Annotated in this window: 46 protein-coding genes and 1 pseudogene (1 of these 47 running past the window's edge); 21 read left to right on the top strand and 26 right to left on the bottom strand. The window is 71.1% G+C overall.

Annotated features, from left to right (window positions below):
* From ACYVO6_RS17890 to ACYVO6_RS17880, 3 genes and pseudogenes are all read right to left on the bottom strand, one after another.
* Positions 1–359 carry the 5' portion of a PPOX class F420-dependent oxidoreductase gene (locus tag ACYVO6_RS17890; RefSeq protein ID WP_461062381.1) on the bottom strand. 82 nt of this gene lie to the left of the window's left edge, so the window shows 359 of its 441 coding nt (coding positions 1–359); its start codon is at positions 357–359; the stop codon falls past the left edge of the window.
* Between the two features lie 124 nt (positions 360–483).
* Positions 484–1,458 (bottom strand): annotated as a pseudogene (locus ACYVO6_RS17885) (endo-1,4-beta-xylanase); the annotation flags it as partial.
* A gap of 395 nt (positions 1,459–1,853) precedes the next feature.
* The gene (locus tag ACYVO6_RS17880; RefSeq protein WP_461062380.1) at positions 1,854–3,752 is read right to left on the bottom strand and encodes an AMP-dependent synthetase/ligase; all 1,899 of its coding nucleotides are present in this window, start codon (positions 3,750–3,752) and stop codon (positions 1,854–1,856) included.
* Positions 3,753–3,986: 234 nt separating this feature from the next.
* Between ACYVO6_RS17880 and ACYVO6_RS17875 the strand changes: the two genes are divergently transcribed.
* The gene (locus ACYVO6_RS17875) at positions 3,987–5,711 is read left to right on the top strand and encodes a phospholipid carrier-dependent glycosyltransferase (protein ID WP_461062379.1); all 1,725 of its coding nucleotides are present in this window, start codon (positions 3,987–3,989) and stop codon (positions 5,709–5,711) included.
* Between the two features lie 93 nt (positions 5,712–5,804).
* Here the strand turns inward: ACYVO6_RS17875 and ACYVO6_RS17870 are convergent, their stop codons facing one another.
* A complete protein-coding gene (locus ACYVO6_RS17870; protein ID WP_461062378.1) occupies positions 5,805–6,362 on the bottom strand; it encodes an NAD(P)H-dependent oxidoreductase in 558 nt (185 codons plus the stop codon).
* Positions 6,363–6,510: 148 nt separating this feature from the next.
* Here ACYVO6_RS17870 and ACYVO6_RS17865 point away from each other — a divergent pair, with 148 nt between their 5' ends.
* Together ACYVO6_RS17865 and ACYVO6_RS17860 are read left to right on the top strand one after the other, a co-directional pair.
* A complete protein-coding gene (locus tag ACYVO6_RS17865; RefSeq protein ID WP_461062377.1) occupies positions 6,511–7,164 on the top strand; it encodes a TetR/AcrR family transcriptional regulator in 654 nt (217 codons plus the stop codon).
* Positions 7,165–7,271: 107 nt separating this feature from the next.
* Complete coding sequence (locus ACYVO6_RS17860) at positions 7,272–8,660, top strand: pectate lyase (RefSeq protein WP_461062376.1); 1,389 nt, start codon at positions 7,272–7,274, stop codon at positions 8,658–8,660.
* A gap of 31 nt (positions 8,661–8,691) precedes the next feature.
* Here ACYVO6_RS17860 and ACYVO6_RS17855 read toward each other — a convergent pair whose 3' ends face one another.
* A complete protein-coding gene (locus tag ACYVO6_RS17855; protein WP_461062375.1) occupies positions 8,692–9,618 on the bottom strand; it encodes an aminoglycoside phosphotransferase family protein in 927 nt (308 codons plus the stop codon).
* Positions 9,619–9,705: 87 nt separating this feature from the next.
* On the opposite strand from ACYVO6_RS17855, the gene ACYVO6_RS17850 reads away from it, so the two are divergent.
* Entirely contained in the window at positions 9,706–10,851 is a 1,146-nt protein-coding gene (locus ACYVO6_RS17850) for a CapA family protein (protein ID WP_461062374.1), read from the top strand.
* Positions 10,848–11,516, top strand: coding sequence for an MBL fold metallo-hydrolase (locus ACYVO6_RS17845; protein ID WP_461062373.1), 669 nt, complete (start codon positions 10,848–10,850; stop codon positions 11,514–11,516). Before ACYVO6_RS17850 ends, ACYVO6_RS17845 begins: the two co-directional genes overlap by 4 nt.
* Before the next feature lie 15 nt (positions 11,517–11,531).
* Here the strand turns inward: ACYVO6_RS17845 and ACYVO6_RS17840 are convergent, their stop codons facing one another.
* Both ACYVO6_RS17840 and ACYVO6_RS17835 read right to left on the bottom strand, forming a co-directional pair.
* A complete protein-coding gene (locus ACYVO6_RS17840) occupies positions 11,532–12,302 on the bottom strand; it encodes a TIGR03943 family putative permease subunit (protein ID WP_461062372.1) in 771 nt (256 codons plus the stop codon).
* Positions 12,299–13,309 (bottom strand): permease, encoded by a 1,011-nt coding sequence (locus tag ACYVO6_RS17835; RefSeq protein ID WP_461062371.1) that lies wholly within the window; start codon positions 13,307–13,309, stop codon positions 12,299–12,301. Before ACYVO6_RS17835 ends, ACYVO6_RS17840 begins: the two co-directional genes overlap by 4 nt.
* Positions 13,310–13,596: 287 nt before the next feature.
* Between ACYVO6_RS17835 and ACYVO6_RS17830 the strand changes: the two genes are divergently transcribed.
* On the top strand, positions 13,597–15,675 hold the full coding sequence (locus tag ACYVO6_RS17830; protein WP_461062370.1) for a glycosyltransferase: 2,079 nt from the start codon (positions 13,597–13,599) through the stop codon (positions 15,673–15,675).
* Between the two features lie 29 nt (positions 15,676–15,704).
* Positions 15,705–16,961: an LCP family protein gene (locus tag ACYVO6_RS17825; RefSeq protein ID WP_461062369.1), complete on the top strand. Its 1,257-nt coding sequence runs from the start codon at positions 15,705–15,707 to the stop codon at positions 16,959–16,961.
* 3 nt (positions 16,962–16,964) lie between these two features.
* On the opposite strand, the gene ACYVO6_RS17820 is transcribed toward ACYVO6_RS17825, so the two are convergent.
* The 9 genes from ACYVO6_RS17820 to ACYVO6_RS17780 all read right to left on the bottom strand — a co-directional run bounded on the left by ACYVO6_RS17820 (position 16,965) and on the right by ACYVO6_RS17780 (position 31,217).
* Positions 16,965–18,173: a flavin-dependent monooxygenase gene (locus ACYVO6_RS17820; protein ID WP_461062368.1), complete on the bottom strand. Its 1,209-nt coding sequence runs from the start codon at positions 18,171–18,173 to the stop codon at positions 16,965–16,967.
* A gap of 101 nt (positions 18,174–18,274) precedes the next feature.
* A complete protein-coding gene (locus tag ACYVO6_RS17815) occupies positions 18,275–20,353 on the bottom strand; it encodes a SpoIIE family protein phosphatase (RefSeq protein WP_461062367.1) in 2,079 nt (692 codons plus the stop codon).
* Between the two features lie 282 nt (positions 20,354–20,635).
* Entirely contained in the window at positions 20,636–22,303 is a 1,668-nt protein-coding gene (locus ACYVO6_RS17810; protein WP_461062366.1) for a thiamine pyrophosphate-dependent enzyme, read from the bottom strand.
* Positions 22,300–23,571: a cation:proton antiporter gene (locus ACYVO6_RS17805; RefSeq protein WP_461062365.1), complete on the bottom strand. Its 1,272-nt coding sequence runs from the start codon at positions 23,569–23,571 to the stop codon at positions 22,300–22,302. Before ACYVO6_RS17805 ends, ACYVO6_RS17810 begins: the two co-directional genes overlap by 4 nt.
* A gap of 13 nt (positions 23,572–23,584) precedes the next feature.
* Complete coding sequence (locus ACYVO6_RS17800; protein WP_461062364.1) at positions 23,585–24,991, bottom strand: cytochrome P450; 1,407 nt, start codon at positions 24,989–24,991, stop codon at positions 23,585–23,587.
* Positions 24,988–26,106: an alpha-hydroxy acid oxidase gene (locus ACYVO6_RS17795; protein ID WP_461062959.1), complete on the bottom strand. Its 1,119-nt coding sequence runs from the start codon at positions 26,104–26,106 to the stop codon at positions 24,988–24,990. Before ACYVO6_RS17795 ends, ACYVO6_RS17800 begins: the two co-directional genes overlap by 4 nt.
* A gap of 7 nt (positions 26,107–26,113) precedes the next feature.
* Complete coding sequence (locus ACYVO6_RS17790; RefSeq protein WP_461062363.1) at positions 26,114–27,697, bottom strand: NAD(P)-binding domain-containing protein; 1,584 nt, start codon at positions 27,695–27,697, stop codon at positions 26,114–26,116.
* Positions 27,698–27,902: 205 nt separating this feature from the next.
* Positions 27,903–29,690, bottom strand: a complete 1,788-nt coding sequence (locus tag ACYVO6_RS17785; protein WP_461062362.1) for an ABC transporter permease subunit — start codon at positions 29,688–29,690, stop codon at positions 27,903–27,905.
* Between the two features lie 6 nt (positions 29,691–29,696).
* Positions 29,697–31,217 carry an ABC transporter substrate-binding protein gene (locus ACYVO6_RS17780; RefSeq protein WP_461062361.1) on the bottom strand — a complete coding sequence of 507 codons (1,521 nt, stop codon included), beginning with the start codon at positions 31,215–31,217 and terminating at the stop codon, positions 29,697–29,699.
* 282 nt (positions 31,218–31,499) lie between these two features.
* Between ACYVO6_RS17780 and ACYVO6_RS17775 the strand changes: the two genes are divergently transcribed.
* The 11 genes from ACYVO6_RS17775 to ACYVO6_RS17725 all read left to right on the top strand — a co-directional run bounded on the left by ACYVO6_RS17775 (position 31,500) and on the right by ACYVO6_RS17725 (position 43,646).
* Positions 31,500–32,027, top strand: a complete 528-nt coding sequence (locus tag ACYVO6_RS17775; protein ID WP_461062360.1) for a hypothetical protein — start codon at positions 31,500–31,502, stop codon at positions 32,025–32,027.
* Between the two features lie 493 nt (positions 32,028–32,520).
* Complete coding sequence (locus ACYVO6_RS17770; RefSeq protein WP_461062359.1) at positions 32,521–33,495, top strand: NAD-dependent epimerase/dehydratase family protein; 975 nt, start codon at positions 32,521–32,523, stop codon at positions 33,493–33,495.
* Positions 33,496–33,580: 85 nt separating this feature from the next.
* Positions 33,581–35,248: a carbamoyltransferase family protein gene (locus ACYVO6_RS17765; RefSeq protein ID WP_461062358.1), complete on the top strand. Its 1,668-nt coding sequence runs from the start codon at positions 33,581–33,583 to the stop codon at positions 35,246–35,248.
* Complete coding sequence (locus tag ACYVO6_RS17760; protein ID WP_461062357.1) at positions 35,245–36,330, top strand: glycosyltransferase family 2 protein; 1,086 nt, start codon at positions 35,245–35,247, stop codon at positions 36,328–36,330. Before ACYVO6_RS17765 ends, ACYVO6_RS17760 begins: the two co-directional genes overlap by 4 nt.
* On the top strand, positions 36,327–37,163 hold the full coding sequence (locus ACYVO6_RS17755) for a D-glycero-alpha-D-manno-heptose-1,7-bisphosphate 7-phosphatase (protein WP_461062356.1): 837 nt from the start codon (positions 36,327–36,329) through the stop codon (positions 37,161–37,163). The genes ACYVO6_RS17760 and ACYVO6_RS17755 overlap by 4 nt, the downstream gene beginning before the upstream one ends.
* A complete protein-coding gene (locus tag ACYVO6_RS17750; RefSeq protein WP_461062355.1) occupies positions 37,160–38,251 on the top strand; it encodes a glycosyltransferase family 9 protein in 1,092 nt (363 codons plus the stop codon). The genes ACYVO6_RS17755 and ACYVO6_RS17750 overlap by 4 nt, the downstream gene beginning before the upstream one ends.
* The gene (locus ACYVO6_RS17745; RefSeq protein ID WP_461062354.1) at positions 38,248–39,213 is read left to right on the top strand and encodes a glycosyltransferase; all 966 of its coding nucleotides are present in this window, start codon (positions 38,248–38,250) and stop codon (positions 39,211–39,213) included. Before ACYVO6_RS17750 ends, ACYVO6_RS17745 begins: the two co-directional genes overlap by 4 nt.
* Entirely contained in the window at positions 39,210–40,478 is a 1,269-nt protein-coding gene (locus ACYVO6_RS17740) for a glycosyltransferase (protein ID WP_461062353.1), read from the top strand. Before ACYVO6_RS17745 ends, ACYVO6_RS17740 begins: the two co-directional genes overlap by 4 nt.
* Positions 40,479–40,576: 98 nt before the next feature.
* On the top strand, positions 40,577–41,206 hold the full coding sequence (locus tag ACYVO6_RS17735; protein WP_461062352.1) for a D-sedoheptulose-7-phosphate isomerase: 630 nt from the start codon (positions 40,577–40,579) through the stop codon (positions 41,204–41,206).
* The gene (rfaE2, locus tag ACYVO6_RS17730; RefSeq protein ID WP_461062351.1) at positions 41,203–42,603 is read left to right on the top strand and encodes a D-glycero-beta-D-manno-heptose 1-phosphate adenylyltransferase; all 1,401 of its coding nucleotides are present in this window, start codon (positions 41,203–41,205) and stop codon (positions 42,601–42,603) included. Before ACYVO6_RS17735 ends, rfaE2 begins: the two co-directional genes overlap by 4 nt.
* On the top strand, positions 42,600–43,646 hold the full coding sequence (locus ACYVO6_RS17725; protein WP_461062350.1) for a glycosyltransferase family 9 protein: 1,047 nt from the start codon (positions 42,600–42,602) through the stop codon (positions 43,644–43,646). Before rfaE2 ends, ACYVO6_RS17725 begins: the two co-directional genes overlap by 4 nt.
* A gap of 129 nt (positions 43,647–43,775) precedes the next feature.
* Here the strand turns inward: ACYVO6_RS17725 and ACYVO6_RS17720 are convergent, their stop codons facing one another.
* Positions 43,776–45,044 carry an MFS transporter gene (locus tag ACYVO6_RS17720; protein WP_461062957.1) on the bottom strand — a complete coding sequence of 423 codons (1,269 nt, stop codon included), beginning with the start codon at positions 45,042–45,044 and terminating at the stop codon, positions 43,776–43,778.
* Positions 45,045–45,553: 509 nt separating this feature from the next.
* Here ACYVO6_RS17720 and ACYVO6_RS17715 point away from each other — a divergent pair.
* Entirely contained in the window at positions 45,554–46,309 is a 756-nt protein-coding gene (locus tag ACYVO6_RS17715; protein WP_461062349.1) for an SDR family oxidoreductase, read from the top strand.
* A gap of 100 nt (positions 46,310–46,409) precedes the next feature.
* On the opposite strand, the gene ACYVO6_RS17710 is transcribed toward ACYVO6_RS17715, so the two are convergent.
* The 6 genes from ACYVO6_RS17710 to ACYVO6_RS17685 all read right to left on the bottom strand — a co-directional run bounded on the left by ACYVO6_RS17710 (position 46,410) and on the right by ACYVO6_RS17685 (position 51,146).
* Positions 46,410–46,604, bottom strand: coding sequence for a DUF2795 domain-containing protein (locus tag ACYVO6_RS17710; RefSeq protein WP_033319846.1), 195 nt, complete (start codon positions 46,602–46,604; stop codon positions 46,410–46,412).
* 103 nt (positions 46,605–46,707) lie between these two features.
* On the bottom strand, positions 46,708–47,271 hold the full coding sequence (locus ACYVO6_RS17705; RefSeq protein WP_461062348.1) for a hemerythrin domain-containing protein: 564 nt from the start codon (positions 47,269–47,271) through the stop codon (positions 46,708–46,710).
* A 110-nt stretch (positions 47,272–47,381) separates the two neighbouring features.
* Positions 47,382–48,149 (bottom strand): metallophosphoesterase family protein, encoded by a 768-nt coding sequence (locus tag ACYVO6_RS17700; RefSeq protein WP_461062347.1) that lies wholly within the window; start codon positions 48,147–48,149, stop codon positions 47,382–47,384.
* Positions 48,146–48,454 carry a hypothetical protein gene (locus ACYVO6_RS17695; protein WP_461062346.1) on the bottom strand — a complete coding sequence of 103 codons (309 nt, stop codon included), beginning with the start codon at positions 48,452–48,454 and terminating at the stop codon, positions 48,146–48,148. Before ACYVO6_RS17695 ends, ACYVO6_RS17700 begins: the two co-directional genes overlap by 4 nt.
* Positions 48,451–49,137, bottom strand: coding sequence for a nucleotidyltransferase family protein (locus ACYVO6_RS17690; RefSeq protein WP_461062345.1), 687 nt, complete (start codon positions 49,135–49,137; stop codon positions 48,451–48,453). The genes ACYVO6_RS17695 and ACYVO6_RS17690 overlap by 4 nt, the downstream gene beginning before the upstream one ends.
* Positions 49,138–49,478: 341 nt before the next feature.
* Positions 49,479–51,146, bottom strand: coding sequence for a ricin-type beta-trefoil lectin domain protein (locus ACYVO6_RS17685; RefSeq protein WP_461062344.1), 1,668 nt, complete (start codon positions 51,144–51,146; stop codon positions 49,479–49,481).
* Positions 51,147–51,359: 213 nt separating this feature from the next.
* Between ACYVO6_RS17685 and ACYVO6_RS17680 the strand changes: the two genes are divergently transcribed.
* Entirely contained in the window at positions 51,360–53,339 is a 1,980-nt protein-coding gene (locus ACYVO6_RS17680) for a heavy metal translocating P-type ATPase (RefSeq protein WP_461062343.1), read from the top strand.
* Positions 53,340–53,454: 115 nt separating this feature from the next.
* Here the strand turns inward: ACYVO6_RS17680 and ACYVO6_RS17675 are convergent, their stop codons facing one another.
* Both ACYVO6_RS17675 and ACYVO6_RS17670 read right to left on the bottom strand, forming a co-directional pair.
* The gene (locus ACYVO6_RS17675) at positions 53,455–53,766 is read right to left on the bottom strand and encodes an ArsR/SmtB family transcription factor (RefSeq protein WP_461062342.1); all 312 of its coding nucleotides are present in this window, start codon (positions 53,764–53,766) and stop codon (positions 53,455–53,457) included.
* 82 nt (positions 53,767–53,848) lie between these two features.
* Positions 53,849–54,151 carry a hypothetical protein gene (locus ACYVO6_RS17670; protein WP_461062341.1) on the bottom strand — a complete coding sequence of 101 codons (303 nt, stop codon included), beginning with the start codon at positions 54,149–54,151 and terminating at the stop codon, positions 53,849–53,851.
* A 404-nt stretch (positions 54,152–54,555) separates the two neighbouring features.
* On the opposite strand from ACYVO6_RS17670, the gene ACYVO6_RS17665 reads away from it, so the two are divergent.
* The gene (locus ACYVO6_RS17665; protein ID WP_461062340.1) at positions 54,556–54,918 is read left to right on the top strand and encodes a hypothetical protein; all 363 of its coding nucleotides are present in this window, start codon (positions 54,556–54,558) and stop codon (positions 54,916–54,918) included.
* A 253-nt stretch (positions 54,919–55,171) separates the two neighbouring features.
* On the opposite strand, the gene ACYVO6_RS17660 is transcribed toward ACYVO6_RS17665, so the two are convergent.
* Positions 55,172–57,106, bottom strand: a complete 1,935-nt coding sequence (locus tag ACYVO6_RS17660; RefSeq protein ID WP_461062338.1) for a serine/threonine-protein kinase — start codon at positions 57,104–57,106, stop codon at positions 55,172–55,174.
* Positions 57,107–57,150 lie beyond the last annotated feature (44 nt).

Below are 57,150 nucleotides of genomic sequence, written 5' to 3'. Positions count from 1 at the left end.
TAGTCGTCCCAGTCGGGATGCTCGCCCCGGACGTCGCGGTAGAGCCGGATGAGTTCCTCGACCGTCTCGTCGTGCGGATCCCGCGCGACGGGGGTGAGGTCGGCGACGCCCTCGACGACGGTGTAGGCCCAGCGGTCCTCGCTGGTCACGTGGTACGACACCCGCGGATCCCGGCGCATGTTGCGCGTCTTGGCGCGGTCGTCCGTGATCGAGACGCGCACGGTCCGCTCGTCGGGGTAGTACGCGTGGTTGACGTTCGACAGCTGAGGTCGTCCGTCGCGTTTGAGGGTGACCAGCACCCCGCCGTCGTACTCACTGAGCAGCTTGAGCAGGGCGTCCTGGCTCGTGTCGTGGGGCATGCGCTGTTCAACGCCCGGGACCTGCCGAGGCATTCCGTTCTTGAGGTGGTCTCGCACTCGGCGACGTGGCGTGGCGACCGGGATCGCCACGCCGCGCTCCTTGCCGTTGAAACGGTCACCCTCAGCCGGAGCCGCCGAGCGCCGCGAGTACGGCGTTGTACGCGGGCTTCTTGTTGTAGTTGCCGTCGAACAGCAGGGGAGTGCCGCTGGCGCGCCAGGAGTACTTGTCGGTGACGCCCCAGACGGTGATGCCGGTGCAACGGGAGACGGCCAGGCAGGCCTTGACCACGTTGCTGTAGCTGTTGGCCTGGGCCGTGCCCGAGCCCTCGATGTCCAGCTCGGTGATCTGCACATCGACGCCGAGGTCGGCGAAGCGCTTGAGGTTCGCCTGGTAGTCGCCGGGCACCGGTGACGCGCTGTTGAAGTGCGACTGGAAGCCCACGCAGTCGATCGGGACGCCGCGTGCCTTGAAGTCCCTGACCATGTTGTAGACGGCATTGCTCTTCGCGTTGACGCCGTCCGTGTTGTAGTCGTTGTAGCAGAGCTTGGCCGCGGGATCGGCGGCCCGGGCGGTGCGGAACGCCTCCTCGATGAAGCCGTCGCCGAGCTTGTCCTGGAAGGGCGAACTGCGCCGAGCGCCGCTACTGCCGTCCTGGAAGGCTTCGTTGACGACGTCCCAGGAGTGGATCTTGCCCTTGTAGTGCTGCATGACCTTGGTGATGTGGTTGTTCATCGCCGATCTGAGGTCGGCGGCGCCGAGACCTCCGACCCAGCCGGGCAGCTGGGAGTGCCATACGAGGGTGTGCCCGCGGACCTTCATGCCCCTGCTCTGGGCGTGATTGACGATCTGGTCGGCGGGACCGAAGGTGAACGAGTTGCGGGTCCTCTCGACGGCGTCCCACTTCATCTCGTTCTCGGGTGTCGCCGAGTTGAACTCGGTGTTGAGCGTCGAGGCGTACGCGGACTCGCCCAGGTGGTTCGCCGCGACCGCGGCACCGAAGTAGCGGCCCTTCTCCGCCGCTGCGGCGCCGAGGGTACTGGCAGCCTCGGCCGTCCCCGAGAGGGCGGTGACACCGGCCGCGGCGAGCAGACCGGCCATGCCGAGCACCAGTGCGCTCCGGGCACGGGAACGCCGGAGCGGAGGCGGCGGTTCGTGACTGATGGACGTACTCATGACCATTTCGTCCCTTCTTCCTTCCGGTTGCACGTGCCGTGTGCTGTGCGTGCTGCGTGGGACGTACTGGTGTGACTGAAGTTGATCTGGACATCCGGATCTCCGAAAGTTTCGGATGTGTTTCCGAATGGCTGCGGAGAATTTACGGCTGCCGTTTCATGGAGTCAACGGGTCTCGCGAAGGTGGATTCCGGTTGGCTTCAAGTCGCCTGAGGCCGAATTCCGTCAAATTCCACAGAACAATCGCCGCCGTCTACGAATGTTTCGTAGACGGCGGCGGATGCTGAGAGCACGTATGACGCCCTGCCGCCCCGGGACGCCTCACCGGAACACGTTGTCGTCCTCCCAGGCGAAGGACTCGACGGCCGGGCTGCGTCGCGCGGCTCTCGATGTCGCGTACATCGCGTCGATCTCGGCCGCGAAGTGGTGCGTGATGGCGTCCCTGCGCAGCTTCATCGACGGTGTCATCAGCCCGGTGGCCGGGTCGATGGGCTCCGGGAGGATGCGGAACACGCGGATGGACTCGGAGCGGGACACCGTGCTGTTGGCCGCCGCGATCGCGCGCATGACCTCTTCCCGCAGGGCGTTCTGCTCCCGTACGTCCCGGCTCGACGCCTCGCCCCCCAGGGGCAGGTTCGCGCGCCAGTGGGCGAGAAACTCCGGATCCAGGGTGATCAGGGCTCCCACGCAGGGGCGGTTGTCACCCACGACGACCGCTTGATGGATGAGTGGGTGGACCCTCAGACGTTCTTCGAGGGCCGCCGGAGCCACGCTCTTGCCGCCGCTCGTGATGATGATGTCCTTCTTGCGGCCGGTGATGGCCAGATACCCGTCGTTGTCGAGCCGCCCGATGTCCCCCGTGGCCAGCCAGCCGCCGCGGAGCGCTTCGCGAGTGCCGGGCACGTCATTGACGTACCCCTGGAAGACCGAGGGGCCGTGCACCAGGATCTCCCCGTCCTCGGCCACGCGGACCTCCATGCCCGGCAGGGGGCGTCCGACGGTGCCGAACTTGTGCCGCCCGACGGGCTGCGCGGTCATCCCGCCACTCGTCTCCGTGAGCCCGTACCCGTCGTGGATGAAGATTCCGATTCCCGAGTAGAAGAGGGCGAGTTGGCGGTTCAGGGGCGAGCCGCCCGAACACGCGCCGCACACTCTTCCGCCCAGTGCGGCTCGCAGTTTCCGGTAGACGGTCCGTTCGTAGAAGGCGTGCTGGGCGCGCAGTTCGAGGCTGGGCCCGGCGCCCGTTCCCAGTTGCTGCCGCTCCACGGCGCCGGCGAATCGCTGTGCGATGCGCGCCGCGCGGTCGAACAGTGCGCCGTGGCCCGCTTGTTGGGCCTTGCGCAGGAAGTTCTTGTAGATCTTCTCGAAGACGAACGGGACGGCGAAGATGAATGTGGGGCGAAACGACAGGAAGGCCTCGGACAGTGCCTCCTGGTGCATCTCGGACTCGTGCCCCATCAGTAACCCGCCGCGTACACAGATCCCTTGGATCATGAGGCCGTACACATGGGAGAAGGGCAGGAAGGCGAGGATGGCCGGCTGCCGACCGGGCGGCGCCGTCGTGTGGGCCCAGCCGGCCAGCAGCGAGTCGCAGGGGCTCGCCAGATTGCGATGGCTCACGGCACAGCCTCTGGGGTGTCCTGTCGTGCCGGACGTGTACACGATGGCCGCGGTTGAGTCGGGGAACACGATCCGGCGCATCGACTCGACGGCCGGGAACGGTACCGACCGGCCGAGTTCCACCAGCTGCGCGAGGGACCCGGTGTCCAACTGCCAGACGTGACGCAGCTGCGGCAGCGCGGCGCACGCCGAGCCGACCGTCATGAGGCCCTGCTCGTCCTCGACGACCACACCGACACAGTTCGCGTCGCGCAGGATCCACGCGACCTGATCGTGCGACGAGGTCGGGTAGATCGGGACGATCTCGGCTCCCACCGCCCACAGCGCGTAGCTGAGCACGGTCCACTCGTAGCGCGTACGGGCCATGATGGCCACGCGATGCCCCGGATACAGCCCGGACGCGATGAACCCCCTGGCCAGATCGACCACTTCGTCCCGCAACTCGACCGCGGTCACCGGCGACCAGGTCAGGGGAGAGGTCTCGGAACGGCGCGCGATCTGCGGAAGCAAGGGCGTGCGCTCCGCCGTGTCGAAGAGCGAGTCGGCGAGTCCTCCCTGCATCAAGGGCAGAGCCGAGGACGGAACTTCGGACACATGCATGCGCCGCTCCAGCATTCTTCTCACAGCGCCCTCGGGGATGGAGGCTTGGGGCCGAGAGCGTTTGAAATCTAGTCCACGACGACGACAGCCGTGTCCGGAACCGCCAAGTGACTTGATCCCGATGGCCTTTCCAGACCTGATGGGGGTGTTCCGTACGGGGCGATGACCGGACGATACGCGCAGGGATGAGCAGGCCCGTACGGGACGGACGTAGTCATGGGTATGCCGATGTTCATGGCGATCAGGCACACCGAGCCGACCGCCACGCCCGCTCCCGACGGCCCCGCCCCGGCGGCCGTCGGAAGCCTACGCAGCCGCCTCGAGGTGCTGCGGCGGCACCGGCGATGGCTGCTTCCGCTCGTCGTGGCCGTACTACTGGGACAGATGGCCGCCGCGATGATCACCACGGCCGTGCAGCAGACGCCGACCATCGACGAGCCCGTGTACGTGGGGACGGCCGAGGTCTACCTGGCCCAGCGCGATCTGCGCTTCAACCCCGAGCATCCTCCGCTGGGCAAGCTGATCATCGCGTCCGGCCTGGCGTTCACCGATGTGCACCTCGACCCCGCCTTCACCGGTGACCAGACGGCGCTCGGACGGCATCTGCTGTACGAATCGGGCAACGATCCGTGGCGCGTGATGCTGTTCGCGCGACTGCCGATGATCGCGCTGACCCTGCTGTTCGGCCTGGTCGTCTTCGCGTTCGCGCGCGATCTCGTCGGTGCGGCGGGCGGGGTGGCGGCGCTCGCGCTGTACGCGTTCTCGCCCGACGTCATCGCGCACGGATCGCTGGCCACACTCGACGTACCCGCGGCCGGCTTCCTGCTGACCTCGGTGTGGCTGCTCTGGCGGGCCCGCGGGCAGCCGCTCCGCTACCTCCCGCTCGCCGGTCTGGCGCTCGGCGCGGCCCTGGCGACACGCATGAACACCTTGGCGGCGGTGCCCGTACTGCTGCTCCTCGCCGCTGTGTCGTACTGGTCCGCCCGTCGCACACCTGGCCTCGACCGACAGGGGACGCTGCGACTGATCGCGTACGGCGCCCTGGCGGCGGCCGGTGTGGCGCTCGTCGCCATCGCCGTGGTGTGGGCCACCTACCTGGCCGTCGACCCCCGGCTGCCCTGGACGACGCCGAGGAACGTGCCGGACATCCGCGGCAAGCGCGGCTTCGTCACCGCCTGGCTGCCCGTGCCGGAGCCGTACCGGGACGGTATGCGCATCCAGTTCGGCATCGAGTACGCGACGAAGGGCGGCGGCTTCCTGTTCGGCCGGCGCTACTTCGGCTCGCTGTGGTACTACCTGCCGGCCGCGGTGCTGGTGAAGACGCCGCTGGGCATGCTCGCCCTGTGGGCGGCCGGTGCCGTGACCCTGCTGACGGCTCGCCGGCTGCGGCCCGCGGCACCGTACCTGCTGCTGCTCCCGGCGGTGCTGCTGGCGGTGCTCCTGGACGGATCGCGCGGCTTCGGGGTCCGGTACGCCATCTTCCTGCCGATGTTCCTGGCCGTCGCCGCGGCCGGTGTATTCATGGTCCGCAGACGATGGGTGTACGGGGTCATGGCCGCGCTGGTCGTGTTCGTCGCGGTGAGTTCGCTGCGGACCTTCCCGTACTACCTGCCGTACTCCAACGAGGCGTTCGGCGGGCCCTCGAAGACCCATCTGCACCTGCACGACTCGAACGTCGACTGGGGCCAGGACCTGGGACGGCTGGCCGACCGTCTCCGGCAGCGCTACCCCGATGAGCGGGTCTGGCTCGGTTACAAGGGCAGCGGGGTCCCGTCGTACTACGGCATCGACGCACGCGATCCGTTCAAGGTGAAGCCGGACGAGGTGCGCGGGCTGCTCGTCATCTCGAATTCGGCGGTCGCCAAGGCCGAGCCCGGCGGACCGCTCGAGGCGCTGATCGAGTCCAGCAGGCCGATCGACGAGGTCGGCCACTCGATCACGATCTTCCGCCGGGACTGACGGGGTTGCGGGGGAGGGGACGGGTGGGGCGATCGCGGCTGCCCGGCGGTGGCGCGCTCCCGCTTCGCGCCTCCGCCGGGCCGGCTGCCGGTGTCAGGCCGCGGCGGGCGTGGCCTGGGAGAGCTGCTGGATGACCTCGGTCAGGCCGTTGACCACCTCGTTGTCATCGGAGGGGTGGGTCTCCGCGAAGCGGGTGACCGAGCCGGGGATGGAGAGCTTGACGTCCTGCAGGACCGTGGCGCCTGCGACGCCCGCGGACTTGCGGACGTCATCCTGCGCCCACACGCCGCCGTACTGGCCGAAGGCGGTGCCGACCGCGGCGACCGGCTTGCCGGAGATCGCGCCGGCGCCGTAGGGGCGGGACAGCCAGTCGATCGCGTTCTTCAGCACGGCCGGCATGGTGCCGTTGTACTCCGGCGAGAACAGCAGGAAGGCGTCGACCTGACCGGCCACGGCACGCAGCCGGGCGGCGGCCTCGGGCACGCTGCCCTCGACGTCGATGTCCTCGTTGTAGAACGGCACCTCGGCCAGGCCCTCGAACAGCGTGATCTCGACACCGGCGGGAGCGTGCTTGACGGCAGTCTCGGCGAGCTGACGGTTGTGCGAACCGGCGCGGAGGCTGCCGACGAGCGCGAGGATGCGAACAGACATGGGTGGTACTCCAGAAAAGAGTTGGGCCGGAACAAGCGGACCGTGGTCCGTTGAATGTTGTATCACCTAACCGGACCGCGGTCCAGTTCTGTCCGCGAGTAACCGGACCGCGGTCCACTTCTATTCCCCGCGGCGCTACGCTGAAGCCATGACCGAGCCGCTCCCACTCTTTCCGACCGCGCAGGCACCACCTTCCGGACAGGTGGATCTCACTCTGACCCTGACCGAGGAGCGGCCCCGGCTGCGCGCCGACGCCGCACGCAACCGCTCGCGCCTGCTGGAAGTGGCCGCCGAACTCGCCGCCGAGCGCGGGATCGGGAACGTGACCATGGAGGCCGTCGCCACCGCCGCCAAGGTCGGCAAGGGCACGGTCTTCCGGCGGTTCGGCGACCGCGCCGGGCTCATGCTCGCCCTCCTGGACCACCACGAGCAGCAGCTCCAGTCCGCCTTCCTCATGGGGCCGCCCCCGCTGGGGCCGGACGCGCCCGCCGCCGAGCGCCTGCGCGCCTTCGGCCCGGCCGTCATCCGCCACGAACGCGCCCACCGCGACCTCTACCTGGCCGCCCACGCGGACCTGGCCCGCCACTACCTCAGCCCGGCGAATCACCTCAGGCTCGGCCATGTCGCCCTGTTGCTACGGCAGTTGAAGGCCCCCGGCGACATCGAACTCGTGGCGCACACGCTGCTCGGCCATCTCAGCACCCCATTCGTCGACCACCTGCTCACCCAGCGAGGGATGCCCATGGAGCGACTCGACGCCTGCTGGTACGACCTCGTCGAGCGCCTGGGAGCGGCCGCGTAGCGGACACCGTACGAATTCGGCCACGGGCGGCAACCTTTGTGCGACCGGTGGCGACAGAGGGGTGCGGGAGCAACCCGAACTGCACACCTTTGAAGGACAGTAACGACGTGGGTAAGAGAGCAGCCCATCGCGGGCCGCGGCGAAATCGGTCGAACCGCCGAAGAAACGTACTGATCAGCGCGCTGGCCGCGGTTCTGACCTGCGGCGCGATCGTCGGCGGGGTGCTCATGTCGGCCTCCGGGTCCGGACCCGACGCCGGGATGTACCAGCTGGTGAACGCGGGTGACGGTACGTGCCTGACCGAGCCGTCGAGCGGCGCGCAGCTGGGCGGGGCGGCATGTGACGGCGCCGCGGGGCAGACCTGGCAACTCACGGAGTCCGGCGAGGGGTTCAGGGTGAAGGCCGCGTCCGGAGGTCTGTGCGTCGACGTGAAGAGTGCGTCGACGTCGGGCGGCATGGCTGTGCAACAGCAGGCCTGCGGCGACGGCACCTCACAGGTCTGGAAGGCGACCGAGGTCGGCGAGGCGTACCACCTCGTCAATGCGCACAGCGGCAAGTGCCTGAACCTCAAGGGCGCCCTGGCGCAACAGGACTCCTGTGACGCGGCGAGCAGCAAGAACTGGCGCCTGAGGGCGGTGTCCGACGTGGCTCCGACGCCCACGACATCCCCGTCCCCGTCGGCGTCCCCCTCGAAATCGTCGTCGCCCTCGGCATCCCCGTCCGCCTCCGCCTCGCCCTCGGCGTCGCCGAGCAAGCGCGCCAAACCCACCGCGTCGGCGCCCCGCCCGCGTACGCCTTCCCGAGGCACCGCCCTGGGCGCATGGCCGAACGCCCCGGCGGGCGAGCCGGTGTCCGCCACCATCGAGGTCTCCGGCAGTTACGACGGCGGTATGAAGCGCTACTCCGGTTCCGGCGCACTGGGCGGCGGCGGCCAGGGCGAGGACCAGGACGCCCTGTTCGAGCTGGCCGACGGCGCCGTGCTGAAGAACGTCATCCTGGGTTCCCCGGCCGCCGACGGCATTCACTGCCTGGGCAGTTGCACCCTGCAGAACGTGTGGTGGGAGGACGTCGGCGAGGACGCCGCCACCTTCAAGGGCGCGTCCGCCTCGGCCACGTACACCATCGACGGCGGCGGCGCGAGGAACGCCGATGACAAGGTCTTCCAGCACAATGGCGCAGGCACCGTGACGATCAAGAACTTCCAGGTCGAGAACTTCGGCAAGCTCTACCGGTCCTGCGGCAACTGCGACACCCAGTACGAGCGTCATGTCGTGGTCAGCAACGTGAAGGCGACCGGCCCCGGCCAGTCGCTGGTCGGCGTCAACGCCAACTACGGCGACACCGCCGACCTCTCCGGCATCACCATCGTCGGCGGCGAGATGAACGTATGCGAACGCTTCCAGGGCAACGACTCCGGCGACGAACCGACGAAACTCGGCAGCGGCGCGGATGGCACCCACTGCCGCTACAGCTCCTCGAGCATCAGGTACCAGTGATCACAGGAGCGAGCGGTGCTTCAGGCCGGTGTCATCCAGCGGAGTCGGGAACGGAAGCGGGGTCGGGATCGGTGAGAACCGCGTGGATGACGCGGCGTGCGATGCTCGCCATGGCCGGATTCGTGTCCTGGTAGTAGCGCAGTTCGTCGAGCGCGATCGACAGCGCCCAGCCGCGGCCCCGCTCCCAGGCGGCGTCATCGCGCTCCAGAGCGGAGCGGAAGACGCCGCGCGCTTCGGGCGGCAGCACATACCAGGCCGCGATCAGATCGACGGCAGGATCGCCCAGGCCCAGGCAGCCGAAGTCGATCACGGCGCTGAGCCGACCGTCGGCGATCAGTACGTTCCCCGGCTGCAGATCCGCGTGAATCCAGACCGCCGGACCGGGCCATGCGGGGGCGTTCAGAGCCGCCTCCCACGCGGCGGTCGCCGCGTCGGCGTCGACGACCGCGCGCAGTTCCCCGATCGCGGCACGAGTCGTCGCGTCTCGTGCGGCCAAGGGCTCGCTTCGGTACGAGGCAGGCCCGTCTGCGGGATCGATCCGGCGTAACGCGGCCACGAACTCGGCCAGATCCTTGGCCAGCAGGCCGGGATCGGCAATAGGCCCGGCGACCGGAGTCTCGCCGTCGAGCCACCGGTAGACGGCCCACGGCCAGGGATAGCCTTCGCCGGGCATGCCCTTGACCAGCGGCACGGGAACGGCGACGGGAAGCGAGGGCGCGAGCCGGGGCAGCCACCGGTGCTCCTTCTCCACATCACCCGCCGCCCCCGCGATACGGGGCAGCCGCACGACCATGCCCCCGCCGAGCCGGAACATGGCGTTCGCCGTGCCGGCGGACTCGATCCGCTCGACTGGAAGATCGCGCCACTGGGGAAACTGCGCCGCGATCAGTCGACGTACGAGGGACGCGTCGATAGCGTCGATGTCGATCTCGTCGGCATGTAACTTTCCGCCGCCCATGAGCACCTTCCTGAAATGAGGCTGTGGCCGACCGCCATACGAACGTCCAGCACTTCACCCGTCAACCGATTTCCGTACGCTTGAGGCATGGGCGGCGGCGTCGTGACGCTGTTCCTCTGCGGCGATGTGATGCTCGGGCGCGGCGTCGACCAGATCCTTCCGCATCCCGGTGATCCGACACTGCGCGAAGGCTATGTCCGCGACGCCCGCTCCTACGTCGAGTCGGCCGAGGCCGTGAACGGACCGATCCCCGCGCCGGTCGAGCCCTCCTGGCCCTGGGGCGACGCGCTCCGGGTGCTGGAGGAGGCCGCCCCGGACGCCAGGATCGTGAACCTGGAGACGGCCGTCACCCGCAGCGACACCTTCGAGCCGGGCAAGGAGATCCACTACCGGATGCACCCGGCCAACATGCCCGCCCTGGCCGTGGCCCGGCCCGACGTCTGCGTCCTGGCCAACAACCATGTGCTGGACTTCGGCCACCTGGGCCTTGAGGAGACGCTTCATTCGCTGTACCGGGCGGGACTGCGGGCGGTGGGCGCGGGGCGCAACTCCGACGAGGCGCACGCGCCCGCGACGGTGACCGTCGGCCGCACCGCACGCGTGCTGGTGTTCGCCCTCGGGATGGAGTCCAGCGGCATTCCGCCGAGCTGGGCGGCCACCGAGTACCGGCCCGGTGTCGCCCATGTCTCCGAGCCGTCGGCCGCCGCTGCCGCCGAGACGGTCCGGCTGGTGCGGCAGGAGAAGCTGCCGGGTGACATCACGGTCGTCTCCGTGCACTGGGGCTCCAACTGGGGTTACCGCATTCCCCGGGAGCAGATCCGCTTCGCGCGCGCTCTGGTGGACGGCGGCGTCGACGTCGTACACGGGCACTCCTCGCACCATCCCCGCACCATCGAGGTGTACCGCGACCGGCTGATCCTCTACGGCTGCGGCGACTTCATCGATGACTACGAGGGCATCTCGGGCTACGAGCGGTACCGCGACGACCTCCGGCTCGCCTACTTCGTCTCGGTGGAGGCGGACACCGGGCGGCTGGCCGGCCTGCGCATGGTGCCGCTGCGGGTCCGGCGGATGTGGCTGGAGCCCGCGACGGACGAGGACCGTGCCTGGCTGCGCACGATCCTCGACCGGATCAGCGACTCGGTACACATCGCCCTGGATCCCGACGGCGCACTCACACTCCTGCACCCGCCTGCCCCGCACGGAACCCCGGCGTCGGAGTCCGGCCGATGAACCACCTGCTGCGGCTGACCCTCCTCGGCGTGGGCGCGATGAACTCGCCGCGGTTCGCCCCGGCCGGTCTGCTGCTGCGGTGCCCCGGGCACCGCGTGGCCTTCGACGGCGGGCCCGGGGCCGAGCCACCGCCCGGACCGCTCGACGCCTGGCTGGTCACCGACGAGCACGCGGAACTGCGGTCCGAACTGCGGCGGCGCGCGGCCACCCGAGACGTATCGGTACGGGCCGGTGACCTGGAGCTCGGTGCGGTACGGGTGCGCTGCTGCCCGGTGGCGCACACCTCGCATCCCGCGTACGGCTATCGCATCGAGGCGGGCGCCGTGGTGGTGGCCTGGGCGCCGGAGTTCTGGGAGTTCCCGCGCTGGGCCGCCCAGGCGGACCTGATGTTCGCGGAGGCCGCCGCCTGGGACCGGCCGATACGGTTCCGGGGCGGCGTCGGCGGCCATATGTGCGTACGGACCGTCAGCGAGCAGGCCGTGCGGTACGGCGTGCGGCGACTGGTGTACGCGCATATCGGGCGGCCCACGCTGCGGGCGATCGACGCCGGGCTGAAGCCTCCGGCCGGTGAATGGGGCGTCGAAGGGCGCACCTACACCTTGCGGTGGGACGACTCCTTGCGATGGGACGCGCGGGGCGCCGACGCCCGTGGTTCCCCGGCGTAGCCGATGACGCGACGCTCAGCCGCCCCCGCCCTCGTCGTACGGGTCGCGCGGGGCCGGGACCGGTTTGGCCTCGGTGACGTTGATGAAGGGGATGACGCCGTCGTTGACCGGGTCCTTGGTCCGTTTGCTGGTGTAGGTGCCGGTGACTTCGAGCCAGGTGTCGGGCTGCAGGACGGGGGGAGTCTTTCCGGCCAGTCCGACCTTGACGGGCTGGCCGTCGGCAGCGCAGCAATTGAGCGCCATGCGGACGAGGTACGGCGTACCGCCACGGTCGAGCGCGACAAAGCCGGTGATCTTGACCTGCCGGTCGCGGAGGGAGTGCCCATGGTCGTAGGCCGCGCGGCCGGCGTAGTCGACGAGGCTCATCCGTACGGGGTCGCCCGCCGGAAGGTCGGCGAAGCCCCAGGGTTTCTGCAGGGCCGTGCCGGTGCGCATGGCGCTGTAGGAGCCGAGCGCGGGCGGGGCGACCAGGATGAGCGCGAGGATGGGCAGGGCGAGGAGCCAGGCAACGCGCGGTTCGCGGTGGACGTGACCGTGCCCGTCATGGTGCTCGATCCCGGACTGGTTCTCGGACTGGTCCTCTGCGGCCTTCCCCTTGGCCGCGCGCGGCCGTCGCACTTCGTACCAGACCGTGGCGACAGCCGCCACGATCAGGACGACGCCGGCCACCAGCAGCAGCGGACGCAGTCCGGCCTTGACGTACCGCAGATAGAGATCGGTGAAGCTCGCATGCAGCAGCGCCCCGCCGATGAGGAACAGCACCGCTGCCTGTGCCTGCCGGCTCACAGCAGCACCGCCCCGACCAGGACCGACATCAGGACGCCCAGGGCGAAGGTCACAGGGGCGAACCGCAGTGCGAAGCCACGGCCGAACGTGCCGACCTGCATGGCGAACAGTTTCAGGTCGATCATCGGCCCGACCACGAGGAACGTCAGCCGGGCGGTGAGCGAGAACTGCGACAGGGACGCGGCCACGAACGCGTCGGCCTCCGAGCAGATCGACAACAGCACCGCGAGGACCGCCAGGGCGAGGACCGCGAGGACGGGGTTGTCGGCTGTGGCCTGCAGCCAGCTCGCCGGCACCACGGCCTTCAGGGTGGCCGCGGCCATCGCGCCGACGACGAGGAAACCGCCCGCGTGCATCACGTCATGCCGTACGGACCCCCAGAACGCCGCCCCCTTGCCCAGGCCCTCCGACTCGGGGCGGGCCGGCGGGCGCAGCCAGTCGGTACGGCCCAGCCGCTGCCACAGCCAGCCCATCGCACACGCCACCAGCAGACTCGCCACGAACCGCGCGAGGACCATCTCCGGCTTGCCGGGAAACGCGACGGCGGTGGCGGTCAGCACGATCGGGTTGATCGCCGGAGCGGACAGCAGGAACGCGAACGCCGCCGCGGGCGCGACACCCCGCCGCACCAACGCCCCGGCCACCGGCACCGAAGCACACTCGCAGCCGGGCAGCACCGCCCCGCCCATCCCGGCGACCGGCACCGCCAGGGCCGGCCGTTTCGGCAGCGCGCGGGCGAAGAACGACGCCGGGACGAACACCGCGATGACCGCCGACAGCAGCACGCCGAGCACGAGGAAGGGCAGGGCCTGGACCACCACTGCGACGAACACCGTCATCCAGCTCTGCATCACCGGCGTGGACACGGCCTCGCGGATCGGCCCCTGCAACGCCACCACCACGAGCAGCAGCATGATCAGGACGAGCGACGAGTCGACCCGCGACCCCCGCGACTCGTCCACATCGCGCCGATCGCCCCGGGGCGGGGCCGCCTTGGTGATGGTCACAGGTGGGATACCTCCAGCGTGGAGGGGCTTCGCGGGCGGATTCCCCTCCACCTTCCATACGCCGATTCAGGCACGGTTGCTCAACTTGTGCGCCCCAACCTACGTGTGCGGTACGTCTCCACAAGAGGCGGCCGGTGTTATTGCCATCCAACCGAATACCTGTGGCTACACTCGCCCACCATGTGCGAGGCCACCCCCACCAGTCAGCGGAAGAAACCGTCCAGCCGCCCACCACGCGCGGAGAGAGGAAGAGAGGTCCGGGACGTCGCGAAGGGAGCTGACGTCTCTTGAAGGCCCGCCACAAGCAGTCCCGCGACCCGCGCGGCCACTGGCTGTTACTCCTCCTCGTCCTCCCCGCGGTGGCCGCGGTCCTGTTCTTCCAGGGCTGGACCAGCCACGAGGTCGACGCCGCGAAGACCCGCTCCCCCTGCACCTCGCCCGCACCGGACGCCGTCGCCCGCGGCGGACCCGTGGTGGGCATCAACGGCAACGGCGTCCAGACCGCCTCGATGCCCGCCCGCACCGTCGCCCTCACCTTCGACGGCGGCCCCAACCCCGTCTGGACCCCGCGCTTCCTCGACCTGCTGCGGCAGCACCGGGCACGCGCCACCTTCTTCCTCTTCGGCTCCGAGGCCGCCCGTTATCCCGAGCTGGTACGGCGGATCCGCGCCGAGGGCCATGAGATCGGCTCGAACACATACACCGGCGCTGTCCTGGGCGAGTCGTCGCCCACCCGCTTCTCGGCGGAACTCGACCTGACCGAGAGCGCGTTGGCGAGCACCGCGGGCCGGCACCCCAAACTGCTGCGGATGCCGCGGACCACCACCCCGGACACCCTGTGCGGCCGCGAGTGGCAGGCGGCACAGCAGGCCGCCACCCGGGGCTACGTACTCGTCGCCGCCGACGCGGAGTCCCGGAAGGCGAGGCAGGGCCTGGTCCGGCAGTTCAGCCAGACGTCACTCGCCTTTGGGGAGACCAAGAAGCTCCTGAACAACCGGAACGTGGACCGCTTCACCACCGTGTCGGACGGGATGAGGCTGGACCCGTACGAGCCCGTGTCCACCGCCGAGCGCTGGCAGGGCACCTTCCTGGTCTGGGTGACCAAGCTCGGGGACGCCTTCTCGAACGCCATGACCTGGGTACTCGGGATCGCGGGCACCCTCGGACTGCTGCGTCTCGCCCTGCTCGTCCACTTCGCCCGGAAACATGTCCGCCGGCTCGAGAGCTCCCGCCCCGGCGCGCCCTGGCTGCCGGAGGTGACCGAACCGGTGACGGTGCTCGTGCCCGCGTACAACGAAGAGGCCGGCATCGAGTCCACCGTCCTCTCCCTGCTGGCCTCCACGCACCGGCAGCTGCAGATCATTGTGATCGACGACGGCTCGACGGACCGCACGGCGGACATCGCCGAGGGGATCGGGGACCCGCGCGTGCACGTGATCCGCAAGATGAACGAGGGCAAGGCAGCCGCCCTCAACACCGGGCTCGCCCAGGCGAAGTACGACATCGTGGTCATGGTCGACGCCGACACCGTCTTCGAGGAGGACGCCATCCGTCGGCTCGTCCAGCCGCTGGCGCACCCGGCCGTCGGCGCCGTCAGCGGCAACGCCAAGGTCGGCAACCGGCGCCGCCTGCTGGCCAAGTGGCAGCACCTGGAGTACTGCTTCGGCTTCAACCTCGACCGCCGGATGTTCGAGGTCCTGGAGTGCATGACCACCGTCCCCGGTGCCATCGGCGCCTACCGCCGGGACGCACTGGTGAGCGTCGGCGGGGTCAGCGAGGACACCCTCGCCGAGGACACCGACCTCACGATGGCGCTGTGGCGGGCGGGCTGGCGGGTGCTCTACGAGGAGTCCGCCGTCGCCTGGACCGAAGTGCCCACCTCGCTCGGCCAGTTGTGGCGGCAGCGCTACCGCTGGTGCTACGGCACGATCCAGGCCATGTGGAAGCACCGCGGAGCCGTCCTGGACAGGGGAGTCTCCGGGCGCTTCGGCCGACGCGGACTCACCTACATCGCGCTGTTCCAGGTCGCCCTTCCGCTGCTCGCCCCGGTCATCGACGTGTTCGCCCTGTACGCGGTGCTGTTCCTCGACTCCTGGCTGGCGGGCGCCGTGTGGTTCAGCTTCCTGGGCGCCCAACTGATCTGCGCGCACTACGCGTTGAAGCTCGACGGCGAGAAGGTGCGGGCCCTGTGGTCAATGCCGTTCCAGCTCTTCGTGTACCGGCAGCTGACGTACCTGGTCGTCATCCAGTCCATGGTCGCCCTGCTGTTCGGCAGCCGGCTCAAATGGCATCGCATGCGGCGTTCCGGTTCGGCCGCTGAACAGATCGGCGGCGCCGACTCGTATAAGAGCCTGACCACGAGGTGAGCGAGATGGCGTGAGGACTGGACAGGCCGATGAGCGAGTGGACTGACCGTCTGCCGGGCAACGACGGGGGTGGCTGGAGCGAGGGCGGCTGGGAGGGGGGCGGCCGGCCGGATCCCGCGCGGGGCGGTACGGAGCGGGTGGCGGACGGGAACCCGTCCCCGCCCCCGTGGCGCACCGCGCCGCTGCCCGGTATGCCGTCGTCCACCGCCGCGGGCCGCACGGACGCCGAGCACCAACCCCACAGGCACCGCGCCAGATCCCGGAGAGGCAGGGTTCCCGACAGCGGCGGCAGATCCCCCAGGCGCCGCCCCACCCGGCGTAAGCGGACCGTGCGGCTGGCGATCCTCGGGTTAGCCGTACTGCTCGTCTCTCCGGTCGGCGCGTACGTGTGGGCCGACACCGAGCTCACCAAGGAGGTCGACCTGGGCGCGCTCCCGGACCGCCCCGCGCCGGGCAAGGGAACCAACTATCTGATCGTGGGCTCGGACAGCCGCGAGGGTCTGTCCGAGCAGGCCAGGCAGGATCTGCGGGCCGGCTCGACCGAGGGCCGCCGCACCGACTCGATGATCCTGCTGCACACCGGCGCGAACGGCACCACGATGATGAGCCTGCCACGCGACTCGTGGGTGACCCTCCCGTCGTTCGTCCGCCCCGAGAACGGCCGGAACTACCGCGGGCCGAACAAGCTGAACGCGTCGTTCTCCCTGGGCGGCCCCGAACTGCTCGTGCAGACCATCGAGCGCAACACGGGCCTGCACATCGACCACTACGCGGAGATCGGCTTCGCGGGCTTCGTCGGGATCGTGGACGCGGTCGGCGGCGTCGACATGTGCCTGGACCGCGCCATCAAGGACAAGGACTCGGGCGCGAACCTGCAGAAGGGCTGCCAGACCCTGAACGGCGCCGAGGCGCTGGCGTTCGTACGGCAGCGCAAGCAGGAGGCCGAGGGCGACCTGGGCCGCACCCGGAACCAGCAGAAGTTCCTGGCCGCGCTCGCCAAGAAGGCGGTCGACCGGCAGACGCTCCTCAACCCGAGCAGGGTCTTACCGACCGCCGACGCGGGCCTCGACACGCTCATCGTGGACAAGGACACGAGCTTGCCGGATCTTGTGAGCCTGTTCCAGTCGATGCGTAAGGTCACGGCAGGCAATGGGCGTCAGATCAACGTCCCCGTCTCCGACCCGGCATTCAGGACGCCCCAGGGCGCCGCCGTGAAGTGGGACATGCGCCAGGCACGGCAGCTCTTCGCACAGCTGAGGGAGGACCGGCCGGTGACGGTGAAGTAGCGGTCACAGGAAGGGAGTTCCCGCGTCGAGTCCGGCCAGGACCCGGCCGTACAGCTCCAGGTTGGTGGTCGGGTTCACGAACGAATGAAGGCTCAGCGCGTGCAGATCGCGCACGGCCCGCTGGATGGGCACGTCCCGGTGCAGGGACGACGCCCCGGAGGCGGAGCCGAGCAGATCGACGGCCTCCTTGCAGAGCCGCGTCACATAGCCGCTCTGCGCACGGGTCCTGGCCCGTTCTTCCTGCGTGTACGGATCGCCACTGGCCGCCCTGGACTCGATCCGTGCGACGATCTCGCCGGTCAGCAGCTCGGCGCAGGAGATCTTCATCGCCGCCTCGGCCGCCTGCACATGCGTGACCGGTGCCTGGCTCTGCCGCTCGTAGAAGGTGTAGGTGATGCCCCGCCGGTGGATCCGCTCGGTGAACTCCGCCAGAGCACCCCGTGCCACACCGAGCGCGTTCGGCGTCGTCCACGCGCAGAACAGCATGAGCACCGGCATGCGGTAGAAGGGGTCGTCGGCGTTGGTCTTCGACGGGAAGACGCCGCCGAGGAGAGGCCCGACCGGCAGGACGCGGTGCTCGGGGACGAAGACGTCGCGGGCGACGACGCTGTTGCTGCCGCTGCCGGCCAGACCCGAGACATACCAGTCGTCGAGGACCTCCAGCTCAGCCATGGGAACGGCGGTCCACAGCACCTCGGGCGGCCCGTCCCGCCCGTCGCCGGACTCGACCCGGACCGTCAGCAGATGCCAGTCGGCGTCCTGGCAGCCGGTGGCGAAGCCGGAGGTGCCGTTGACGACATAGCCGCCGTCCCGCGCGACCGCGGTCGCGTTCGGAATGAGGGTGCCGCCGACCCGTACATCGGGGCTGGTGAAGATCTCGTCCTGTGCCTCGTCGGGGAAGAGCGCCGCGATGTACGAGCACCCGGCCTGGATCAGCGCCATGAAGCCCGCCGAACCGCACGCCGTGGCGATCTCGGTCAGCGCGTCCACCTGGGTGCGCAGACCGGACTGGTAACCGCCGTACCGCGCAGGGACGTTCATCCGGTAGATCCCGGCCTCCGTCAGCGCCGCGACGACCTCATTCGTCACCCGCCTCTCCTGCTCGGTGCGCAGGGCGTGTTCGCGGATGAGGGGGCGTAACGCCCGTACACGTTCGACGAGTTCCGTATCCGTGCGAGGTGCGGTGGGACGAGGGCTTAAGGACACAGCCATGGACGACGACCTCCCGGCACGACGAATCCTTACCGTGACCCGGATCGCCCGCCACTGTCAACGCCCCTTCCCGCAACGGGTGTTGGGGAGCAGGTGAACCGTTACGTCAGCTCCTGTGCGCGGGCGATGAGCAGGGCCACGTCGTCGTGGTTGTCGGGGTGGTGCAGGGTGCGCAGGAGGAGGTCGCAGACCTCTTCCAGGGGGCGGGCGGGGTCGTCGAGGAGGCTCAGGAGCGTGTCGAGGCGTTCGTCGAGGGGATCCCGGCGCGTCTCGACGAGACCGTCGGTGTAGAACACGAGCTGGTCGCCGGGTTCGAGGTCGACGGTGGTGGTCGAGAAGGGGACGCCGCCCACGCCCAGCGGTACCCCGGTGGGCAGTTCGAGCAGCTTCGGGGGGTGGTCGCACCGGACCAGGGCGGGCGGCAGGTGTCCGGCGTTGGCGAAACTGCACTGCCGCTCGTGGGGGTCGTGGACGGCGTACACACAGGTGGCGATGTAGTGGTCCAGGCCCGCGGTGATCTTGTCGAGGTGTTCGAGGAGCCGGGCGGGATCGAGGTCCAGTGAGGCCAGGGTGCTCGTCGCGGTACGCAGCCGGCCCATGGTCGCGGCGGCGTTGATGCCGCTGCCCATCACGTCACCCACGACGAGAGCGGTCTTGCCGCCGTCCAGGGGGATGACGTCGAACCAGTCGCCGCCGACCTCCCCGGCGGCGCCCGCGGGCTGGTAGCGGGAGGCGACCTCGAGCCCGGTCGTCTTGGGCGGATGGCTGGGCAGCAGGCTGCGCTGGAGGGTGACGGCGGTGTTGCGGGCGTTCTGGTACCAGCGGGCGTTGTCTATCTGCACCGCCGCACGGGCGGCCAGCTCCCGGGCGAGCAGCAGGTCGTCCTCGCTGAACGGCAGCGGATTGCGGGTCCGTTTGAGATCCAGGGCGCCGAGCACTTCGCCGCGCGCGATCAGCGGGACCGCCAGATACGAGTGGACGCCCGCCCGCGCCAGCAGCGCGGCCGACTCCGGGTCGCGGGCGATGCGGGCCAGGTCGGTGTCCTTCACCCGCGGCACCATGACCGGGCGGCCCGTCCGTACGCACCGGGTGACGAGCCGGTCGGACTCGTAGCGGGCGAGCTGCCCGGCAGGGTCGGCCGCCTCGAGAGCTTCGCCGGCATGGTCCGCCTTGACGGCCAGTGTGCGGATCACCGCCGGCTGAGCGGGCCCGAGGCCGCTGGGGCGGCCCTCCATCACCGCGTCGAGCACATCCACGGCCGCTATGTCGGCGAGTTCCGGCACGGCGACATCGGCCAACTCGCGGGCGGTGCGGTCCAGTTCCAGCGTGGTGCCGATACGGGTGGAGGCGTCGGCGATGACGGCCAGGCGCCGTCGCGCGGCCTCGGCCTCGATACCCGCCCGGTGCCGCTCGGTGACGTCCACGACCGACGTGGCCACGCCCAGCACCGTGCCGAGGGCGTCCTCCAGCCGATAGAACGAGATGGACCAGGCGTGGTCCTCGTCCGGATCGGCCGGGGTGCGGCCAACGGTGTGATGCTCGATGAGCGGGACACCGGTGTCCAGCACCTGGCCCGCCGCGGACTCCAGGGCGTCGGCGTCGACGGACGGCAGGACCTCGGGGATCGTCCGGCCGATGTGCTCCTTCGCGGGTACGCCGTTGATGCGCTCCAGCGCCGGGTTGACCGACACGTACCGCAGATCGGTGTCCAGGACGGCCAGGCCGATCGGCGACTGCGAGACGATCCGCGCGGACAGCGCCACGTCCTGCTCCAGCCGGCGCACGGTCAACTGATCGGCGGCGAGACCGAGGGCGTAGACGGACCCGCGGTCGTCCAACAGCCGCATGTTCCGGAACTCCACGAGGCGCGTGGTGCCGTTCTTGTGCCGTACAGGGAAGGCGCCGGCCCAGCCCTCACCGGTGAGCATGACGTCGGCGAACAGTTTGACGACCAGATCGGCGTGCTGCTCGTGGACCAACAGCCGGACCGCGTACTCGCCGAGCGCCTCCTGCGCCGTGTAGCCGAACAGTTCCTCGGCCTGCGGGCTCCACAGCACGACGCGCCCCTCGGCGTCCAGCACCACAGAGGCCACGCCCAGCACATCCAGCAGCCCGCTCGGCTGCACGGGGCCGCGAACGGGCTCGTCACCCTCGGTCACGGGAGATCCGGCTGCGCTCATCCCTCGCACCGCCTTCGATCCACGCGGCACACTGTTCCACGCGCCGACTCTCCCAGTCTTATCGCGGTCACCCTGCCCTCCGGCGTCACCTTCGTCTTTCTCCACCATCCCTCAACACAGCACCGGCTGTCCGGCGAAGACGCCGGGAGGGCAGGGGGAGATCACGGCAGGGCCGGCGACGCCTCGTAGCAGATCACCGCATACGTCACGATCCGGCGCCGCGGGGGATTCCGGCGCCGGATCGTGGGAAGCGGTCGAAGGTTTCGGCGGCTTCGGGGACCGTTAGTCCCGTACCGACCCCGGGGCGCCGCCCAGGAGCAGTGGCCACACGCTGGGCATCTCGCCCACCGGGACCTCGATCAGTGACGGTCCCGGCTCGTTGAAGGAGTCCTTCAGCGCTCCGGCGAGCCCCTCGGGAGTCTCGATGCGGATGGCGGGCACCCCGAACGACTCCGCGAGGCGGACGAAGTCGGGGCTGGCCAGGTCGCTGCCGATGAAGCGGCCCTCGAACTCGTCCGCCTGGATGCGGCGCACGTTTCCGTAGGCGTTGTCGTTGAAGACGACCGCGGTCACCCCGATGCCGTACTTCCGCGCCGTCGCCAGCTCCTGCATGTTCCAGCAGAAGCCGCCGTCCCCGTTGATCGAGACGACGGTCCGGTCCGGGTTGCCCACCTTCACGCCCAGCGCCGACGGGTAGCCGTAGCCGAGAGTGCCCTGGTAACCGGGGGTGAGAAACGTCCCCGGGTGGTGGACGGGGTAGCCGACGGCGGCCAGGTAGCCCACCTGGGTGAGCTCGTTGACCAGGATGCCGTCCTCGGGGATCGCCTCGCGAAGTGCCCGTACGAACGACCACTGGGGCTCGACGCCACGGACCTTCTGCGCGCACCAGGCGCGCACCTCGTCGAGGTCGCCGGACACCCAACCGGATTCCCCGGTGTCCGTTTCCCCGGTGTCCGGCAGGGCGGCCCGGATCTCCTCCAGCGCCGTCCGGGCGTCGGCGCACAGCGTGATGTCGGCCCGGCGGGGCGGCCCCAGGTCGGCCGGATCGGCGTTGACCAGGACGACTCTCGCGCCGGGAGCCGTGGGCAGCGCGGTACCGCGCGGGGACACGAAACGGCTGCCCACCACCAGCACCACGTCCGCCTCCGGCAGCAGCCTGGGCGCGGCGAGGGCGGGAAAGGCCAGCCCGTGACGAGCGGGGATCGCCCCGCCCGCGTTGCGGCTCGTCACCACGGGGACGGACAGCGCCTCGGCCAGCGCGGTCAGCGCGGTGCCCGCCCGGGCAGCCAGTACGCCACCTCCGGCGTAGATCAAGGGCCGCCGTGCCGTACGCAGCACGGCGGCGATGTCGGCGACGGTGGATGCATCCGTTCCCTCGGCGGGTTCGCGATCCTGCCCCGCCCGTTCCAGCTCCACGTCCGCCTTCGCGGCCAGCACGTCCGCCGGGATCGTCAGCGCGACCGGCCTCGGACGGCCCGACCGGGACTCCCGCACCGCCTGGCGCACGAGAGAGGGGATCCGCTCCGCGCCCTCGGCCCGCGCCGACCACTTGGTGACCGACCCCAACATGCCGTCCTGGTCGGGCAGTTCGTGCAGCATGCCCAGTCCCCGGCCGGCCAGCGTCGAGGGGATGTCGGCCGCCACCATCAGCATCGGGGACGAGCAGGCGTAGCCAGTGGCGACGGCGGGCAGCGCGTTGAGGACGCCAGGACCGGGCACCACCAGACACACACCGGGGCGCCCGGTCGTCCGTGCGTACGCCTCCGCCATGTGGGCCGCGCCCTGTTCATGGCGGGCGGCGATGTAGCTGATCGATTCCTCGGACTTCCCGGAGCGGGCCAAGGCGTCCAGCACATGGTCGAGTTGCACGCCCGGCACGCCGAAGACATGCCGTACGCCCTCTCGCTCCAACTGCGCCACAAGGGCTTCGGCGCCGCTCAGCTCCGTCATGTCGGCACCGCCTCCTTGGCGTTGTCGGGTTCCCCCGCCGGCCGGGACCGGGCGTCGCGGCGGTCCAGCCAGCTCAGTACCGGAACGGTCATCACCGTGGTCACCAGGGCGACCAGGACCAGCGCGGCGAACAGTTCCTGGCTGACGATGCCCGCGGAAAGACCGATGTTGAGCGCGATCAGCTGCATCAGCCCGCGGGCGTTCATCAGCGCACCGACCCGGACGGCCACCTCGCTGGATTCGCCGCGCAGCCGGGCGGCGGCCCAGCAGCCGCCGAACTTCCCGACCACCGCCAGGACGACTGCCGCCGCACCGAACGCCATCACGGCCGGGTCGGCGAACACGTCGAACTCCGTGTTCAGGCCGGAGTAGGTGAAGAACATCGGGACGAACACCACCTGGGTCACGGACTGGGTGGTCCGTACGACCCGTTCGGACGCCTCGCCGCGAGGCATGGCCATGCCGACGCAGAACGCCCCGAAGACGGCGTACAAGTCGATGATGTCGGTGAACCAGGCGGCGCCGAACAGCACGGCCACCGTGAAGAGCAGCCGGGTCTCGGCGGTGAGGCCCGGCCGGGTCATGATCCACAACAGGAGTCGGCGCCCCACGAGGAACAGCATCGCCACGAACAGCAGAGAACCACCGACCGCCGTCAGCACGGGTCCTGGCTCGCCCGAGGCCACGCTCAGCACCCCGGCGAGCAGGATCCAGGCGACCGCGTCGTCGGTGGCCCCCGAGGCCAGGGACAGGGAGCCGAACCGGGACCCGGACAGTCCCCGTTCGGTGATGATCCGGGCCAGCATCGGAAACGCGGTGATCGCCAGGGCGACGCCGACGAACGCCGCGGTCACCCAGACCGACACCCCGTCGACGAAGATGCCGACATGGCCATGGACCGCGACGGTCAGGCCGACACCGAGCAGCAGCGGGATCAGTACGCCCGCCGAGGAGACCGCGACCGCGGTACCGGCAAGACCTCGGCCGGCATGCGTCCTGAACTCGTATCCGGCGGCGAACATCAGGGCCACCAGACCGATCTGCCCGGCCACATACAGCACCGGCTTCAGCTCGTCCGGGAACACGGCGTCCGACACGCCCGGGGCGAGCAGTCCGAACAGCGAGGGCCCGAGCAGCACCCCGGCGATCATCTCGCCGACCACAGGGGGCTGGCCGAAGCGGCCCGCCACCAGGACGACCACACGGCAGGTCAGCAGAATCACCACGGCAGCGGCGAAAAAGGCAGGCGCGAGCTCTGTGGGAGTCATCGTCCCGTCCTCCTCAACGGCTGCCGACGGCGGACGGCGCGGAGCCGCCGGACGCCGCGGCGAAGTAGTTGCGGCACAGGCCTTGGCGGCGGGCGTCCCACACCATGTAGCTGCCCAGGACGAGTTGGACCAGGCTGCGGGGGATCGCCGCCCAGTGGTCGCCGAGCCGCATCGCGGCAAGCCGGATCCGTCGGCGGGCCGGGGTCCAGGCCACCGCATCGGCGCGGGGGATCAGCAGGCAGGGGCCGCGGCTGGGCAGTGAGCGGGTGTGCTCGGCCGACGACTCCAGCCGGAAGCGGCGCAGCACCTCCTCGGCCGCGACCCGCATGGTCAGAATGGCGAAGCCGCGGGCCGGACAGGGGCGGTTCGCGGTCACCCCGAAGGGGATGTACGAGGAGGGTTTGGTGTCCGGAGAGAGCCAGCGGTCCGGGTCGAATCGCTCGTTCGCCGCGCCGGACCGTTGGTATTCGGGGTAGTTGAACAGCAGGACCGACCCGGCAGGGATGGGGTCCCGCCCGTCCCGGTGTATCTCCTCCGTGGTGATGCGGTGGGCCACGCCGAACAGCGGGAAGTGCTGCAGCGTCTCGTCGATGACCCGGTCAAGGAAGTCCGGGTCCTGATGCCCCGTCAACAGACGCTCCTGCACCGGCTGGTGGGTGGCGAGGGCGAGCAGCAGATGCGCCATCGCCTCGGACATCTGCACCACGGCCGTGTTGAAGAACGTGCCCTGCAGGTAGTACGCCTGTTCCTCCTCCGAGAGCGACGACGGCAGCGGCACCGGCGGCGGATCGTTGGCGAGCCGGTGCCGCAGATGGGCGGTGAGCTCGGCCCGCCGGTCCATGTGCCGCAGGCTGGTGCATTTGAGGGCGCTCACCACGTCGTCCGCGTTGCCGACGATCAGGTCCCGGACGTGGCGCGGGCATGGTTCGCGGAAGACCAGTTCGTAGTAGACCTCGGCCCAGACGGGCATCATCAGGTCCCGCAGCCTGACCTTGTGCACGCGGGGTCGGCTGCCGGCTTCGAGCTCGTCGAGTACGTGCCGGGTGCAGCGGCCGACCAGTTCGGTCCACTGTTCCCTGGAGAGCCCGGCGAGGATCTGCCGGGTCGTCCGGGCCACGTCGTCGTAACGCGGGCCGGGCTCCAGATGCTCCTGGTGCACCTCGGGGCCGGGGGAGAGCCAGTACCAGAACAGGTCGGAGAGGGCGGCGCCACGGCTGCGGCCGTTCGCGGCCGGATGCCCGTACACCTTCTTGAACTCCTCGGCGGGCACCTCCCGGCCGGGCGCGGGGATGCCCTCCTCGCCGTTGACCCGGGCGAAGATGCCCACCCGCAGCGCGATCACCACTCTGGGCAGCCAGTACGGCAGACTCGCCAGCAGTGCCAGGACGGCGAGCGTGATCAGCCATCCCGTGCCGCTCATGACAGCACCCCGCCCTGCCCCGCGCCCCAGCCGGGCCCCCAGGACGGGAACCGGACCAGGTCCGGTGTGAGGTCGTCAAGACCGGTCGCGCCGCACAGCGCCAGGGTGTCGTCGAGCTCCTCACGCAACAGCTCCAGCAGCCGACGCAGGCCCTTCTCACCTCCCTCGGCCAGGGCCCACATCACCGGGCGGCCGATGCCCACGGCGGACGCACCGAGCGCCAGCGCCTTGACCACATCGGTGCCCCGCCGCACCCCGCCGTCCAGCACGATCGGGATCCGGCCCGCGACCGTGGCGGCGATCTCGGGCAGCAGCTCCAGCGTCGCCGGCACGGTGTCCAGCTGTCGGCCGCCGTGGTTGGACAGCAGCAGCCCGTCGACCCCGTGCCGCAGCGCCAGCCGTACGTCCTCGGGATGCAGGACGCCCTTGAGCAGGATCGGCAGCGCGGTGATGGAGCGCAGCCAGTCGATGTGCTCCCAGTTCAGCTCCGGGGACATGGCGATCTGGCGTACGTGCCCGCTCTCGCCGTCCCGCAGGTCGACCAGGTTCTCGCAGCGCAGCCCGGCGGGCAGGTCGTGGAAGCCGTTGCGCCGGTTGCGCTCGTGGGCGCCCAGTACCGGGGAGTCCACGGTGACCACCAGCGCGGTGCAGCCGGCGTCGGTGGCCCGCCGCACCAGGGCCTCGGTGATCTCCAGGTCGGGCTGGATGTAGAGCTGGAACCACAGGGGCGGCGGATCGCCGTGCTCACACGCCGCCCGGGCGGCGTCGGCGATGTCGCCCACCGCCACCGTCGACGCCATGCTCACGATCATGATCACGCCGGCGTCGGCCGCGGCACGCGCGGTGGCCAACTCGCCCTCAGGGGTGACCAGTTTGTGGAAGGCGGTCGGCGAGAGCAGGATCGGCAGGCGCGCGTGGCCGCCGAACAGGGTGACGTCCAGGTCCCGCTCGGCGCTGCCGCGCAGCACCCGGGGCAGCAGCTGCAGATGGCCGAACGCTGCCTCGTTGGCCCGTACGGTGATCTCGTCGCGTGCCCCGCCGGCGATGAAGTCGGCGTGGACGGGGTCGAGTTTGGCGAGGGCGGCGGTCTCGAAGTCATGGACGGAGAGCGTCATGGAGGCGTCACCGCCCCGCCCCGGCGGGCCGCGGATCCAGTTCATGGGCGAAGAACTCGGCGAGCGGGGCGTGGTGGACCTCCGGGTCGTCCCACTCGTTCTCCAGGTTCTCGGCCAGGGGATGGGTGCCCAGCAGCTCACCGCCCCGGAAGTGGCGGATCACCGGGTGCAGGTAGGCGGCGTCGAAGGCGTCGTCGACCGAGTTCTGGGCGGTGCGGCGCACCGTGATGTCGAAGGGGTCGACCTTGTCGTGGTCGGGGCCGTACTCCAGCGTGATGGTGAAGTAGTCGCGATCCTCGGTGAGTTGGCTTTCGTGCGCGTACGCGACCGGCACCTCCTCGTGGTAGCGCGCCGGTTCGCCGGGTGCCGTGACGATCAGATCCCCGAGGACGCCGAACTGCTGCCACAACGCCGAACTCCGGTTGACGCGCGCCACCACGGCGTCCGCGAGCGCGGACGGATCCGTGTCCAGGGGCTGCTGCGGCCAGGGCCGGTCGTGATGGCGTTCGTCGAGGATGCGGCTCAACGCCTGTACGGCGTACCGGAATCCGTGGATGAAGCCGCCGGTGGACTTCTTGAAGTCGCGCTGCTGCATCAGGGTGCCGGCGAAGTACAGACCGGGTACGTTCACCGACTCGTAGGCCGGGGAGAGCGCGGCGAAGCGGTCGTTGATGACCAGCTCGGGCCGGGAGTCCGGGTCGAAGACGGAGGCGTCGAAGCGGAAGCCGGTGCACACGATGACCCGGTCGTAGCGCAGTTCCTTCACGACCTCGTCCGCCCGGGAGAAGGCGAAGCGGACGTGGTACGTATCGTCTTGCGGATCCCGGTCGATCGACTGCACATGGCCGTCCAACAGGGCGTTCTGCGACTTGAGTTGATAGGTGTCGAGAAAGTTGTTGTTGACAGCGCGCAGATGGCCGACGTAGTGGGTGTTCCAGGCCATCTTTATGGAGTGCGGCCCGGCCACATGAATCACCGCGGCCGTCTCGACGAGGTTGTCGGCCGTCTCCAGCGCGGAGTTGCCCTTGCCGATGATCAGCACGCGCTGGTCGGTGAAGTCCTCGGGGTCTGTCGATACGACGGAGTAGTCCTCGGCGGTCTCGATGCCGGGGATGTCAGGGGTGTTGGGCCGGCTCACCCCCGTGGCCATGATCAGACGCCGGCTGTGGTGCTCCGCACCATGCTGGTCGTCGACAGTGAATCCGTCGTCGGTGCGGCGGATCCGTACCGCCCGAGTGTCGTACGCGATGTCGAGCTTGAACGCCTCGGCGAAGTCGGCCAGGTAGCGCACCAGGTCGTCGGCGTGCGGGAAGTAGCGCTTGCTGTAACGGGTGAACAGCAGTTGGGGGTCCGGGGACAGCAGCGAGTTCCAGTCCATCCGGAGGTTCAGTTCGGGGTCGGAGGTGCCGTTGTGAACTTTGTTGATGGAGATCAGCTTGCGGTGCCGGGGGAAGGTGCGGAAGAAGGTGCCCGGGGTGGGGCCGCCTTCCAGGATCCGGTAGCTGTGGCCCGCGGTCTGCAGCTGCTGCCCGAGCTGGAGTCCCGCGGGACCGCCACCGATCACGAGATAGTCGAGACGTTCGTTGTGCACAGGGCCTTCCTTACGGTGGGGGATGTCTGAAAGGGCCGTGAGCGAGGGGGAGTTGGGAAAGGCGACGTGATGTCGTGAAGGAGGTGCGGTGTTCCGTACGTGGCCTGCGGATCGGCGGCCTGAAGTGCGGTCTTTGAAACCTCAACGAGCACCCTAGTAACGGGAGTTCAACTTTGGCAACACCGAGATCTGGCCACGCGGAGTTTCACTTCTGGAGCGACGGGACCTTCTTGCGGCCTCGGGCTCTGCCGCGTCCCGACGCCGTACCGGACACGGCGAGAACGGACAGCAGGACCAGCGCGCAGGCCGGGCCGAGTACGGTCCAGGGCGCCAGTTCCGCGTACGGCTGGTTCTCCGACAGAAGGCGGCCCCACTCCGGCGTGGGCGGCTGCTCGCCCAGACCGAGGAAGCCGAGCGAGGCCAGCACGAGGACCGTGGTGGGCAGCCGCAGCAAGGCGTTGCGCAGGACGGAGGGCAGGACCGCGGGCAGCAGGTGGTGGCGGAGCAGGTACCAGCGGTCGGCGCCGAACGAGATCGCCGCGAGCATGTGACCGCTCGCCCGTTCCTGTTCGAGCAGTGCCGCGGTCTGGGCGGCGTAGGGGCTCCAGCCGACCAGGCACACGGCGAGCGCGGCACCCCACACCGACGGCCCGGTCACCGCGGTCGTCAGCAGTCCGGCGAGGACGGCCGGCAGCGTCGACACCACTTCCGTCAGGCCCGCGCCCACCCGTGCCGCCATGCCGAGCAGCAGCCCGAGGGCGGTGCTGACCGCCGTCACCGCGAGAGCCACACCCGCCGTACGCAGCGCCCCGTGCCCCAGCCGGGCCAGCAGATCACGACCGAGCGAGTCCGTGCCCAGCGGGTGCGCGGCCGAAGGCGGCAGCAGTCGGGCCGCCGTGTCCACGTGCAGGGGATCGCGCAGCAGCCCGGCCACGACCAGAGTGAGCAGGGCGACAGCACAGAATCCGGCGACCCAGCGCGTGGAGCGCCGCCGCGGGAGAGCCGGCGCGTGCAGGGCGGGCAGCGCGCCGTCCCGCAGGGCGGGGCCGAGGAGAGCGCGGCGCAACGCCTGGATCAGCAGACCCGCGGCGACGCCGAGCAGGACGAGGACCAGCGTCGCGGTCTGCAGCGGCGGGAGGTCCTGGGCCGTGGCGGCGTCCAGGGCGAGCCGGCCGAGTCCCGGAATGTTGAAGATCTTCTCCACCGCGACCGCGCCGCCCACCAGGGCCACGACGGTCGGCAGGAGCTGCGGGAGCACACCGGCCAGCGTGCGCCGCAGCGCATGCCGGGCGATATGGCCGGGCGAGAACCCGTACGCGTGCCAGGTCCGCGCCCATGACTCGTTGAAGGCGGCGGGCAGCGACTGGTCGAGCAGCCCGCCGATCATCGCCCCGGACGGCACACCGAGTGCGAGCGCGGGCAGCACCATCGACCGCGGCCCCTCCCAGCCCTGGGACGGGAACCAGCCGAGCCACACCCCGCACACGGTGGCGAGCAGCGAGGCGAGCAGGAACTTGGGCAGCGCGGCGAGGACGGCGGCTCCTGTGCCTGACCGCCCCTGCCGCAGCCGTCGCCGGGATCCGAGGTACAGGGTGCGCGCGCAGACCAGCGCGGCCACCGCGATCGTCACCACGAGGGCGCCGAGCATCAGCGTGACGGAGACCGCGAAGGCGGTGCTCACCTGGGGCAGGACCGGTTCGCCCGACACCCAGGAGGTGCCCGCGTCGCCGCGCGGCAGCCCGCCCAGCCAGTGCGCGAGATGCGTGAACGGCCCCTCGTCCAGGCCGAGTTGCTCGCGTACGGTGGCCAGTTGTGCGGGGGTCGGGTCCTGGTCGGCGGAGCGGGCCCGCAGGACCGTCAGCGCGGGGTCGTTCCCGGACAGCCAGGGCAGCAGGGCGACGGCCGTCAGCAGCGCGGTGCCGGCGACGACACGGCCGGCCCCCGCGCGCCACTGGGCCGGGCGTGCATCGGCGCCGACCGGCGTGACGCTCATCCGCCGCTACTTCACACGCGTGTCGACGTCGACGAGAGAGCGCTCGCGGGGGTCGAGGAGCACGCCCTCGACATCGGTGGCGATGCCCTGTACGACCTTCTCGTGGACCAGTGGCACAACGGCGTCGGTGCGCAGGATCTCCGCCTCGGCTCCCATGATCTTCTGCTGCCGCCGCTCCGTGTCGTCTTCCCCGGCGGCGGACTTGATGGCCTGGTCGACCTTCGAGTCCTTCAGGCCCGCGATGTTGTAGACGCCGTCGCTGGTGTAGTCGCTCGCGAGGTACGCGACCGCGTCGCCGGTGTCGAGGAGCGTCACCCGGGAGAAGACGAGCGCGTCGTACTTGCCCTCGAGGAGGTCGGCCTCCATCTGCGTGTACTCGCGTACATCCTGCTTCACGGTGAACCCGGCCTTCTCGAGCTGCTGTTGGAGCACGGTCGCGGCTTCGGGGAGTTCGGCGCGGTTGGTGTAGGTGGCCAGGCGCAGCGTCCTGCCCTTGGTCTTCGACTCGACCTGCGCGGTGGTCGCGGCCGTGGCGCGGCCGGTCACCTCGGCGCGGTCGTCGGCAGCCCAGGAGACGGCGGGCCCGAACAGACCCTGCGCGGGGTCGGCGTATCCGCCGAAGACCGAGTCGACGAGGGCGCCGCCGTCCACGGCCTCGCGGGCCGCCGCCCGCAGCGCCGCGTCGGTGAAGAGGCCGCTTCCGGTGTTGAGGACCAGGCTGTCGGTCCGCACGGAGGGCACTTCGTGACGGGTGTCCTTGTCCAGGAGCTTCGCCTGGGCGGTGGGGATCCACTCGGCGATGTCGACGTCGCCGCCGCGCAGGGCGTTGGCACGGGCCGTGCCGTCGGCTATCCAGGTCACGTCGACACCGGGCGCCTTGGCCTTGCCTCCCCAGTAGTCGTCGAAGCGGTCGAGCGCGGCCTTGGACTTCCCGGTGAGCTTCGTGATCTCGAAGGGGCCGGTTCCGGTGCCGACCGGGCTGACGGTGCCGTCCTTCGCGTACGCCTTCGGGGAGAGGATGCCCAGCGCCGGGCTGGCGAGCCGCAGCGGGAGCACCGGGTCGGCGGCCTTGGTGCTGATCGTGACGGTGTCGGCGTCCTCGGCCTTCGCGGTGAGGGTCACGTCGCTGAGGACGCGGGGCTTGGTCTCGGCCTGGCCCGCGTGGTCGAGGGCGCCCACGACGGTCTCGGCGGTGACCTCGGTGCCGTCCTGGAACGTGGCCTTGCGCAGCTCGAAGGCCCAGGTGGTGGCGTTCTTCTGCGTCCAGGACTTCGCCAGCGCGGGCGCGGCGGCTCCGTTCTCGTCCAGCGCGGTGAGGCCTTCGGCCACGGAGAGCTTGCTCAGCACGGTGGCGTCATTGCTGTACGGGGACAGGGCCTGCACCGGCGGCACCGCGAGGGCGACCCTCAGACGGCCGCCCGATGTCCCCTCACCGTCGGTGGCCGAGCCGCTGTCCGACACGAAACAGCCGGCCAGCAATGGGGTGAGAGCAAGCGCCGCGAAGAGGCCGCGGGAGGGGGTACGCATGGTGGGTCCTGTCGTGCGAGGAGTCGGTCACGCCCCTGCACGCGGGTTGCGGCGCCGAGGGCCGCGTCAGCATATAAGGCAAGGCTTACCAACTTTTCCACCGGGTGGGTGAAACCTCAATCAATGAGATTGCCGCCCTCGCCCTCGGGGACGAAGCGCACCTCGACCTCGGGTGACGATGTGGGCGAGGCAACGTCTCTTTCGTGGCCTGGGCCATTTCCCTCGGGGGAGCGGCGGGCTAGCGTTCTGGTCCCACCCGCCCCCAGCGATTTCGGACGGCCAGTGCACGCAGATCTCTCCCCGGTCATAGCGGCGACCGCTCAGTGGCTGACGTGTTCGTATCCGTCGGGCGGCGGTGCGCTGGACTCCGCGCTCTGTGAGGTGCAGGCCCGGCAGGCCGTGACCGTCGCGGCGTGGCTGCGCTATCCGACGCCGATGGACGCCGCGCTCGTCGGCATGGCGGGCCCCGGAGGCTCCGCCCGGCTCGACTGGATCACGGGAGCGGAGGGGGCCGCGGCCGACGACGCGGACGGGTACGCGTGGCGGACCTGGGTGGACGAGGTCGTGGCGAGCTGGGCGGCATGCCTGCTCACCGACCCGGTGCTGGCCGAGGAGGCGGTGTCCGCACTCGCCGACTCCAGCCACATGGGCGGAGCGCGGGCCGAGTTCCGGCGCCTGGTCGCTCCCGACGACCGCGACCGGCGGGCGGCAGCGCTGCTGCGCCACCCGGACTTCCTCGCGCCGATAGCCGAACTGCACCACGCGGATCTCCTCGACCGCCTGAAGCCGGGGCAGGCGCTGAGCGCCTGAAACAGGAGCAGAGACACCGACTGTCCGAAGGCAGGCATGTCCCGTGGTCGTCTGGGGACCCGGTGACGCATGTCAAGCGTCAAACGATACGAGGCCGAGGCCCCCGGGCCGTGGGCGGAAAAGGCGGGCGGCCCTCCGGCTGACGGATGGCTGCGCCAAGGACCGCGTTCAGCGTCCGTGCCCCCGCCGCAGGCCCTTCGCCCGACTGCGCGTCGGCGATGCGCGGCCCCGCTGACAGTGCGCCCCTTTCCGACCCTGACGACGGCCGACAGCGTGTCCAGCCCGCTGCGACACCGCCGTGGCGGCCCGTCCGACCGGGCACCGGGAGTCGGCCTTCGCTCTCCGTGAGTCACCCGAATGCCGTACACCACCGAGCCCCCGGCGCCCGCGCGGCGGACGCTGATCGAGAGCTCGACGGCCTTCGGCCACGTCAGGAGCACGGAGGCGAAGGACGGGGGCCGATACGCCGTCGCCGCGTACAGAGGAGATCGACATGAGCACCGCTCTCGCACGGAACTGGGACCATGCCGTCGTCACCGGCGGCGCGGGCTTCGTCGGTTCACACCTGTGCACCGCTCTGCTGGACTCCGGCGCGGCGGTCACCTGCGTGGACGACTTCAGCACCGGCCGGCCCGAGAACGTGACCGCGCTGCTCGACCGTCCCGGATTCACCCTCGTGCGGGCCAACGTCTCCGAGGGACTCACCGTCGAGCGGCCGCCCGATCTCGTACTGCACTTCGCCTCCCCAGCATCCCCCGCCGACTACCTCCGGCTGCCCCTGCACACGATGGAGACCGGCAGCCTCGGCACCCGCAACGCCCTGGAGTTCGCCCACGAGTGCGGAGCCCGCTTCCTTCTCGCCTCCACCTCCGAGGTCTACGGCGACCCGCAGCAGAACCCCCAGGACGAGCGGTACTGGGGCAACGTGAACCCAGTCGGACCGCGCAGCGTGTACGACGAGGCCAAACGGTTCGGTGAGGCGCTGACCACCGCGCACGCCGAAACCCACGGCACCGACACCGGCATCGTGCGGCTGTTCAACACGTACGGCCCGAGGATGCGCGGTCACGACGGCCGCGCGGTTCCCACCTTCGTGCGGCAGGCGCTGGACGGCGTACCCCTCACCGTCACCGGAGACGGACGCCAGACCCGCTCGCTGTGCTACGTCGACGACACCGTGCGCGGCATTCTCGCGGCGGCGGCGCACGGCATGCGCGGCCCGGTCAACCTCGGCAATCCCACCGAGATCACCATGCTCGAACTGGCCCGGCTCGTCATCGAACTCACCGGATCCCGCTCACAGATCCGCTTCATCGGGCGCCCCACCGACGACCCCGCCGTGCGCTGCCCGGACATCACACTGGCCCGCGACAAGCTCGCCTGGGAACCGAGGGTGAGTGCCGAAGAAGGCCTGCGCCGCACGATCGCCTGGTTCCGCGACCGGGCGACCGCGACCGCCGACCACTGAACCGGCGCACAGCGAACGCCCTCCCGCCACCCCCGTACGCGGTGCCGCCTTCGCCCGACCCGCCGAACGACCCGGGACTCAACCCATGCGCATCCTCGGAATCAACGCCCTCTTCCACGACCCCGCCGCCGCCCTCGTGATCGATGGCAGGACCGTCGCCGCCGCGGAGGAGGAGCGGTTCTCCCGGCGCAAACACGGGAAGCGGCCGGTGCCGTTCTCTGCCTGGGAACTGCCGGAGAAGGCCGCCGCCTGGTGCCTGAAGCGGGCGGGGCTGCGCCCTCAGGACCTCGACGCCGTCGCCTACTCCTTCGACCCGGCACTCGCCCGGCCCGCCGAGTCCATGGGCCTCGACGACCCCTGGGACCACCTGCGGCTGACGTACGCACGCGAAGCCCCCGGCTTCCTCAAGACCGCGCTGCCCGGCCTCGACCCGGGCATCGTCCGCTTCGTACCGCACCACATGGCCCATGCCGCCTCCAGCGCTTTCGCCGCGCCCGACGCCGAGCCGTCCTCCGTGCTCGTCCTGGACGGCCGCGGGGAACGGGCCTCGCACCTGGCCGCGTACCGGATACGGGACCGGCTCGAACCCCTGCACGCGCAAGAGCTTCCGCACTCGCTCGGACTGGTCTACGAGGAGCTCACCGAACACCTCGGATTCCTGCGCTCCTCCGACGAGTTCAAGGTGATGGCCCTCGCCTCGCACGGAACCCCGCGCATGCTGCCCGAGCTGCGCCGCCATGTGTATCCCACGGGCGACGGTGGATTCCACGCCACCGCCGTGCCCTGGCACGAACTGTGCGAGCCCCGCGTCCCGGACGAGCCCTGGACGCAGGACCACGCCGATGTGGCCGCCAGTGCCCAGGCCGTACTGGAGGAGACCCTGCTCGACCTCGTCCGTTGGCTGCACGGAAAGACGCACCACAGCACGCTCACCCTCGCCGGAGGCGTCGCCCTCAACTGCGTCGCCAACACGAGGATCGCCCGCGAGGGCCCGTTCTCCCGGGTGTGGGTGCAGCCCGCGGCCGGTGACGCCGGTACGGCCCTGGGGGGCGCGCTGCTGCTCGCCGCAGGCGGCGGGGACGAGCCGGAGCCCATGACCGGGGCCGACCTCGGACGGGACTGGACGGACGCGGAACTCGGCGCCTGGCTGAAGACGGCCGCCGTACCGTTCGACCGGCCCCCCGACATCGCCGCGACTGTCGCCCACGCCGTCGCCGACAACCAGATCGTCGCCTGGTTCCAGGGGCGCTCCGAGTACGGCCCCAGGGCGCTCGGACACCGCTCCCTGCTGGCGCACCCCGGCCACGCGGGCAATCTGGAACGGCTCAACGACGTCAAGGGACGCGAGCAGTTCCGGCCCATCGCTCCGATGGTGCTCGCCGACCGCGCCGCCGAGATCTTCGACGGGCCGCTGCCGAGCCCGTACATGCTCTTCGTCCACGACGTGGCCAAGGCCTGGCGCGAGCGCATCCCGGCCGTCGTGCACGTCGACGGGACCGCCCGCATCCAGACCGTGGATCCCGCCCGGGAGCCGCTGGTCGCCCGCATGCTCGGCGAGTTCGAGCGGCTCACCGGGCTGCCCGTGCTGGTCAACACCAGCCTCAACACGGCGGGCCGGCCCATGGTGGACGATCCGCGTGACGCACTGGAGTGCTTCGGCTCCTCGCCCGTCGACATCCTGGCCATCGGGCCGTACGCGATCCGGCGCGAGGGATTCTTCCGCTCCGCCATGGCCGAAGGGGGCGAGCGATGACGGCGTACGGAGACGGAGAGGGGGCGGTGGCGGACGACGCGTCGTACGCCGTCGTGATCCCCACCCTGGGGCGGCCCAGTCTGTCCGCGTGTCTGCGTGCGCTGGCTGATGCCGGTGGCCCGAAGCCGGTACGGGTGGTTCTCGTCGACGACCGCCCGGGGACCGGTGGCGCACCCCTCTCGGCCGACGTCCCGGTGCCGCTGCGTTCCGTGACCACCGTCGTGCGGGGCCGCGCCCGCGGACCGGCCGCCGCCCGCAACACGGGGTGGCGGGCGGCCGGCCGCGTGCCCTGGATCGTCTTCCTCGACGACGACGTGGTGCCCGGCCCCACCTGGGGTGACGACCTGGCCCTCGATCTTGCCGGGGCGACGTACCGGACCGCCGGGATCACCGCGCGCATCCGCGTGCCGCTGCCGACGGACCGCAGGCCCACGGACTGGGAACGCAACACCGCCGGGCTCGCCACCGCCCGGTGGATCACCGCCGACATGGCGTACCGGCGGGAAGCGCTGGAGGCCGTCGGCGGATTCGACGAACGGTTCCACCGCGCCTTCCGGGAGGACGCGGACCTCGCCCTGCGGGTACTCACGGCCGGCTGGACGCTGACCGCCGGGGCACGCACCACGACCCACCCCGTGCGTCCGGCCGGCCGCTGGATCTCCGTACGGCTCCAGGCGGGCAATGCCGATGACGTACTGATGACCCGGCGGCACGGCCGTGACTGGTGGAGCCGGGCGGATGCGCCACGGGGCCGACGGTCCCGGCACCTGGCGGTGACGGGAGCGGCCGTGACGGCCGTCTCCTGCGTCCTTGCCGGCAGGCACCGCGCCGCTCTCGCCTGTGGCGCCGCCTGGCTGGCCGGGACCGCCGAATTCGCCCTGGCCCGGATCGGGCCGGGGCCGCGGACCCGGGACGAGGTCGTCACCATGACGCTGACCAGCGTGCTCATCCCGCCCGCCGCCACCTGGCACTGGCTGCGCGGGCAGGTCCAGCACCGCGGGACGCTGCCGCTCAGCCCGTACGAGCCCGGTGAGCCGCCGCGCGCACCGCGTGAGCCGGTCCAGGAACGGGTGCACCCATGACCGGCCCGTGGCTGTTCGACGGACCGCTGGCCCCGCTGTCACGGCCCGAGGCAAGCGGCGCCCTCCCGGCGGCGGTCCTCTTCGACCGCGACGGCACGCTGGTGGCCGACGTGCCCTACAACGGCGACCCGGCGCGGGTCGAGCCGATGCCCGCCGCGCGGGACGCCGTCGAGACGGTACGCGCCCTGGGGATCCCGGTCGGGGTCGTGAGCAACCAGTCGGGCGTGGCCCGCGACTTGCTGACGTACCGTCAAGTCGAGGCCGTACGCCGACGAGTGGACGACCTCCTTGGCCCCTTCGCCGTCTGGGCGATCTGCCCGCACGGCCCCGACGACGGCTGCCACTGCCGCAAACCCGCACCGGGCCTGGTCCTGGCCGCCTGCGACCGACTCGGCGTCCCCACCGAACGCACCACCGTCATCGGCGACATCGGCAGCGACATGACAGCCGCCCACGCCGCGGGTGCCCGCGGCGTGCTGGTGCCGACGCCGGTCACCCGCCCCGAGGAGATCGAGGCCGCCGCCTCCACGGCTCCTGACCTGCTCGCGGCGGTGCGGCTGGTGCTGGGCCCTGGTCTCGACAAGCCAAAGCCCGTGCGCCGGGCGGGAGTTGTGCCGGGGCGGCCGGGGGCGGTGGATCGGGCCGGGGGCGTGCAGCGGGCGTCCTGGACGGGAGGCCGGTACGGGCGCGGGGTCGACGGCGTGTGTCGGGCGGAACCCGGGCCGGATCGGGCCGCGGCCACGCGCCCGGGCGACGGAATGTACGCAGCCGGCCCGGAACATGCCCCGCCCCGTGCCAAGCTCGTCGGCCGCACGGCGGGGGAGGCGTCATGACCAGTCCCCGCACCCTTCCCCGCTCCCTCGTCGTACGGCTGGACAGTGCCGGTGATGTGCTGCTCGCCGGGCCCGCCGTGCGTGCTGTGGCGGACGGGTCCTCATACACCGCCCTTTTGTGCGGGCCGCAGGGAGCGCAGGCGGGGCGGCTGCTGCCGGGGCTGGACGAGGTGCTGACGTACGACGCCCCCTGGGTGGGGTTCGAACCGGCGCCGGTGTCCCGCGCACAGACGCGCCAGCTGCTGGACACGCTGTCGGCCCGCCGTTTCGACCGGGCTCTCGTGCTCGTCTCGTACCACCAGAGTCCGCTGCCGATCGCGCTGCTGCTGAAGCTGGCCGGGGTCGGCTGGACGGCGGCCGACAGCGAGGACTACCCGGGAGCCCTGCTCGATCTGCGGCACCGCAGGCTGCCCCACCGGCACGAAGCGCTCGCGGGGCTCGACCTGGCCAGGGACGCCGGGTTCGCCCTGCCGCCCGGCGACGACGGAGCGCTGCGTATCGAGGCACCGCCGGACACCACGCACCTCACCGGACCGGAGCCGTACGTGGTGCTGCATCCCGGCGCCGCCGTACCGGCCCGAGCGTGGAGCCCCACGCGGGCCGCCCGGGCCGTCGCCGCCCTCACCGCCGAGGGATACCGGGTCGTGGTCACCGGCGGGCGCGCGGAGCGGGACCTGACCGCGAAGGTCGCCGGACAGCACGCCCTGGACCTCGGCGGCTCCACCGATCTGCGGCAGCTGGCGGGCGTACTGGCCAGGGCGCGGGTGGCGGTGACCGGGAACACGGGGCCCGCACATCTCGCCGTCGCGGTGGGGACGCCGGTCGTCTCACTGTTCGCGCCGGTGGTTCCGGCGGAGCGCTGGGCCCCGTACGGCGTGCCGCACGTACTGCTCGGCGATCAGGACGCGCCGTGCGCGGAGAGCAGGGCCCGCCACTGCCCGCTGCCGGGGCACCCCTGCCTCGACGGGATCGGCGACGCCGAGGTGCTCGCCGCCGTGGCGGCGCTCGACGAGGACCGCACGGAGCCCGACGCGGAGCCGCCTCCCGGCGAGGGCGGCTCCGAAACGGAACGAGGAGCGACCGTATGAACATCCTGTTGTGGCATGTGCACGGATCCTGGACGACGGCATTCGTCCAGGGCCCGCACACATACCTCGTTCCCGTCACACCGGCCCGCGACCCGGACGGCCTCGGCCGCGCCCGTACGTACTCCTGGCCCGCCTCGGTGCACGAAGCGACCCCCGAAGAACTGCGCGACACGCCAGTCGACCTGGTCATTCTTCAACGGCCGCACGAGCTGGAACTCGCCGAGCAGTGGCTCGGCGGACGCCGCCCCGGGCGGGACACGCCCGCCGTGTACCTGGAACACAACGCACCGGACGGCGACGTCCCCCGCACCCGGCACCCGTTCGCCGACCGGGACGACCTGACCCTGGTCCACGTCACCCACTTCAACCGGCTGTTCTGGGACTGCGGCTCCACCCCCACCGAGGTGATCGAGCACGGCATCGTCGACCCGGGGCAGCAGTACACCGGCCGTCTCACCCGCGCGGCCGTCGTCGTCAACGAGCCGGTGCGGCGCGGCCGTTACACCGGTACGGACCTGCTGCCCGCCCTGGCCGAGGCGGCACCGCTGGATGTCTTCGGCATGCGTACCGAAGGCCTCGCCGAGCGTCTCGGCATCCCCGCGGACCGCTGCCGCACCGCCGATCTGCCCCAGAGCGAGCTGCACGCGGCCCTGGCGGAGCGCCGCTGCTATCTGCACCCGGTGCGCTGGACGTCCCTCGGCCTCTCCCTGCTGGAGGCCATGCACCTGGGCATGCCCGTCGTCGCCCTCGCCACCACGGAGGCCGTCGAGGCGGTCCCGCCCGGCGCGGGCATCCTCTCCACCCGCCCCGACGTGCTCGCCCGGGCCGTCCGCCACTACATGGAGGAACCCGGGGCCGCGGCCGAGGACGGCGCACGCGCCCGCCAGGCGGCCCTCGGACGGTACGGCCTCAAGCGTTTCCTGGACGACTGGGAGCGCGTGATGACGGAGGCGCGCGCATGACCTACGTCAGCACACCCACCGGCACGTCCCCCGGCCCGCTCGGCCCCGACACCATGGAGATCGCACTCGTCTCCGAGCACGCGAGCCCCCTCGCCGTGCTGGGCGGCGTCGACGCGGGCGGCCAGAACGTGCACGTAGCCTGCCTCGCGAGCGCACTCGCCGACCGTGGCCACCGCGTCACCGTCCACACCCGGCGTGACTCGCCCGACCTGCCCGACCGGGTGCCGCTGCGGGAAGGCGTCGAAGTGCACCACGTGCCCGCGGGACCGCCGGAGCCGATCCCCAAGGACGAACTGCTGCCCCACATGGGCGCCTTCGGCCGCCACCTCGCCAGGACCTGGCGGGCCCGGCCACCCGACCTGGTGCACTCGCACTTCTGGATGTCGGGCCTCGCCTCACTGTGGGCGGCACACCGACTGCGACTGCCGATGCTGCACACGTACCACGCGCTCGGCACGGTCAAGCGACGCCACCAGCAGGACGCCGACACCAGCCCGCCCACCCGTATCGCCTGGGAGACGGAGGTGGGCCTTGGCTGCAACCGGGTGCTGGCCACCTGCCGTGACGAGGTCGTCGAACTGGAGCGGATGGGCATACCCGCCGAGCGGATCACCATCGTGCCGTGCGGCGTCGACACCGACCGCTTCACCCCCCGGGGGCCGCTCGCCGAGCGCGGCCCGTACCGCCACCAACTGCTCCAGCTCGGCCGCCTCGTCCCCCGCAAGGGCGCCGCCGTCTCCATCGTCGCGCTGGCCCGGTTGCCCGACACGGAACTCGTCGTGGTCGGCGGCCCCACGCCGGACCGGCTCGACAACGACCCCGAGGTGCGCCGACTGCGCGAGATCGCCCGCGCGGCCGGGGTCGCCCACCGGGTCCGCTTCACCGGAGGGGTGTCCAGCGAGGACGTGCCGCCGCTGCTGCGGGCCGCCGATGTGGTGCTGTGCCCCGCGGACTACGAACCGTTCGGCATCGTCCCGCTGGAGGCGATGGCCTGCGCGAAGCCGGTCGTCGCCAGCGCCGTGGGCGGGCAGCTGGACACCGTCGCCGACCCGGGCACCGGACGCCTCGTACCGCCCCGTGACCCCGAGGCCCTCGCCCGCGCGACCGGGCAGCTCCTCGCCGACCCGGCGGTGCGCGAGGCCTGCGGGGCCGCCGGCCGCCGCCGCGTACTGAGCCGGTACGGCTGGTCGCGGGTCGCGGCAGCCACCGAGGCGGCGTACTGCTCGGTGCTCGACGCCGCGCCCGCCGTGACGGGGGTGATCTGACACCCGCACTCGCCCAGATCCGACCGCCCGCAGCACCGTCGCACGAAGGAGGTGCGGGTCCGGCCGTCGTCCTCCGCGACGCGGTACGCCCGATCAGCATGACGGAATTCGCAGCGTCCCCCGCACTCGATGCCGCGCACGAGCACTGCCGGTCACTGCAGCAGGCGCTCGGCCGGTTCCGCCGGGACGGTCTCGGCCGGGTCGCGGAGTGGGGCGGCCGGCTCGCCGCCGCACTGCCCGCCGGCGGCCGACTGCTGGCCGCCGGCAACGGCGGCAGTGCCGCACAGGCCCAGCATCTGACCGCCGAGCTGGTGGGACGGTACCGGCAGGAGCGGCCCGGCTATTCGGCCATCGCCCTGCACGCGGAGACGTCCACCGTGACCGCCATCGGCAACGACTACGGATTCGAGCACGTCTTCGCCCGGCAGGTGTCCGCCCACGGCCGTCCCGGGGACGTCCTCATGCTCCTGTCCACGTCCGGCCGCAGCGCCAACCTGATCACGGCCGCCGTGACGGGCCGCTCGGCAGGGCTGCGCGTCTGGGCGATGACGGGGCCGCGACCGAACCCGCTCGCCGAGGCCGCCGACGAGGCGCTGTGCATCGACGCCGACAGCACGGCGACCGTGCAGGAGGCCCACCTCGTCGCCGTACACCTCCTCTGCGAGTGCTTCGACGCGGCGCTCGCACCCGCCCCCAGCACGGTCGTGGCCCACCGGAGGGCATCGTGAACGAACCGAAGCCCCTCGTGGTCGTCGGAGACGTCCTGCTCGACGAGGACATCGAAGGCACCGCCACCCGGCTGTCCCCGGACGCCCCCGCCCCCGTCGTCGACGTCACCGGCGACCGGCGCCACCCCGGTGGAGCGGGCCTGGCCGCCGCACTGGCGGCCCGGGGCGGCCGCGAAGTGATCCTGGTGACCGCGCTCGGCGACGACCCGGCCAGCGAAGCCGTACGCCGTGACCTGCGCGGCAGGGTCCATCTGCTGGAGATCCCGCTCGACGGCACCCTGCCGGTCAAGACCCGCGTCCTGGCGAGCGGCCGTCCCGTGGTGCGAATCGACCGGGGCGGCGGTACGCCCGGCAAGCCGGACGACGCGGTACGGGACGCGCTGGCCCAGGCCCACGCCGTACTCGTCGCCGACTACGGACGCCACACCGCGACCGCCGTACGAACCCATCTCGCCGCCGTCGCCCCCCGTACGCCCCTGGTCTGGGATCCCCACCCCAAGGGCGACACGCCGGTGCCCGGAGCACGGCTCGTCACCCCGAACGCGGCGGAGGCGCGCGCCCTGCGCCCCGGCGGCGGGGAAACCCTGCGCGCGTACGCCGAGCGAGGTGCGGAACTGGCGGACCACTGGCAGGCGGCAGGCGTCGCCGTGACGCTCGGGGCACGCGGTGTGCTGCTGACCAGGCCCGGGACCAGTACGCCGATGCTCGTCCCGGCGCCGTACCGGGCCACCGGTGATCCCTGCGGCGCGGGCGACTGCTTCGCCGCGACAACGGCCGCGGCGCTGGCGGACGGGGCGCTCCCGGAGGAGGCCGTGCAGCGGGCGGTCGCCGAAGCCGCCGCGTTCGTGTCCGCGGGCGGCGCCGGAAACCCGGCGCTGTGGCGGACGGCCCCCGCGTACCGTCCCGAGGACGCGCCCGCGGCCGACGCGTTCGCCCTCGCCGAGCGCGTCCGGGCGCGCGGCGGCACGGTGGTCGCCACCGGCGGCTGCTTCGACCTGCTGCACGCCGGCCATGTCGGCCTGCTGGAGAGCGCCCGGCGGATCGGCGACTGCCTCATCGTGTGCCTCAACTCGGATGCGTCCCTCGCCCGCCGCAAGGGTCCGGGCCGACCCCTCAACCCGGAGGCGGACCGCATCCGCGTCCTTACGGCCCTCGGCAGCGTCGACGCCGTCGCGGTCTTCGAGGAGGACACCCCCGAGACACTGCTGAGCCGCCTGAGGCCCGACGTGTGGGTCAAGGGCGGCGACTACTCCGTCCAGGACCTGCCCGAGGCGGAGGTGCTGCGCGCCTGGGGCGGCCAGGCGGTCGTCCTGCCCTACCTCGACGGCCGCTCCACCACACTGCTGGCCCACCGGGCCGCGCAGGCCGCCGTACCGCTGCGGACGCCACCGCCATGAGCCCCGCGACGAGGCCCCGGGCGCTGGTGCTACGAGCACTGGGACTGGGCGATCTGCTGACCGCGGTACCCGCGCTGCGAGCGCTGCGACGCCACCTGCCCGGCCACGAGATCGTGCTGGCCGCTCCCGAGCGGCTGACCGAGCCGGCGGCGGCCACCGGACTGGTGGACCGCCTGCTGCCCGCCTCCGCCCCCGGACGGGCCGTGCCCGAGGAACTGGCCTGGGACGGACCCCCGCCCGACCTCGCCGTGGACCTGCACGGCAACGGCCCGCAGAGCCATCTGCTGCTCCAGCGGCTGCGGCCCCGACGGCTCTTCGCGTACGCGCACCCGCAGCTGCCCGGCATCTCCGGCCCCGTATGGCGGGCCGACGAACACGAGCGGGAGCGCTGGTGCCGACTCCTCGGCTGGTACGGCATCGAGACGGACCCGGCGGACCTGCGGATCCCACCGCCCACAACCCTCTCCCCGGCCCCCGGCGCCATCGTCGTCCACCCCGGAGCCGACGCCGCCGCCCGCCGCTGGCCGCAGGAACGGTTCGCGGCCGTGGCGCGGCAGCTGCACCGCGGCGGTCACGAGGTCGTCGTGACCGCGGGCGGAGGCGAGGAGGCCCTGGCGCGGTTCGTGGCCGCGGAGGCGGGGCTGCCGTCGGCCGCGGTGCTGGGCGGCGCCGGTGATGTGCCGTTCGATCAGCTGGCCGCGCTCGTCGCACGGGCCCGCTGCGTGGTGGTCGGCGACACCGGGCTCGCCCATCTGGCCACGGCGCTCGGCACTCCGTCCGCCGTCCTGTTCGGCCCGGTCGCCCCCCGCCTGTGGGGACCGCCGGCCGACCCACGGCACCGAGCACTGTGGCATCCCGGCACCGACGCCCCGGAACGCCCGGGGGACGCCCACGGCCGGCGGCCGGACGAGCGGCTGCTGCGGATCACGGTCGAGGAGGTCGTCGAGGCGGTACGCGGACTGCCGGAGCCGGACACGGATCCGTCGTACGAGCGGGGGAGGGCGGCGCAGGGCCCGCCGCCGTTGCCGGAGAGCTCGTACTGAGCGCCTCGACGCGCCCGGCAGCGGAATCCTGGATGGCTGCCGCTGCCGCTGCCGACTGTGGACGCGCCGCGCGCCGTGTCGACGGGCGGATGGCCGGACACACACCGACCTCCGCCCGTCCACGAGGACTCAGGCGGCGGTGCTCAGCCCGGGCTGCGCGGTGATGTCGCGTTCCTCCGCCCGCAGGACCATCGGTTTCGTGGACCGGCGTTCCCGGAGCACGTAACCCGCTCCGATCGAACCGGCGATGATCAGCCCGCCGGCCACGAGGGCGCCGCGTGCCCCGGCCAGCTCCATGAGGAGACCGAGCGCCGGCGGCCCTGCGAGACCCCAGGCCGTACGAATGCTGCCCCACACGCCGAGCACACGTCCCCGCAGATGGGCGGGCGGGTCGGTCTGCAGGACCGTCGTCCCGGCGGTGTCGGAGACGGACTCCACCACCGCCATGGGCAGGACGAGCACCAGCAGCAGGGCCAGCGACGGCGAGAGCCCCGCCACCGCTTGGAGGAGGCCGCCCGCGGCAGCCAAGGTGCCCACGATTCGCACGGAGGGCTTACGCAGCCGGGCGCCCAGGACGGCGCCGAGGATGCCTCCGACGGCGAGGACGGTGGAGACCGTGCCGAACGCTCCGGCGCCCCCGGCGAGCGGCCCGGTGACGAGCACGGCCAGCGTGAGCGAGTAGTTCCGCCCGAACACCGCGCTGATCCCGGTGACACCGGCCAGCGCGACCAGCCGGGGCCGGCGCATGAAGAATGCCAGGCCCTCCCGCATGGTCATGTCCTGGCTCGCGCTCTTGGTGCCGCGCTGGGCAGGGATGGCGGGCGCAGGGACCTCGGAGCGCCTGGCGGCCTTGTAGACCGGACGGAGAAAGGGGATGACCGAGGCGACGAAGAGAAAGGACACCCCGTTGGCGGCGTACGCGGCGGCCGTGCCGAGGAAGCCGACCGTCACCCCGGCCAGAGCGGTACCGGCGAGCCGGCCCGCGTTGGACACCAGCGAGCCCACCCCGATCGCGGAGGGAACGTCCTCCGTACGCACGAGATCGTTGCCCAGCAGCGAGCACGCCGGTGCGTCGACCGTGGCGATGAGACCGGTGACGGCGGCCAGCGCCATCAGAACGGGCACGTTGAGCTGATCGACCGCCACAAGGACGGCCGTCACGAACGCCACGGCGCCGAGCAGCGCCTGGCTGACCGCGGCGGTCAGCTTGCGGGGCCAGCGGTCGACGGCGGCGCCGCCCGCGAGGCTCATGAGCAGAGCGGGCGCGGCCTGCACGGACACGGACAGCCCCGTGGTGGCGGCGGATCCGGTGATCTGCAGGACCAGCAGGTTCTGCACCGTGAGCTGCATCCAGGTACCGGCGTTCGACACGAGGTTCGCGACGGACCACCAGCGCATGCTGCGGTACTTCAGGGATCGCCACGGCGAACGGGACTCGCTCGCGGGCGGCACATCGGGGGAGGCAGGGACGGGCACGGGCGCGGAAGGAGAAGAAGACACAGTGAAGTACTCGAAAGACGAGTCCGGGGACTCAGGCAGAGGTATCGGCGGGAGCTCGGAATGCCGGCTGCGCTGCGCGGTCGCTCCACCGGATCGGCGTCGCCCATCGTGGCAGACGGGACCGCCGAGTCAGGACAGGACTCACTGTGCTTCGGTGCCTGAGAGGTACGAAGTCCCCGATGCCGTCGGGGAATTGACGCCCATCGTGGGGTTGATCACAGCACCCGAATACGCACATACGGCACGAACCGGACGTCGGGGAAAGTGGCGACGGCCACAGCCGCGCAGCCGGTCGGCGGGCTAATCCGACGTGCCGGGCCTTTCCGTCACGGTCACAGTGGGACGTAGGGCGGTTGCCGAGAGTGAACCCCATCATCCGGCCGACACGACGGAAGGCAGAGACAGACATGGGCGGTGCAGGCGACGCAGTACAGGTCGATCTCCAAGGCAAGAAGGCGCTGGTGACCGGCGGTGCACGAGGCCTGGGCGCCTCGATCACGCGGAGGCTGGCCGGAGCGGGAGCATCCGTACTGATCGCCGACGTGCGCAAGGACCTGGCACAGGAACTCTGCGACGACCTTGCACGGGCGGGCCGCGACGCACGCTTCGTGGAGCTGGACGTACGGGACGCCGACGCCGTCGCGGAAGTCTTCCGGGACCTCGAGGAGACCGGGCAGACGGTGGATGTGCTGGTCAACAACGCCGCCGTCGACGTCACGAAGCCGATCGAGCAGCTGACGGCCGACGAGGTGACGCGGGTCATCGCCACCAATCTGCTGGGGCCGATGTATCTGTGCCTGGAGACCTACCGGCGCATGGTCGCCCGTGGCGGCGGCCACATCGTCAACATCCTGTCCACGGCCGCGAACCGCACCTGGACCGAGGCCGGGCCCTACTCGGCGGGCAAGGCGGGTCTGCGCGCGTTCACCCACACCTTGTTCAAGGAGGCGCAGCGGGACTGCCAGGGGATCGGTGTCACCGGGATCATCTCCGGCGGCATGCGGACGCCGTTCATCCTCGACCGGTTCCCGGACGCCGACGTATCGATGCTGCAGAGCCCTGACATCGTGGCCGACACGGTCCTCTACGCTCTGTCGGTCCCGGCCGGCAGCGCGGTGTCCGAACTCGTCGTCGTCCCGCGCAGGGAACCGTCCTGGCCCTGACCCTTCCGTGCCCGCCACGTCAGGCACGGAGCTTTCCGGCGCTCGCCACAACTGCGACGGCCGGGGCACAAGGCCCCGGCCGTCATGGACGGAAAGTCGGTCACTGGCCGCCGAAGACGGCTTTGCTCACCTCGGCCGGGTTCTCGAACTTCTTCTTCCCGAGGTGCGAGATGCGCTCCGTGAGCTCCTTCGGCGCGCCGTTGTCCCGGGCGGCCTTCGCAAGCTTCTTGGGGTCGGCCGGGTAGTCCACGCCGGACAAGGCCTTCTGCAGGTCAATGGGGCTGACGTCTGCCATGCTGCCCTCCAGGTGGTGAGATGTCGGGACAGTTGTGGAGTGGGCGCTTCCTTGTACGCCGACAACTCCCCGCAGTACCCGCGACCCGCCGGACCATGCGCCGTCAGTCCTTCTTCCCGCGCCCCGTCAGCGCATCGCGCAAGCGGTCGACGAGTCCGGCTCCGGGCGCCAGGATCTTGTTGGCCGGAGGCTTGTCCGGTGCGGAGGGGTGCGGACGCGTCGGTGCCAGCTTCTTCGCCTGCCGGACCTTGTCGCCCAACTCGTCGAGGGCCTCGGCGGGAGCCGTGTCACGCAGCATGGGGAAGAGGTTCTCCTCCTCATCGGCCACGTGAGAACGAATCTCGTTCATGAGCATGCCGATGAGCCGGTCGAACTCGGCATCGCTCGCCTCGCAGCTCTCCAGGTCCTTCATGATCTGCTCGGCCCGGGAATGGTCGTCGATCTCCTTGTCGGCCACCGTGTCCCCATCGGGCAGGTACTGCCGCACAGCCGGGTAGAGATGCTCCTCCTCGGCCACCGAGTGCCGTACGAGCTCCATGGTGGCCTGGTCGGCGTAGACCTTGCGGTCCTTCTCGCCGGGCGGCAGTGCCTCGATCCGGCCGAAGATCTCCTCGACCTCCCGGTGGTCGGTCACCAGCTCGGTGATGACGTTGCCTTCGTGTGCCATGTCCAGTACCTCCAGTACCTCGCTCAAGGTGCGGCGGCCCCTGGTACGGACCCCACCTCGGCCTCCGGGTGCCCCCGCCGGGGGAGAGCTAACGCCTGGCCGGTGCCTGCTCAGCCGAAGGTGCCGGCAGAGGCGGAAGCCGTCGTCGACGCCTCGTGGCTGTGCAGGTGATACACGCTGAACGCCCTGCGAATGACGGGCTGCGCGACGTTGCGGACCGGGACGCCGCCGCTGGTCATCCCGTGTTCCGTACCGGCGTGGGCGTGTCCGTGGACGGCCAGGTCCGCGCCCGCCGTGTCGATCGCCTCGGCCAGGAGGTAACTGCCGAGGAACGGATAGATCTCCGGTGGCTCACCGGCCAGCGTGTCCGGCACGGGGGAGAAGTGCGTGAGCGCGACCCGCGTACCGCAGCCCTGCCCGGCCAGTTCGTCCAGAGCCGTACGCAGACCGTCGGCGCAGCGGCGCGAGTACCGGATGAACTCCTTCATCAGCGGTTCACCGAACTCACTGCCACTGCGGCCGACGAAGCCGCCGCCGAAGCCCTTCGTGCCCGCGACGCCGACCCGCGCGCCGTCGACTTCGACGACCGTTGACTGCCCCTCGAGAACGCGCACCCCCGCCGCGCGCAGCACGGCGGTGACCTCCTCCGGCTTCTCGTCGTGGTGGTCGTGATTGCCGAGCACGGCGACGACCGGCACCGGCACAGAGGCCACCTCCTCGGCGACCACCCGCGCTTCATCCGGCGTGCCGTGCCGGGTGAGATCACCGGCCAGGAGCAGCAGGTCGGCACAGCCGGACAGCGTGTCGAAAGCCGGCCTGAGCAGGCCCTGACTGTCCAGCCCCATATGAATGTCCCCGACGGCCGCGACGCGGATCATGCCACCTCCTCCGGGTGATCGGGAGCCGCGGCCTCGGCCACGACGATGTCGTAATGAACGGCAAGACCGGCCAGTTCCTCGTTCACGGTGCGCAGCAGTTCCTCACGGCAGTGCGCGGTGGGCACGGTGCCGATGACCGACACGGACGATCCCCGCGGCTCGACGCGCATGCCGAGCTCGCCCAGTTCCCCGGCGGCGAGCCGCTCCTGCAGATGGGCGATGCGGTACTCGATGTTGTTCCCGGCGGCTCCGGCGTCCGCCGTGGTCCCCGTACCACCCGGGTCGTGTCCGGCATGGGCGTTCATTGATCTCCTCCCTGCGGTGCGATGACGTCCAGGCGCTCCAGCAAGTACAGAAAGGCGGCCGGCATCGGTACGTCCCTGAACTCGTGGCGGATCTGCTCCCAGTCGACCTTCTCGCGCAGCAGCCGGGCGATCGGCAGGACGGCGCCGAAGTCGCAGTGGTGCTCGGAGAAGGCGGCGAGCAGGCTCCGCAGCAGGTCGGTGGGTGCCAGGACGGGCATCTGTACGGAGTCCACCGGCATCTCCCGCGCCCTGCCGAGCAGCTCGGTGCTGACCGGTCCATGGGCCAGCCCGAAGATCAGGTCCACGTCCTGCCCGAGGCACTTGGCCTTCAGCAGCCAGTCCTCGGGAGGCGCGTACACCGTCAGACCGGCGTCCTCCAGCGTGGCGGCGACCGCTTCGGCGTCCTCGGGTCTGATGCAGAAGTCGGCATCGTGCTGGAGGCTGCCTGCCCCGCCGTGGGCGTAGACGGCGACACTCCCGGCGAGAGCGAAGTCGTGCCCGTGCCTCTTCAGGAGGGCGGCGACCTGCTTGGTCGCCTCCAGGATCGCCTGGTGACGGTCGGGCGGAAGCTGCTCCGCGCCCGCATCGGGCCGACGGCTCCCCTCGGCCGCACCGCCCGCCAGATGCAGTTCAGGAACTGGGCGCCGCCCGTCGAGAGCGGCGTCATCCGCGTTCTGCGCCACTGCTGCTCCCTTTCCGGACACCGCCGCCGCACCGTCGGTGCAGGCCGGCCGCCTCCGACAAACCCTGCGCTGATGGCTGTACGGGTCTCCACCGCACGACGGATCAATCAGGGTTGCAGGCGGTACGGGAGAACGGTCGGCGTCACCCGGTCGGGCCCCGGTGTCCGGGCGAGGGGGGAAATCCACGTTTACGTTCCTTGAAAAGGGAGACGCGAGTGATGTGCCGCGGTGCTCGCCCTATTTGTCGTGAGGGACTGACGGGGCACGGCGACGGAGTCGCTCTCCGCCGACGACTCGCCACCGCGGCACGCCACGACCCCGAGGGCCGGGCACGGCCGAGGTCAGGCGATCCCGGCCCCTGCCTTCCAGCGCTGGTCGTCGTCTCCGTCCGCCGGGGCGAGGTCCAGGCCGTTGCCGTCGGCCGGGGTCACGGCGTGGTCCGGGGCGATGGCCGGGTGGAGGACACCCGTGCCGTCCACCGTGAACCGAAGGTTCTCGCCGTTTTCGCCCTCGAGCGATTCACAGGTCCAGATGCCGAGGCCGTCGTCGACGGAGCCGCGGCTGTCCAGGCAGAAGTCCGGGTCGGCGTACGACTGGAGGGCGCCGCTTGCGGCGTCGACACGCCAGCGCTGGGTGCCTGACGCGGAGCAGTCGGCGGCGATGACGTTCGTACCGTTGTCGAAGTCGCCGTCCTCGACGTCCAGGCACAGGCCCGAGTCGACGTTCACCACCTGGGCGAAGGAGCCGTCCGGTGGCCCGGATGCCGGGGGCGTCGTACGTGTCGGCGTCGGTGTGGGCGTAGGCGTCGGTGTGGGCGGCGTCGGGCTCGGTGAGGCCGGGCGCGTCGACTTCGTCGGCTTGGGGGACGGGGACCGGGTCGTGGAGGACGGGGCCGGGGGCGGGGAGAACGTCGACGTCAATGTGACCGACGGTGGCCGCGGCGGGGTGTCCACAGCGCCGGCCGACTCCTGCGATCCCGAGCCGCCCTGCGTCAGCAGGTAGACCAGCAGTGGTGCGACCGCGACACCGAGGGCGGCCGAGGCGATCGCCAGGCGGCGGGAGGGCCGCCAGGCCGACCACCTCCACCAGGCCGCAGTGCCCTCGCCCTGCCCCGTCGTCGTACGCGTTTCCGGCTGCTCCTCGTCCACCGCCCCGCTGCTCATGGCGTACGCCGTGCCGCCCCAGGGCAGCAGCCCCTCGGCCACAGCCGCGCGCGGAGTGTCGCGCAGGGCCGCCAACTCCTCGTACCCGGTGGCACAGTGCGGGCAGACGCCCATATGCGCGTCCAGGTCCGCGCTGCGGCGCGCACTCCCGGGGCGTACCGCCTCCTCGATCAGGCGGAGAAAATCCTGACAGCCCGGATCGTCGGAGCCGGCGAGGCGCGTCTTGAGTACGGAGTGGCACAAGGCCTGGAACGCCCCATCCACGCCGTACGCCACATCCTCGGGCGTGACGCCAAGAAGGCGGGCAGTGCCAGCCTCGGACTCCCCGTCCACGACGCCGTACCAGACCAGACCCTGCACCCGTGTGGGCAGCGCCAGGAACGCGGCGAGCATCGGCGGGACGGGTCCGTCGGGGCCCGCACCCGCCTCGCGCAGGCGGGTGAGCAGGCCCGGATCGAGGCGAGCGGCACGTTCGTCGGCGGACCACTCGGCGGCCACGCGGCAGGCGAGCAGCAGGAGTTGATGCCGCCAAGGGGTACGCGGCTCGAGGCCGCGCGCCGTCTCGCGGGCCGCGAGGGTGAAGGCCGTCGCCGTGATCCGATGGGCCGCCGACTCGTCGACGGTGCACAGACGCGCGTACGAGAGAACCGCGGGCCGGTGGCGGCTGCGCAGCTCGCGCCAGGCGGGGCGCGCGGTCCGGGCGTCGGCGCGCAGCAGATCGGTCAGCCGCGCGTCGGACACCGAGGGGAGTTCCTCCTGCTCGGGCGGCATCGGGTGCTGGGGGACCTGCGCGCCGCCGTCGGCCTCGGTGTCGCGGTACTCGTCGGACTCGTCGCCCCGAGCCATGGCCGTGCCTCCTCGCACCACACGCTGTTACTGCCTGTCGGGATCCCGGCGTGTCTGTGGGTCTGTAGTGACCATAGTGACGACAGGGGGTGGAGAGTGCGGACATGAAGACATGAATGGCTCTTCATGTGATCCTGTATGGTGAGGGCACGGCCGGCCCCGGGAACCGCCGTCTGCCCGTACGCCCTCATGCGTCCCTCACGAAGGACAGTGATGACCTCCACGCTCACCCCGCCCTCGGTCGACCGGGCCGTGCCCGCGCGCGCCGGGAACGCGCCCCGGCGGCGCACCCGCATCCTGGCGCTCCCCGAGGCCCGCTGGGCTGCCGCGGCCACCGCCCTCTTCCTGCTCGCGCTGCCCCTCCAGCTGACCGGTGCCCCCGCCTGGACCTGGGGCCCCCTCTACTCGCTGGCGTACGTCACCGGCGGCTGGGAACCGGGCTGGGAGGGACTCAAAGCGCTCAAGGACAAGACCCTCGACGTCGACCTGCTCATGATCGTCGCCGCCCTCGGCGCGGCCTCGATCGGGCAGGTGATGGACGGCGCCCTGCTGATCGTCATCTTCGCGACATCCGGCGCGCTGGAGGCACTCGCCACCGCCCGCACCGCCGACTCGGTCCGCGGTCTGCTCGACCTGGCTCCCTCCACAGCCACCCGGCTGACTCCGGACGGCGGCGAACAGGCCGTCCCCGTCGAGGAGTTGACGGTCGGCGACACCATCCTCGTACGACCCGGAGAGCGCGTCGGCGCCGACGGCCGCGTACTGGACGGCGCGAGCGAGGTCGACCAGGCGACCATCACCGGCGAACCGCTCCCCGCGCCGAAGGAGCCCGGCGACGAGGTCTTCGCGGGCACCCTCAACGGCACCGGAGCCCTGCGGGTCCGCGTCGAGCGCGACGCCTCCGACTCGGTGATCGCCCGGATCGTACGGATGGTGGAGGAGGCGTCCGAGACCAAGGCGCCCACCCAGCTGTTCATCGAGAAGGTCGAACAGCGCTACTCGCTGGGCATGGTGGCCGCGACCCTCGCCGTCTTCCTCGTACCGCTCGCCTTCGGCGCGGAACTCGCCGACTCGCTCCTGCGCGCCATGACCTTCATGATCGTCGCATCGCCGTGCGCGGTCGTCCTGGCCACCATGCCGCCGCTGCTGTCCGCGATCGCCAACGCCGGACGGCACGGCGTGCTGGTCAAGTCGGCCGTGGTGATGGAACGGCTCGGCCAGGTGGACACGGTCGCCCTCGACAAGACCGGCACCCTGACCGAGGGCACTCCTCGCGTGACCGACGTACGGCCGCTGCCCGAATCCGGCCTGGACGAGAGCGAGTTGCTGATGCTCGCGGCGGCAGCCGAGCACCCCAGCGAGCACCCGCTGGCCCGAGCGGTCGTGGACGCTGCCCGCGAACGCGGCCTCGACCTGCCCGCCACGGAGGACTTCACGTCCGCACCCGGCGTCGGGGTGCAGGCCGTCGTCGACGGCCGCTCGGTCGCGGTGGGCGCCCCGGCCCGACTGCTGGACGACGCCGAGAGCCCAGCCGTCGCGATGGCCGAGGAGCTGGAGGAGTCCGGTCGTACCGCCGTCCTGGTGGTGGTCGACGGTGCCCCCGCCGGAGTGCTGGGCATCGCGGACCGGCTGCGCCCGGACGCCGCCGCCACCGTCGCCTCCCTCACCAAGTTGACCGGTACCGCTCCGACCCTGCTCACCGGCGACAACGCCCGGGCCGCCGCCCACCTGGCCGCCGAGGCCGGCATCGACGACGTACGTGCCGGACTGCTGCCGCAGGACAAGCTGAGCGCGGTGAAGGAAATGGAGGGCGCGGGCCGCAAGGTGATGGTCGTCGGGGACGGCGTCAACGACGCGCCCGCCCTGGCCGCCGCCCACACGGGGATCGCCATGGGCCGGGCAGGCTCCGATCTCGCCCTGGAGACCGCCGACGCCGTGATCGTCCGCGACGAACTCGCCGCGGTCCCCACCACCGTCGCCCTCTCCCGCCGCGCCCGGAAGCTGGTCGTCCAGAACCTTGTCATCGCCGGGGTGTTCATCGCCGGACTCGTCATCTGGGACCTGACCGGCACCCTGCCGCTGCCACTCGGCGTCGCGGGCCACGAGGGCTCGACCGTCATCGTCGGCCTGAACGGACTGCGCCTGCTGCGGGAGTCGGCCTGGCAGCGGGCGGCCGGTGCGGGAACCGGCTGACGGCCGGACCCCGATGGGACACGAGATCCGAGAGGTGTGAGCCCAGGCGCGGCGATGGCCGCCCGGCGGGAAGCCGGGCGGCCATCGGGGCGCCACGGGGGCGTGAATGCCGGCGCTACTCCTGTGCGTGACGGATGGCGTCCAGCACGATGTGCGCCACGTGGTCGTCGGTCAGGGTGTACTGGGTCTCGCGGGCCTGGCGCCGGGCGGTGACGATCCGGGAAGTGCGCAGCACTCTCAGATGCTGGGAGACCAGAGGCTGGCTCACGCCCAGGGTGGCGACCAGTTCGTGGACGTACTTCCCGCCGGTGGACAGCTCGCGCACGATGCCGAGGCGCACGGGCGAGGCCAGGGCTCGCAGCAGCTCACTGGCGGCCTGCAGGGTTTCCGCAGGCTCGCTTGCCGGGGAAGGGGAAGTCGTTTCCATATGCAGACATTAGCATATGGCAATAATTCCCGATTCGGCTGTGCCGCGGCCTGTCCGACCCGGCGTCAACCCGCGTCGGTCGTCAGTGGTCGTCCCAGTGTCCTTCGTGGGCGGCGTGACGGTGGCCGTCGTGCACGTAGTCGGTGTGGTCGTCGTGCGGCACGGCAACATGCCCGCAGCCCTCGCCGTGCTGGTGCTCGTGTCCTTCATGGACCGAGTGGCCGGCGCCGTCGCACTCGTCGACGTGGTCGCCGTGCGCCCGGTGGATGTGTCCGTCGTGGGCGTAGTCGGTGTGGTCGCCGTGGGGGATGGCGACGTGGCCGCAGTCCTTGCCATGGGCGTGCGTGTGGTTCTCGTGGGTGAGGTGGTCGGTGGCGCTGGTCATGAGGGCTCCTTGTCCTGTGTCTGGCGTTGCCCGACGGCTCTCGTGTGCCGCAACGCATTGCGACATTAACATATAGCGATTCCTGCATGCACCCGTCGGATGCGCCGCAGTCAGCCGCTGCCCCGATCCTCCGGGACGGGGAGTCATGACCGGGTCAAAGGGCGGTAATCGGTGCGCAGAAAGATCCAGGTCCTGGATCCTGCCGGCGAATGACCGTAACTGTCGATATCGGACGTATCGCGTCACCGTGTAACGCGCCATCCGAGCGCGGCGCAGTTTCCATAAGGCGCGGAAAGCGCCCCGCATGCGTCCGCGGCCGAGAATTCTCCAATGGGGAAGGCGTTCTCTGTCGCGGCTGCTCTTCCATGCCGTCGAGGCAGTGGACACGCCAGATGGGAATCCCCGTGAGTAACTTCGAACCCGTACACGAAAACCAGCAATACGACCGCAATCAGGCTCACAGCCACCGTCACGAAAGGACAAGAGACGGCTCCGTAGCGCGACGAGCAGCCCTGGTCATCCACACCGTCGCCGATGTCGCCGCCCTGTTTCTGGGCCTGTGGATCTTGCTCTACCTGCTCGACGCCAACCAGACGAACGTCTTCGTCGAGTTCGTGGAAGATGTCGCCGACTGGCTGGCGTGGTGGTCACAGGACATTTTCACGATGGACACAGACGGGCTTCGAGTTCTCCTCAATTACGGCCTGCCTGCCGTGATCTACCTCTTGATCGGACATGGCATCGCCGCACGGGTACGCCACCTCTGACGTAATTCATCATCCGCTCGCAGATGTGAAGAATGGGAAACCATGCGAGTGGGATTCGAAATCGCTGAGGTGTGCCAGTTCGCTGTGACCACACGCGCCTGCGGCCGGTGCGTAGTTCCGCGTACCGGCCGCGCGGATCCCGGTGGTGGGCCGGGCGCCGAAGCGGATCCGCCGCGTCAGGGAACCTGGTACGGGCTTGGCTTCTCGAAGGCGCACGCCTCGTGCAGGGCGGCTCCTGGCACCCTCCGGGACGTCAGCGCCGAGGCAGCTTGGCGGCGGCGGACCTGGCAAGGGCGGTGGCCATCGAGCGGAGTTCGGCGGTGGGTCGCCCGCCGTCGACCTGCAGGCGGAGCATCTCGGCGGCTGTTTCGGCGTTCTCGCCGCTGTACTCGCGGTACTCGACGAAGACCGAGCAGGTGTCGTCCTCGGCTTCGACGATGGCGTTGTAGCCGCTGAGCCGGATGGAATCGCCGTCCGCCGCGGTCTTGGGCTGATCGCGGAAGAAGCTCACCTCCGTCTCCAGATCGTCGACGTCGCTGAACCACTCGCAGCTCCACTTCGCGACCCCGACCTCCCCCGGCGCGCCGGCCTTGATGCCGGGGACGACGGACAGCGCCTTGGCGTCGAGCAGATCGCAGGCGTTCAACCAGGCCAGCGAGTCTTTCGGGTAGTCCTCGGAACGGCGGGGGATCGGGCCCTGGTTCAGCACGTCGGCCGCGCTCCGGGCGGCCGAGTCGGCGACCGCGCACAGCGTCGCGGCGCCGCCGGTCACGGTGCCGTCACCCACGTTGACACGGACCCCGACGAGGATGCCGTCGGCCGCCCTGTCAGGCACCAGCTTCAGCTCACACTCGTCGTCCGCCGGCTCCTCCTCCATGATGCCGATGCTTCCGATGGTTCTGGCGGGTTGCGACGTCTCGGGCCGTGAGCCCGGGCGGAGGTCGAGCGACACGTCGATACGGTTCTCGCCGCCGGTGTGGACGAGCACGTCACAGCGGTCGAAGTTCCCGTAATCCACGTCCACTTGAGCGTCGCCGAACCGCCCGAGGGCAGTGGGGTCGGCCAGCCGACACAGGTCGGCGGTGTGGGGATCGCCGATCAGGGACTGCCCTGCGCCGTTCGAGGCGTCGTCCGTGGGACGGCTCTGGCCGGCCTGGTCGGTGGCATGCGTGTCGCCGCCGTCGTCATCGGGGAGTAGGACAAGGCCCAGGACCAGGGCGGCACTGATGCCGAGGGCCGCGGCGAGCAGTGGCCAGCGCCGCCGCCCGCTCCCGGCCGGCTTGTCCTCAAGGGTCCGCTCGCCGGTATCCCGCTCGGGCCCGGCGATGGCCGCCAGGAGCCGCTTGACCTCGGTCGCTTCGGGGCGTTGCCGTGGATCACGCTGGAGCATGGCGGTCAGTACGGGATACAGCGCTCCCACGGCCTCGGCGTCCATCTCTACGACGCCCCGCTCGGCCTTCCAGTGCGTCAGGCGCTCGGTGTCCTGGCCGTCGACCCCTTCCTGCTCGTGCTCATCGTCCCCATCGGACGCGTTGCCGCGCGGCGGCGAACCGGTGACCAGCGCATAGAGCGTGGCGCCCAGGCAGAACACGTCCGAGGCCGGCCGGGGGATGTTCCCCCGGGCCAGCTCGGGGGCGGCGTAGGCCGGAGTGAAGCTGGACGGACCGTTGGCCGTGACGGTTTCGGTGCCGCCGGCCCGGTGAGCGGCACCGAAGTCCAGCAGCTTCGCGGTGCCGCGCCCGGTGAGGCCGATGTTGGCGGGCTTGATGTCGCAGTGCACGATGCCCGCCTGGTGCAGGGCGGCGAGTGCGTCGGCGAGCTGGGCACCGATGCGGGCCGCCCGCTGGGGAGACATCGGCGGCTCCCGGTCCAGGCCGCCGCCAGGCACGTACTCCATGATGAACCAGTACGTGTCCTCCCCGCCCCCGCTCCCCTCCCCGTCTTCCGGCACGGTCACGACATCGAACAGGGTCACGACATGGGGATGATCGCGGAACTTGGCCATGGCGCGCGGCTCGCCCAGCAGCCGACGTACCGCGGTCTCGCGGTCGCCCTCGATCCGCTCCGGTTTCAGCGCGACGTCCTGCCCGACCACCTTGTCGTGGGCCAGCCACACATCACCGCTCCGCCCTGCGCCAATGACCTCCTTGAGGACATAGCGGCCGGCGAACTCGTCTCCACGACGCACGGTTCTCCCCTCATCTCGATCCAGAACGCGCGCGGCCCCCTGGC

The organism is Streptomyces pseudoechinosporeus (assembly GCF_054783935.1).
This window is presented reverse-complemented; position numbering and strand designations above follow the sequence as displayed.

Excerpts from the sequence above, each read along its gene's own strand:
- ACYVO6_RS17880 (WP_461062380.1), bottom strand. The coding sequence starts at position 3,752 with ATGCATGTGTCCGAAGTTCCGTCCTCGGCTCTGCCCTTGATGCAGGGA.
- ACYVO6_RS17875 (WP_461062379.1), top strand. The coding sequence starts at position 3,987 with ATGGCGATCAGGCACACCGAGCCGACCGCCACGCCCGCTCCCGACGGC.
- ACYVO6_RS17870 (WP_461062378.1), bottom strand. The coding sequence starts at position 6,362 with ATGTCTGTTCGCATCCTCGCGCTCGTCGGCAGCCTCCGCGCCGGTTCG.
- ACYVO6_RS17865 (WP_461062377.1), top strand. The coding sequence starts at position 6,511 with ATGACCGAGCCGCTCCCACTCTTTCCGACCGCGCAGGCACCACCTTCC.
- ACYVO6_RS17855 (WP_461062375.1), bottom strand. The coding sequence starts at position 9,618 with ATGGGCGGCGGAAAGTTACATGCCGACGAGATCGACATCGACGCTATC.
- ACYVO6_RS17850 (WP_461062374.1), top strand. The coding sequence starts at position 9,706 with ATGGGCGGCGGCGTCGTGACGCTGTTCCTCTGCGGCGATGTGATGCTC.
- ACYVO6_RS17845 (WP_461062373.1), top strand. The coding sequence starts at position 10,848 with ATGAACCACCTGCTGCGGCTGACCCTCCTCGGCGTGGGCGCGATGAAC.
- ACYVO6_RS17825 (WP_461062369.1), top strand. The coding sequence starts at position 15,705 with ATGAGCGAGTGGACTGACCGTCTGCCGGGCAACGACGGGGGTGGCTGG.
- ACYVO6_RS17820 (WP_461062368.1), bottom strand. The coding sequence starts at position 18,173 with ATGGCTGTGTCCTTAAGCCCTCGTCCCACCGCACCTCGCACGGATACG.
- ACYVO6_RS17815 (WP_461062367.1), bottom strand. The coding sequence starts at position 20,353 with ATGAGCGCAGCCGGATCTCCCGTGACCGAGGGTGACGAGCCCGTTCGC.
- ACYVO6_RS17810 (WP_461062366.1), bottom strand. The coding sequence starts at position 22,303 with ATGACGGAGCTGAGCGGCGCCGAAGCCCTTGTGGCGCAGTTGGAGCGA.
- ACYVO6_RS17805 (WP_461062365.1), bottom strand. The coding sequence starts at position 23,571 with ATGACTCCCACAGAGCTCGCGCCTGCCTTTTTCGCCGCTGCCGTGGTG.
- ACYVO6_RS17800 (WP_461062364.1), bottom strand. The coding sequence starts at position 24,991 with ATGAGCGGCACGGGATGGCTGATCACGCTCGCCGTCCTGGCACTGCTG.
- ACYVO6_RS17795 (WP_461062959.1), bottom strand. The coding sequence starts at position 26,106 with ATGACGCTCTCCGTCCATGACTTCGAGACCGCCGCCCTCGCCAAACTC.
- ACYVO6_RS17785 (WP_461062362.1), bottom strand. The coding sequence starts at position 29,690 with ATGAGCGTCACGCCGGTCGGCGCCGATGCACGCCCGGCCCAGTGGCGC.
- ACYVO6_RS17780 (WP_461062361.1), bottom strand. The coding sequence starts at position 31,217 with ATGCGTACCCCCTCCCGCGGCCTCTTCGCGGCGCTTGCTCTCACCCCA.
- ACYVO6_RS17770 (WP_461062359.1), top strand. The coding sequence starts at position 32,521 with ATGAGCACCGCTCTCGCACGGAACTGGGACCATGCCGTCGTCACCGGC.
- ACYVO6_RS17765 (WP_461062358.1), top strand. The coding sequence starts at position 33,581 with ATGCGCATCCTCGGAATCAACGCCCTCTTCCACGACCCCGCCGCCGCC.
- ACYVO6_RS17760 (WP_461062357.1), top strand. The coding sequence starts at position 35,245 with ATGACGGCGTACGGAGACGGAGAGGGGGCGGTGGCGGACGACGCGTCG.
- ACYVO6_RS17755 (WP_461062356.1), top strand. The coding sequence starts at position 36,327 with ATGACCGGCCCGTGGCTGTTCGACGGACCGCTGGCCCCGCTGTCACGG.
- ACYVO6_RS17750 (WP_461062355.1), top strand. The coding sequence starts at position 37,160 with ATGACCAGTCCCCGCACCCTTCCCCGCTCCCTCGTCGTACGGCTGGAC.
- ACYVO6_RS17745 (WP_461062354.1), top strand. The coding sequence starts at position 38,248 with ATGAACATCCTGTTGTGGCATGTGCACGGATCCTGGACGACGGCATTC.
- ACYVO6_RS17740 (WP_461062353.1), top strand. The coding sequence starts at position 39,210 with ATGACCTACGTCAGCACACCCACCGGCACGTCCCCCGGCCCGCTCGGC.
- ACYVO6_RS17735 (WP_461062352.1), top strand. The coding sequence starts at position 40,577 with ATGACGGAATTCGCAGCGTCCCCCGCACTCGATGCCGCGCACGAGCAC.
- ACYVO6_RS17725 (WP_461062350.1), top strand. The coding sequence starts at position 42,600 with ATGAGCCCCGCGACGAGGCCCCGGGCGCTGGTGCTACGAGCACTGGGA.
- ACYVO6_RS17720 (WP_461062957.1), bottom strand. The coding sequence starts at position 45,044 with ATGCGCTGGTGGTCCGTCGCGAACCTCGTGTCGAACGCCGGTACCTGG.
- ACYVO6_RS17715 (WP_461062349.1), top strand. The coding sequence starts at position 45,554 with ATGGGCGGTGCAGGCGACGCAGTACAGGTCGATCTCCAAGGCAAGAAG.
- ACYVO6_RS17710 (WP_033319846.1), bottom strand. The coding sequence starts at position 46,604 with ATGGCAGACGTCAGCCCCATTGACCTGCAGAAGGCCTTGTCCGGCGTG.
- ACYVO6_RS17705 (WP_461062348.1), bottom strand. The coding sequence starts at position 47,271 with ATGGCACACGAAGGCAACGTCATCACCGAGCTGGTGACCGACCACCGG.
- ACYVO6_RS17700 (WP_461062347.1), bottom strand. The coding sequence starts at position 48,149 with ATGATCCGCGTCGCGGCCGTCGGGGACATTCATATGGGGCTGGACAGT.
- ACYVO6_RS17695 (WP_461062346.1), bottom strand. The coding sequence starts at position 48,454 with ATGAACGCCCATGCCGGACACGACCCGGGTGGTACGGGGACCACGGCG.
- ACYVO6_RS17685 (WP_461062344.1), bottom strand. The coding sequence starts at position 51,146 with ATGGCTCGGGGCGACGAGTCCGACGAGTACCGCGACACCGAGGCCGAC.
- ACYVO6_RS17680 (WP_461062343.1), top strand. The coding sequence starts at position 51,360 with ATGACCTCCACGCTCACCCCGCCCTCGGTCGACCGGGCCGTGCCCGCG.
- ACYVO6_RS17675 (WP_461062342.1), bottom strand. The coding sequence starts at position 53,766 with ATGGAAACGACTTCCCCTTCCCCGGCAAGCGAGCCTGCGGAAACCCTG.
- ACYVO6_RS17670 (WP_461062341.1), bottom strand. The coding sequence starts at position 54,151 with ATGACCAGCGCCACCGACCACCTCACCCACGAGAACCACACGCACGCC.